At 40.5% G+C, this 57,671-nt stretch carries 60 protein-coding genes and 5 pseudogenes (1 of these 65 running past the window's edge); 39 read left to right on the plus strand and 26 right to left on the minus strand.

Going from position 1 to position 57,671, the window contains the following annotated elements:
• Positions 1 to 162 (plus strand): annotated as a pseudogene (locus tag Xbed_RS19445) (RNA-guided endonuclease InsQ/TnpB family protein); the annotation flags it as partial.
• Here the strand turns inward: Xbed_RS19445 and Xbed_RS12635 are convergent.
• The 5 genes and pseudogenes from Xbed_RS12635 to Xbed_RS12655 form a co-directional block, all read right to left on the minus strand.
• Positions 147 to 392: a type II toxin-antitoxin system mRNA interferase toxin, RelE/StbE family gene (locus Xbed_RS12635; RefSeq protein ID WP_086113356.1), complete on the minus strand. Its 246-nt coding sequence runs from the start codon at positions 390 to 392 to the stop codon at positions 147 to 149. The pseudogene Xbed_RS19445 and the gene Xbed_RS12635 overlap by 16 nt on opposite strands.
• Before the next feature lie 84 nt (positions 393 to 476).
• Positions 477 to 776: pseudogene (locus Xbed_RS12640) on the minus strand (helix-turn-helix domain-containing protein).
• A gap of 72 nt (positions 777 to 848) precedes the next feature.
• On the minus strand, positions 849 to 1,142 hold the full coding sequence (locus Xbed_RS12645) for a helix-turn-helix domain-containing protein (protein WP_086113278.1): 294 nt from the start codon (positions 1,140 to 1,142) through the stop codon (positions 849 to 851).
• A gap of 8 nt (positions 1,143 to 1,150) precedes the next feature.
• Positions 1,151 to 1,486, minus strand: a complete 336-nt coding sequence (locus tag Xbed_RS12650) for a type II toxin-antitoxin system RelE/ParE family toxin (RefSeq protein ID WP_086113279.1) — start codon at positions 1,484 to 1,486, stop codon at positions 1,151 to 1,153.
• A 271-nt stretch (positions 1,487 to 1,757) separates the two neighbouring features.
• Entirely contained in the window at positions 1,758 to 2,261 is a 504-nt protein-coding gene (locus tag Xbed_RS12655; protein ID WP_086113280.1) for a Spy/CpxP family protein refolding chaperone, read from the minus strand.
• 152 nt (positions 2,262 to 2,413) lie between these two features.
• Here Xbed_RS12655 and cpxR point away from each other — a divergent pair, with 152 nt between their 5' ends.
• From cpxR to trmL, 18 genes and pseudogenes are all read left to right on the plus strand, one after another.
• A complete protein-coding gene (gene cpxR, locus Xbed_RS12660; protein ID WP_086113281.1) occupies positions 2,414 to 3,106 on the plus strand; it encodes an envelope stress response regulator transcription factor CpxR in 693 nt (230 codons plus the stop codon).
• A complete protein-coding gene (cpxA, locus tag Xbed_RS12665; protein ID WP_086113282.1) occupies positions 3,103 to 4,479 on the plus strand; it encodes an envelope stress sensor histidine kinase CpxA in 1,377 nt (458 codons plus the stop codon). Before cpxR ends, cpxA begins: the two co-directional genes overlap by 4 nt.
• Before the next feature lie 308 nt (positions 4,480 to 4,787).
• A complete protein-coding gene (rfbB, locus tag Xbed_RS12670) occupies positions 4,788 to 5,876 on the plus strand; it encodes a dTDP-glucose 4,6-dehydratase (RefSeq protein WP_086113283.1) in 1,089 nt (362 codons plus the stop codon).
• Positions 5,873 to 6,763 carry a dTDP-4-dehydrorhamnose reductase gene (gene rfbD / locus Xbed_RS12675; RefSeq protein WP_086113284.1) on the plus strand — a complete coding sequence of 297 codons (891 nt, stop codon included), beginning with the start codon at positions 5,873 to 5,875 and terminating at the stop codon, positions 6,761 to 6,763. Before rfbB ends, rfbD begins: the two co-directional genes overlap by 4 nt.
• 40 nt (positions 6,764 to 6,803) lie before the next feature.
• The gene (gene rfbA / locus Xbed_RS12680) at positions 6,804 to 7,676 is read left to right on the plus strand and encodes a glucose-1-phosphate thymidylyltransferase RfbA (protein ID WP_086113285.1); all 873 of its coding nucleotides are present in this window, start codon (positions 6,804 to 6,806) and stop codon (positions 7,674 to 7,676) included.
• Between the two features lies 1 nt (position 7,677).
• Complete coding sequence (rfbC, locus tag Xbed_RS12685; protein ID WP_086113286.1) at positions 7,678 to 8,223, plus strand: dTDP-4-dehydrorhamnose 3,5-epimerase; 546 nt, start codon at positions 7,678 to 7,680, stop codon at positions 8,221 to 8,223.
• Between the two features lie 20 nt (positions 8,224 to 8,243).
• Positions 8,244 to 9,152, plus strand: a complete 909-nt coding sequence (locus Xbed_RS12690; RefSeq protein ID WP_086113287.1) for a glycosyltransferase family 2 protein — start codon at positions 8,244 to 8,246, stop codon at positions 9,150 to 9,152.
• Positions 9,149 to 10,231 carry a glycosyltransferase gene (locus tag Xbed_RS12695; RefSeq protein ID WP_086113288.1) on the plus strand — a complete coding sequence of 361 codons (1,083 nt, stop codon included), beginning with the start codon at positions 9,149 to 9,151 and terminating at the stop codon, positions 10,229 to 10,231. The genes Xbed_RS12690 and Xbed_RS12695 overlap by 4 nt, the downstream gene beginning before the upstream one ends.
• A gap of 10 nt (positions 10,232 to 10,241) precedes the next feature.
• Positions 10,242 to 11,012 (plus strand): galactosyltransferase-related protein, encoded by a 771-nt coding sequence (locus Xbed_RS12700; RefSeq protein ID WP_086113289.1) that lies wholly within the window; start codon positions 10,242 to 10,244, stop codon positions 11,010 to 11,012.
• Positions 10,990 to 12,210 (plus strand): lipopolysaccharide biosynthesis protein, encoded by a 1,221-nt coding sequence (locus tag Xbed_RS12705; protein ID WP_086113290.1) that lies wholly within the window; start codon positions 10,990 to 10,992, stop codon positions 12,208 to 12,210. Before Xbed_RS12700 ends, Xbed_RS12705 begins: the two co-directional genes overlap by 23 nt.
• Positions 12,211 to 12,353: 143 nt before the next feature.
• Positions 12,354 to 13,400 (plus strand): glycosyltransferase family 4 protein, encoded by a 1,047-nt coding sequence (locus tag Xbed_RS12710; RefSeq protein WP_208612239.1) that lies wholly within the window; start codon positions 12,354 to 12,356, stop codon positions 13,398 to 13,400.
• 394 nt (positions 13,401 to 13,794) lie between these two features.
• Positions 13,795 to 14,277, plus strand: a pseudogene (locus Xbed_RS12715) (ISAs1 family transposase); the annotation flags it as partial.
• 283 nt (positions 14,278 to 14,560) lie between these two features.
• Positions 14,561 to 15,673, plus strand: coding sequence for a hypothetical protein (locus tag Xbed_RS12720; RefSeq protein WP_086113292.1), 1,113 nt, complete (start codon positions 14,561 to 14,563; stop codon positions 15,671 to 15,673).
• Positions 15,674 to 16,286: 613 nt separating this feature from the next.
• Positions 16,287 to 16,503: pseudogene (locus tag Xbed_RS20820) on the plus strand (transposase); the annotation flags it as partial.
• A gap of 222 nt (positions 16,504 to 16,725) precedes the next feature.
• Positions 16,726 to 17,634, plus strand: a complete 909-nt coding sequence (locus Xbed_RS12730; RefSeq protein WP_086113294.1) for an ATP-grasp fold amidoligase family protein — start codon at positions 16,726 to 16,728, stop codon at positions 17,632 to 17,634.
• Between the two features lie 504 nt (positions 17,635 to 18,138).
• On the plus strand, positions 18,139 to 19,305 hold the full coding sequence (locus Xbed_RS12735; RefSeq protein WP_086113295.1) for a nucleotide sugar dehydrogenase: 1,167 nt from the start codon (positions 18,139 to 18,141) through the stop codon (positions 19,303 to 19,305).
• Positions 19,306 to 19,334: 29 nt separating this feature from the next.
• The gene (locus Xbed_RS12740; RefSeq protein WP_086113296.1) at positions 19,335 to 20,339 is read left to right on the plus strand and encodes an NAD-dependent epimerase; all 1,005 of its coding nucleotides are present in this window, start codon (positions 19,335 to 19,337) and stop codon (positions 20,337 to 20,339) included.
• A 30-nt stretch (positions 20,340 to 20,369) separates the two neighbouring features.
• Positions 20,370 to 20,873: a tRNA (uridine(34)/cytosine(34)/5-carboxymethylaminomethyluridine(34)-2'-O)-methyltransferase TrmL gene (trmL, locus tag Xbed_RS12745; RefSeq protein WP_086113297.1), complete on the plus strand. Its 504-nt coding sequence runs from the start codon at positions 20,370 to 20,372 to the stop codon at positions 20,871 to 20,873.
• An 85-nt stretch (positions 20,874 to 20,958) separates the two neighbouring features.
• On the opposite strand, the gene cysE is transcribed toward trmL, so the two are convergent.
• From cysE to Xbed_RS12765, 4 genes are all read right to left on the minus strand, one after another.
• The gene (gene cysE / locus Xbed_RS12750; RefSeq protein WP_086113298.1) at positions 20,959 to 21,780 is read right to left on the minus strand and encodes a serine O-acetyltransferase; all 822 of its coding nucleotides are present in this window, start codon (positions 21,778 to 21,780) and stop codon (positions 20,959 to 20,961) included.
• A 19-nt stretch (positions 21,781 to 21,799) separates the two neighbouring features.
• Positions 21,800 to 22,819 carry an NAD(P)H-dependent glycerol-3-phosphate dehydrogenase gene (gene gpsA / locus Xbed_RS12755; RefSeq protein WP_086113299.1) on the minus strand — a complete coding sequence of 340 codons (1,020 nt, stop codon included), beginning with the start codon at positions 22,817 to 22,819 and terminating at the stop codon, positions 21,800 to 21,802.
• Positions 22,819 to 23,289 (minus strand): protein-export chaperone SecB, encoded by a 471-nt coding sequence (gene secB, locus Xbed_RS12760; RefSeq protein ID WP_086113300.1) that lies wholly within the window; start codon positions 23,287 to 23,289, stop codon positions 22,819 to 22,821. The genes gpsA and secB overlap by 1 nt, the downstream gene beginning before the upstream one ends.
• Before the next feature lie 72 nt (positions 23,290 to 23,361).
• Positions 23,362 to 23,799, minus strand: a complete 438-nt coding sequence (locus Xbed_RS12765; protein ID WP_086113301.1) for a rhodanese-like domain-containing protein — start codon at positions 23,797 to 23,799, stop codon at positions 23,362 to 23,364.
• A gap of 367 nt (positions 23,800 to 24,166) precedes the next feature.
• Here Xbed_RS12765 and envC point away from each other — a divergent pair, with 367 nt between their 5' ends.
• From envC to Xbed_RS12790, 5 genes are all read left to right on the plus strand, one after another.
• The gene (envC, locus tag Xbed_RS12770; protein ID WP_086113302.1) at positions 24,167 to 25,480 is read left to right on the plus strand and encodes a murein hydrolase activator EnvC; all 1,314 of its coding nucleotides are present in this window, start codon (positions 24,167 to 24,169) and stop codon (positions 25,478 to 25,480) included.
• A 57-nt stretch (positions 25,481 to 25,537) separates the two neighbouring features.
• Positions 25,538 to 26,521, plus strand: coding sequence for a divergent polysaccharide deacetylase family protein (locus tag Xbed_RS12775; protein ID WP_086113303.1), 984 nt, complete (start codon positions 25,538 to 25,540; stop codon positions 26,519 to 26,521).
• Between the two features lie 108 nt (positions 26,522 to 26,629).
• Positions 26,630 to 26,893 carry an antitoxin gene (locus tag Xbed_RS12780; RefSeq protein ID WP_086113304.1) on the plus strand — a complete coding sequence of 88 codons (264 nt, stop codon included), beginning with the start codon at positions 26,630 to 26,632 and terminating at the stop codon, positions 26,891 to 26,893.
• A complete protein-coding gene (locus Xbed_RS12785; RefSeq protein WP_086113305.1) occupies positions 26,893 to 27,300 on the plus strand; it encodes a type II toxin-antitoxin system VapC family toxin in 408 nt (135 codons plus the stop codon). The genes Xbed_RS12780 and Xbed_RS12785 overlap by 1 nt, the downstream gene beginning before the upstream one ends.
• A 178-nt stretch (positions 27,301 to 27,478) precedes the next feature.
• On the plus strand, positions 27,479 to 28,249 hold the full coding sequence (locus Xbed_RS12790) for a hypothetical protein (protein WP_086113306.1): 771 nt from the start codon (positions 27,479 to 27,481) through the stop codon (positions 28,247 to 28,249).
• A 339-nt stretch (positions 28,250 to 28,588) separates the two neighbouring features.
• On the opposite strand, the gene tdh is transcribed toward Xbed_RS12790, so the two are convergent.
• Both tdh and kbl read right to left on the minus strand, forming a co-directional pair.
• Positions 28,589 to 29,614, minus strand: coding sequence for an L-threonine 3-dehydrogenase (gene tdh, locus Xbed_RS12795; protein WP_086113307.1), 1,026 nt, complete (start codon positions 29,612 to 29,614; stop codon positions 28,589 to 28,591).
• A gap of 9 nt (positions 29,615 to 29,623) precedes the next feature.
• Complete coding sequence (gene kbl, locus Xbed_RS12800) at positions 29,624 to 30,820, minus strand: glycine C-acetyltransferase (protein WP_086113308.1); 1,197 nt, start codon at positions 30,818 to 30,820, stop codon at positions 29,624 to 29,626.
• Positions 30,821 to 31,069: 249 nt separating this feature from the next.
• On the opposite strand from kbl, the gene rfaD reads away from it, so the two are divergent.
• The 3 genes from rfaD to rfaC are packed head-to-tail and all read left to right on the plus strand — an operon-like array spanning position 31,070 to position 34,047.
• Positions 31,070 to 32,008 carry an ADP-glyceromanno-heptose 6-epimerase gene (gene rfaD / locus Xbed_RS12805; RefSeq protein WP_086113309.1) on the plus strand — a complete coding sequence of 313 codons (939 nt, stop codon included), beginning with the start codon at positions 31,070 to 31,072 and terminating at the stop codon, positions 32,006 to 32,008.
• A 9-nt stretch (positions 32,009 to 32,017) separates the two neighbouring features.
• Positions 32,018 to 33,070: an ADP-heptose--LPS heptosyltransferase RfaF gene (rfaF, locus tag Xbed_RS12810; protein WP_086113310.1), complete on the plus strand. Its 1,053-nt coding sequence runs from the start codon at positions 32,018 to 32,020 to the stop codon at positions 33,068 to 33,070.
• Positions 33,070 to 34,047, plus strand: a complete 978-nt coding sequence (rfaC, locus tag Xbed_RS12815) for a lipopolysaccharide heptosyltransferase RfaC (RefSeq protein ID WP_086113311.1) — start codon at positions 33,070 to 33,072, stop codon at positions 34,045 to 34,047. The genes rfaF and rfaC overlap by 1 nt, the downstream gene beginning before the upstream one ends.
• On the opposite strand, the gene Xbed_RS20220 is transcribed toward rfaC, so the two are convergent.
• The 4 genes from Xbed_RS20220 to Xbed_RS12830 form a co-directional block, all read right to left on the minus strand.
• Complete coding sequence (locus Xbed_RS20220; protein WP_244182489.1) at positions 34,027 to 34,413, minus strand: GNAT family N-acetyltransferase; 387 nt, start codon at positions 34,411 to 34,413, stop codon at positions 34,027 to 34,029. The two genes, rfaC and Xbed_RS20220, sit on opposite strands and share 21 nt — an antisense overlap.
• Positions 34,414 to 34,432: 19 nt before the next feature.
• Positions 34,433 to 34,927: a GNAT family protein gene (locus tag Xbed_RS20225; protein ID WP_244182490.1), complete on the minus strand. Its 495-nt coding sequence runs from the start codon at positions 34,925 to 34,927 to the stop codon at positions 34,433 to 34,435.
• A 315-nt stretch (positions 34,928 to 35,242) separates the two neighbouring features.
• Positions 35,243 to 36,154, minus strand: coding sequence for a hypothetical protein (locus Xbed_RS12825; RefSeq protein ID WP_086113312.1), 912 nt, complete (start codon positions 36,152 to 36,154; stop codon positions 35,243 to 35,245).
• A gap of 93 nt (positions 36,155 to 36,247) precedes the next feature.
• Positions 36,248 to 37,201, minus strand: a complete 954-nt coding sequence (locus tag Xbed_RS12830) for a polysaccharide deacetylase family protein (RefSeq protein WP_086113313.1) — start codon at positions 37,199 to 37,201, stop codon at positions 36,248 to 36,250.
• A gap of 200 nt (positions 37,202 to 37,401) precedes the next feature.
• On the opposite strand from Xbed_RS12830, the gene rfaQ reads away from it, so the two are divergent.
• From rfaQ to coaD, 6 genes are all read left to right on the plus strand, one after another.
• Entirely contained in the window at positions 37,402 to 38,472 is a 1,071-nt protein-coding gene (rfaQ, locus tag Xbed_RS12835) for a putative lipopolysaccharide heptosyltransferase III (protein ID WP_086113314.1), read from the plus strand.
• Positions 38,469 to 39,599, plus strand: a complete 1,131-nt coding sequence (locus Xbed_RS12840) for a glycosyltransferase family 4 protein (RefSeq protein WP_086113315.1) — start codon at positions 38,469 to 38,471, stop codon at positions 39,597 to 39,599. The genes rfaQ and Xbed_RS12840 overlap by 4 nt, the downstream gene beginning before the upstream one ends.
• Positions 39,596 to 40,699, plus strand: a complete 1,104-nt coding sequence (locus tag Xbed_RS12845; protein WP_086113316.1) for a glycosyltransferase — start codon at positions 39,596 to 39,598, stop codon at positions 40,697 to 40,699. Before Xbed_RS12840 ends, Xbed_RS12845 begins: the two co-directional genes overlap by 4 nt.
• Positions 40,700 to 40,802: 103 nt before the next feature.
• Positions 40,803 to 42,080 (plus strand): lipid IV(A) 3-deoxy-D-manno-octulosonic acid transferase, encoded by a 1,278-nt coding sequence (gene waaA / locus Xbed_RS12850; RefSeq protein ID WP_086113317.1) that lies wholly within the window; start codon positions 40,803 to 40,805, stop codon positions 42,078 to 42,080.
• Positions 42,080 to 42,856 (plus strand): glycosyltransferase family 2 protein, encoded by a 777-nt coding sequence (locus Xbed_RS12855; RefSeq protein ID WP_086113318.1) that lies wholly within the window; start codon positions 42,080 to 42,082, stop codon positions 42,854 to 42,856. Before waaA ends, Xbed_RS12855 begins: the two co-directional genes overlap by 1 nt.
• A complete protein-coding gene (coaD, locus tag Xbed_RS12860) occupies positions 42,853 to 43,335 on the plus strand; it encodes a pantetheine-phosphate adenylyltransferase (RefSeq protein WP_086113319.1) in 483 nt (160 codons plus the stop codon). The genes Xbed_RS12855 and coaD overlap by 4 nt, the downstream gene beginning before the upstream one ends.
• A 43-nt stretch (positions 43,336 to 43,378) precedes the next feature.
• Here the strand turns inward: coaD and mutM are convergent, their stop codons facing one another.
• On the minus strand, positions 43,379 to 44,200 hold the full coding sequence (gene mutM, locus Xbed_RS12865) for a bifunctional DNA-formamidopyrimidine glycosylase/DNA-(apurinic or apyrimidinic site) lyase (protein WP_086113357.1): 822 nt from the start codon (positions 44,198 to 44,200) through the stop codon (positions 43,379 to 43,381).
• Positions 44,201 to 44,325: 125 nt separating this feature from the next.
• Here mutM and rfaL point away from each other — a divergent pair, with 125 nt between their 5' ends.
• Positions 44,326 to 45,576: an O-antigen ligase RfaL gene (gene rfaL / locus Xbed_RS12870; protein WP_086113320.1), complete on the plus strand. Its 1,251-nt coding sequence runs from the start codon at positions 44,326 to 44,328 to the stop codon at positions 45,574 to 45,576.
• 107 nt (positions 45,577 to 45,683) lie between these two features.
• On the opposite strand, the gene Xbed_RS12875 is transcribed toward rfaL, so the two are convergent.
• The 7 genes from Xbed_RS12875 to radC all read right to left on the minus strand — a co-directional run bounded on the left by Xbed_RS12875 (position 45,684) and on the right by radC (position 51,930).
• Positions 45,684 to 46,862, minus strand: coding sequence for a glycosyltransferase family 4 protein (locus Xbed_RS12875; RefSeq protein WP_086113321.1), 1,179 nt, complete (start codon positions 46,860 to 46,862; stop codon positions 45,684 to 45,686).
• Positions 46,843 to 47,964 (minus strand): glycosyltransferase family 4 protein, encoded by a 1,122-nt coding sequence (locus tag Xbed_RS12880; protein ID WP_086113322.1) that lies wholly within the window; start codon positions 47,962 to 47,964, stop codon positions 46,843 to 46,845. The genes Xbed_RS12875 and Xbed_RS12880 overlap by 20 nt, the downstream gene beginning before the upstream one ends.
• A gap of 18 nt (positions 47,965 to 47,982) precedes the next feature.
• Complete coding sequence (locus Xbed_RS12885; RefSeq protein WP_086113323.1) at positions 47,983 to 49,047, minus strand: glycosyltransferase family 9 protein; 1,065 nt, start codon at positions 49,045 to 49,047, stop codon at positions 47,983 to 47,985.
• Positions 49,048 to 49,234: 187 nt separating this feature from the next.
• On the minus strand, positions 49,235 to 50,353 hold the full coding sequence (locus tag Xbed_RS12890; RefSeq protein WP_086113324.1) for a glycosyltransferase family 4 protein: 1,119 nt from the start codon (positions 50,351 to 50,353) through the stop codon (positions 49,235 to 49,237).
• 190 nt (positions 50,354 to 50,543) lie between these two features.
• Entirely contained in the window at positions 50,544 to 50,711 is a 168-nt protein-coding gene (gene rpmG / locus Xbed_RS12895; RefSeq protein ID WP_010847629.1) for a 50S ribosomal protein L33, read from the minus strand.
• Positions 50,712 to 50,722: 11 nt separating this feature from the next.
• Positions 50,723 to 50,959 carry a 50S ribosomal protein L28 gene (gene rpmB / locus Xbed_RS12900; protein ID WP_045967846.1) on the minus strand — a complete coding sequence of 79 codons (237 nt, stop codon included), beginning with the start codon at positions 50,957 to 50,959 and terminating at the stop codon, positions 50,723 to 50,725.
• A gap of 278 nt (positions 50,960 to 51,237) precedes the next feature.
• A complete protein-coding gene (gene radC / locus Xbed_RS12910) occupies positions 51,238 to 51,930 on the minus strand; it encodes a RadC family protein (protein ID WP_086113325.1) in 693 nt (230 codons plus the stop codon).
• Positions 51,931 to 52,230: 300 nt separating this feature from the next.
• On the opposite strand from radC, the gene coaBC reads away from it, so the two are divergent.
• The 3 genes from coaBC to slmA all read left to right on the plus strand — a co-directional run bounded on the left by coaBC (position 52,231) and on the right by slmA (position 54,690).
• Positions 52,231 to 53,475 (plus strand): bifunctional phosphopantothenoylcysteine decarboxylase/phosphopantothenate--cysteine ligase CoaBC, encoded by a 1,245-nt coding sequence (gene coaBC / locus Xbed_RS12915; RefSeq protein ID WP_086113326.1) that lies wholly within the window; start codon positions 52,231 to 52,233, stop codon positions 53,473 to 53,475.
• Positions 53,453 to 53,911 (plus strand): dUTP diphosphatase, encoded by a 459-nt coding sequence (gene dut / locus Xbed_RS12920; RefSeq protein ID WP_086113327.1) that lies wholly within the window; start codon positions 53,453 to 53,455, stop codon positions 53,909 to 53,911. Before coaBC ends, dut begins: the two co-directional genes overlap by 23 nt.
• Before the next feature lie 179 nt (positions 53,912 to 54,090).
• Positions 54,091 to 54,690, plus strand: coding sequence for a nucleoid occlusion factor SlmA (gene slmA / locus Xbed_RS12925; protein WP_086113328.1), 600 nt, complete (start codon positions 54,091 to 54,093; stop codon positions 54,688 to 54,690).
• Positions 54,691 to 54,719: 29 nt separating this feature from the next.
• Here the strand turns inward: slmA and Xbed_RS19740 are convergent, their stop codons facing one another.
• From Xbed_RS19740 to rph, 3 genes are all read right to left on the minus strand, one after another.
• Positions 54,720 to 54,893, minus strand: coding sequence for a hypothetical protein (locus Xbed_RS19740; RefSeq protein WP_167371907.1), 174 nt, complete (start codon positions 54,891 to 54,893; stop codon positions 54,720 to 54,722).
• A 97-nt stretch (positions 54,894 to 54,990) separates the two neighbouring features.
• Positions 54,991 to 55,632, minus strand: coding sequence for an orotate phosphoribosyltransferase (pyrE, locus tag Xbed_RS12930; RefSeq protein ID WP_086113329.1), 642 nt, complete (start codon positions 55,630 to 55,632; stop codon positions 54,991 to 54,993).
• Between the two features lie 100 nt (positions 55,633 to 55,732).
• Positions 55,733 to 56,470, minus strand: coding sequence for a ribonuclease PH (rph, locus tag Xbed_RS12935; protein ID WP_086113330.1), 738 nt, complete (start codon positions 56,468 to 56,470; stop codon positions 55,733 to 55,735).
• 125 nt (positions 56,471 to 56,595) lie between these two features.
• On the opposite strand from rph, the gene Xbed_RS12940 reads away from it, so the two are divergent.
• On the plus strand, positions 56,596 to 57,459 hold the full coding sequence (locus tag Xbed_RS12940; RefSeq protein ID WP_086113331.1) for a YicC/YloC family endoribonuclease: 864 nt from the start codon (positions 56,596 to 56,598) through the stop codon (positions 57,457 to 57,459).
• A 205-nt stretch (positions 57,460 to 57,664) separates the two neighbouring features.
• Positions 57,665 to 57,671, plus strand: a pseudogene (gene cml / locus Xbed_RS12945) (CmlA/FloR family chloramphenicol efflux MFS transporter) (its annotated part continues 1,124 nt past the right edge of the window); the annotation flags it as partial.

The following is a 57,671-nucleotide window of genomic DNA, read 5'->3' on the forward strand; positions in this document are numbered from 1 at the left end:
TCGTGTGTCAGGTATGCGGATATAGCGCCAATGCCGATATCAACGGTGCACGTAACATTTTAGCGGCAGGACATGTCGTGCTTGCCTGTGGAGGGAGGGAGGGTGCAGTCAGGCCGCCCGTTGAAGCAGGAACCCACCGAGGCGAGTCAGGTTCCGGTCTGAACGCTGTAGGGATCTCCGTCCTTTAGGGCGGGGAGGATGTCAAAGAATGTATTACTATCAGGCTTGCGGTAAATCAGCAACAAATCCGGTTTAATATGGCATTCCCTATACTCTGACCAATTATCACTCAAATCATGATCGCGTTGGCGAGGGTTCAATATTGGTAGTGCGGCTCCTACACTTTCCAACCAATCCCGCAAGCCAGTAACTTCAAATGATGTCCACACCATGACCACATTGACATCTGAGAAGCCCTTCGAAAACTTCGAGGGGCTTTCTGCAATTAACGTCACGTTTCTTTTTGACCCCCTTAATCATAGATGAAATGCCACACGCTTACCGGTTGGAAGTGTCACATCAATACTTAACTCTCCTCCCAAGGCTGCCACATATCGTTTGAGTGTTGAAAGGCGCGGATCGTGGTCGGTATTTTCCATTCGAGCAATAGAAGGCTGTTGAACACCCATAGCCGCTGCAAGCTCCGCCTGTGACATATCTAATTCATCACGTAACTAACTAAGGGCCAGTTTGATGCTGGCCTGTTCAACTCGCTTTTCAACGCGTGTCTGCATTTCCGGGCTTTCTTGCGCTAACAATTTTCGATAATTAGACATAATTATTTCTCCCGATTGCACACCACTAAGGATCAAAAAAACTCTAACCCGCCTTTTAGAAAAAAAAGGCAGCTATAAGGATATATTGATATCGTTAACACCACAGGCGCGCGCATAACGACTGAGTGTATCGATGGATGCCTTAACGATATTTCTTTCTATTTTTGATACAGTTGGTGGTTTAATTCCCATTTTTTCAGCAACTTGAGCGCTGGTCAGCCCGGCATTTTTCCGCCATTCAGCCAGCATATTCTGCATCTCAATCGCTAATTCAAGATCTTTCTCTTCTTCCGCTAACGCGGCTTTAAACCGGGGGTTTTCTTCTGTTCTTTCTTCAATGTAGAGATCTAAATCATCACGCATCATATTTCCTCTTAATCTCTGGATGACTCTGTCAGTTCATTTCTTCGCGCAATCGCTATCCTGAGTTCATTCAGGGGAGTGGCATTAGTTTTTTTTACAAAGCATCGTAACAGATAGATTTTCTTCCCTGCAGCATAACAAAAAAAACTTCTGGCTATTCCGTCTTTGGCTTTTGCCCTCAGCTCAAACAGCCCTTTATATCCCTCTATCGGTTTTGAATGCGGCTCTCTCAGGCTAGTTGGGTTTTCCCTTAATCGCTTAATTAACGCGACCATACGCAGTTCCAGCGAGTCGGGCAGTGATTTTAATTCTTCCTTAAAAGCATCATGAAACTTAATTTCAAACATTCGGCAATCCCCTCTTAACACTCAAAAGATAGCCTTAAAGCTAAATTAGCACAAGAGCTAAATTAGCTTTAAGGCTAATAATCTCTACCATTAGCACATAGCAATAAATCCGCCTTGAAAGCGGGTTTAGAATTTTTCTAATGGCTTTTTTTTTTAAAAAAAAAAGCCCCTCAAGGGGGCTGAAAGACAGGGATGGTGTCTATGGCAAGGAAAACCGTTGTTGATGCTACTGTTCATCAAAGTATTAGTAAAAAAAGTACTGACAAAAAATCTAGTTCATTCCTCGGGCCTTACGCTGTTCATCACGTTTCTCTAATAGCGCTTTCTGCTCCGGGGTTAGCAATTGGTACATTTGGTGCCGAATCTGTGCGATTTCCACACCCATCTCAACATTCTTTTTTGCTATTTTTTCAAGCTGCGACCGAACCGCAGCTTCATCAAAATCCTTGGCGGTCAAAAGCCTGTACATCTTTTGACGCTCAACTTGCATATCAATCAGCGATTGTTCATGCAGATGCTGCCTTTTCACTAAATCCCACATCTGCTGGCGTTGCTGTTCAGTTAGTGTTATTCCACCAAAGACATAACTATAGTTGTAGTTATGTTCATCACTGCGATAATGACTAAAATCCCTATGATGACCATTATGTGGCATACAATAAGGCGGGGAACTTGCAGCCTCAGAAGCATTATCCGTATCAGCCGTTTCAGCTAAGGTCACTGTTGTTCCAAGAACAGCCATTGACGCTAAAGCCAATATTGCTATGTTACGCATTAAAATTCCCCGCTTTCTCGAACAGAACCATTCGATTCAGTGCGGATAACTATAACCCTGCGGCTGCAAACTAGCGTCAGAGCATGTAAAAGAACGTAAAGTCATGGAATAGCAAAGTTTGTTATCGTATTTTGCTCTTGGAGGAAGAATTAATGCATAAAATCTTATTAGTTGATGATGACCGCGAGCTGACATCGCTATTAAAAGAACTGCTCGAAATGGAAGGATTCAATGTTGTTATCGCCCACGATGGCGAGCAAGCCTTACAATATATTGATTCTTCAATTGACCTGTTATTGCTGGACATCATGATGCCCCGCAAAAACGGCATTGAAACGCTGAAAGAGCTACGGCAATACCATCAGACCCCCGTTATCATGTTAACAGCGCGTGGCAGCGATTTAGACCGCGTTTTGGGACTAGAACTGGGTGCTGATGACTATCTCCCTAAACCTTTTAATGATCGCGAGCTGGTTGCCCGCATACGTGCAATTTTACGTCGTTCCAACTGGAGCGAACAACAAGCCGATATCGGGACACCCATCCTTGAGATCGATAAACTACAACTCAACCCGGGGCGTCAGGAAGCCAGTTTTGACGGTACAATTTTAGATCTCACCGGTACAGAATTCACTCTGCTGTATTTACTGGCGCAACACTTGGGGCAAGTTGTCTCCCGTGAACATTTAAGCCAGGAAGTCTTAGGGAAACGCTTAACACCTTTTGATCGGGCCATTGATATGCACATTTCCAATCTACGCCGTAAATTACCGGACCGAACTGACGATCTCCCGTGGTTCAAGACATTACGTGGCCGTGGATACTTAATGGTTTCAGTAAAATGATCAATAGCCTGACAGCCCGTATATTCGCAATTTTCTGGCTCACACTTGCTCTTGTCCTGATGGTGGCCTTAATGGCCCCCAAACTGGATTCACGGCAATTAACTCCACTTCTGGACAGTGAGTATCAACAGGGAAAAAATCTGGCAAAGCAATTAGAAGAAGAATTAATTCGCTATCCAGCCAACGACCTATTCTGGTGGCTGAGGCTGGATCGCGCTATCGTCCGGTTAACGCCACCGGGACAACGTTTGCTCCTTGTCACCAGCGAAGGGCGTATCATTGACATTGATACACCCGCTCGTCAGGTACAAGTTGTCCGCAACTTTATCGGGCAATCCGATAATTCAGATCATCCTAAAAAGAAAAAGTATGGCCGTTCCGAAATACTCGGCCCTTTTTCTATCCGCGATGGCGGGGACCACTACCAACTCTACCTTGTCAGGCCCGCAGGTAGCCCACAATCTGACTTTATTAACTTAATGTTTGACCGGCCATTTTTACTGCCGGCAGCCACCATGTTAATCAGCGCCCCATTGCTATTATGGCTGGCATGGAGTTTGGCAAAACCCGCCCGTAAATTAAAAAATGCGGCAGATGAAGTCGCGAAAGGAAACTTACGGCAACACCCTGAACTGGAATCCGGTCCACAAGAATTTTTAGCCGCAGGCAGTAGCTTCAACCAGATGATTAATGCACTGGAAACCATGGTCACCGCCCAACAACGGCTGATTTCCGATATCTCCCATGAACTGCGCACGCCACTGACCCGCTTACAATTGGCGACCGCCCTACTGCGCCGGCGTCACGGTGAAAGTAAGGAACTGGAACGCATAGAGACAGAGACCCAGCGTTTGGATGGCATGATTAACGACCTGCTGGTCCTTTCCCGTAATCAACATAAAAACGAATTACTGCGCGAGAATATCAAAGCCTACGATATATGGCATGACATCCTCGACAATGCCAAATTCGAAGTCGAGCAGATGCACAAGACGCTGGATATCGTTTCTCCTCCCGGAAACTGGATGATTTACTGTAATCCGGCATCCCTCGGCAGCGCACTGGAAAACATCGTCCGCAACGCCCTGCGTTACTCCAGCAACCATATCGCAGTAGCGTTCAAGGCAGATAACCAAGGCGTGACCATTACGGTTGATGACGATGGCCCGGGCGTCAGCCCTGAAGACAGGGAGAATATATTCCGCCCGTTTTATCGGACAGATGAAGCGCGGGATAGAGAATCCGGAGGAACAGGATTGGGATTAGCGATTGTTGAGACGGCAGTGAGCCAGCACCGTGGTTGGGTAAAAGCAGAAGATAGCCCTTTGGGTGGTTTACGGTTGGTCATTTGGTTGCCGATACATGGGAGATAGCTGGCTTTCAGTTTAAGATTAGTCAGTTACGACAGGCAATAATCAAAGAAAAAACGCTATTATACTTGACCTAAAAGCGTCGAGGGTCTAACCTCGTCGCTGCTTAACACAAATCATGGATATGATAGTTTTTGTTAGCCGAAAAAATCCTTTTATATTAATTGGATAAGTGAAATTTGTTACGTATGACAGGCACTCTGGGAGCCGTAACCTAGTGCGGTAGCTTTGATTAAGCATAAGAATATATATGTCATATAATTTCCTTTCCAATCCTGCATCAATCTTCAAAATCAACTGAAAACTCAAAAATGAAAATTCTGGTTACTGGTGGGGCAGGTTTCATTGGCTCTGCATTAATTCGACATGTTATCAATCATACTAATGATAGCGTTATTAATATTGATAAACTCACTTATGCAGGCAATTTAGAATCACTCAAAGAAATTGACAACAGCCCGCGTTATTTTTTTGAAAAAGCAGATATCTGTGATCGCAACAAGCTAGATAGCATATTAGAGCAATACCAGCCTGATGCTATTATGCATTTAGCGGCAGAAAGCCACGTAGACCGCTCAATCAGTGGCCCCAGTGATTTTATTGAAACCAATATTATTGGTACTTACACCCTTCTAGAAGCCACAAGAAATTATTGGCAACAATTACCAGAAGGCAAAAAAAACAAATTCATTTTTCACCATATTTCAACGGATGAAGTCTATGGTGATTTACCTCACCCAGATCAATTCTCAGATAGTTCTCCTCTCCCTTTATTTACTGAAAAAACAGCCTACGCACCAAGCAGCCCGTACTCAGCATCAAAAGCATCCAGCGACCATTTAGTCAGAGCCTGGCACAGAACTTATGGGCTACCAACAATAGTGACCAACTGCTCTAACAATTATGGGCCTTACCATTTTCCTGAAAAACTGATCCCTCTTGTTATTCTGAATGCGTTAGAAGGAAAACCCTTACCCATCTATGGTAAAGGAGATCAAATCCGGGACTGGTTATATGTTGAAGATCATGCCAGAGCATTGCATTTAGTTGTTAGCACAGGTAAGAATGGCGAAACCTATAATATTGGCGGGCATAACGAAAAAACGAATCTCGACGTTGTCGAGAAAATCTGCCAAATTTTGGATGAATTAGTTCCTAAAGAAGTTTCTTACCAAGAACAAATTACCTTTGTTGCTGATCGACCTGGGCATGATCGTCGCTATGCTATTGATGCAACCAAAATTAAATCTGAATTAGATTGGATACCACTTGAAACATTTGAATCAGGCATTAAGAAAACTGTTGAGTGGTATCTAAACAATAAAGAATGGGTCAACAACATAAAAGATGGTTCTTATCAAGACTGGATAGAAAAAAATTATCAGGAACGTCTGCAATGAGAATTTTACTTTTTGGAAAAAATGGTCAGGTTGGCTGGGAACTCCAGAGAGCTCTAGCACCATTGGGAGAAGTTATTGCTCTTAGTTCTAATTCCACAGAATATCATGCAGACTTCCTTGAACCAGAAAAATTATCTAATACCATCCACCAAATTAACCCTAATATCATCGTTAATGCAGCAGCCTACACTGCTGTAGATAAAGCTGAAAGTGATAAAGACTCTGCCCAAAAAGTTAATGCCGATAGCGTGGCCATTTTAGCTAAAACAGCACAAAACATCGGAGCTTGGTTAATTCACTACTCTACAGATTATGTATTTAATGGTAGCGGTGAGAAAGCTTGGCAGGAAAATGATATTCCAGAACCACTAAGTACTTATGGTAGAACCAAACTAGTAGGTGAAAATGCAATTATCAAAAATTGCAATAAATACTTAATTTTTAGAACTAGTTGGGTATACGCAAATAAAGGTTCTAACTTTGCCAAGACTATGCTGACTTTGGGAAAAAAACATAGCCAACTTTCAGTCATTAACGACCAATTTGGGGCACCGACCAGTGCAGAACTTCTTGCTGATTGTACTGCACATGCAATACGTGTTGCGTTACAAGATTCTCATGTAGCAGGTCTATATCATCTTACAGCATCAGGTACAACAACATGGTACGAATATGCCAAACTTGTATTTGACGAAGCTCAAAAACTTCAAATAGACCTAACGATTGAAAATATTATTCCTATTGCCACAACAGAATATCCATTACCAGCTAAGCGTCCACATAATTCCCGTCTTAATACAAATAAATTTGAGAAAACGTTTGGATTAAAACTACCAGACTGGAAAATAGGAATAATTAGAATGATAGATGAAACAACCATCAAATAGCCCAAAATTCAATTTAACTAAATTTTAAAAGTGTAGAAATATGCGCAAAGGAATTATATTAGCAGGTGGTTCGGGTACTCGTCTCTATCCTGTAACAATGGCCGTCAGCAAACAATTGTTACCCATTTATGACAAGCCAATGATTTATTACCCTCTGAGTACATTAATGTTGGCAGGAATACGAGATATTCTAATTATCAGTACACCACAAGATACACCCCGCTTTCAACAACTTTTGGGTGATGGTAGTCAGTGGGGAATAAATTTACAATACAAAGTTCAGCCTAGTCCAGATGGTTTGGCTCAAGCTTTTATCTTGGGTGAAGAGTTTATAGGAAATAATAGCTGTGCGCTGGTATTAGGTGATAACATTTTTTATGGGCATGATTTACCAAATCAGCTAGAAAATGCAACCCAAAAAGAAAATGGGGCAACTGTATTTGCCTATCATGTCAATGACCCAGAACGCTATGGTGTCGTTGAATTCGACAAGAATAATCAAGCTATATCATTAGAAGAAAAACCTCTCAACCCTAAAAGTAACTATGCAGTAACTGGACTATACTTTTATGACAACGACGTCATTGATATCGCTAAAAATTTAAAACCCTCAGATCGAGGTGAATTAGAAATAACAGACGTAAATAGAATATATCTCGAACTTAATAAACTGTCAGTTGCTATGATGGGACGAGGTTATGCTTGGCTAGATACCGGAACACATGAAAGTTTAATTAGTGCCAGTAACTTTATTCAAACAATAGAAGAACGCCAAGGATTAAAAGTTTCTTGCCCTGAAGAAATTGCTTACAGACAAGGCTTTATTGACAAGAACCAAGTAATAAAACTAGCTGAACCTTTATCAAAAAATACTTATGGTAAATATTTATTAAAAATAATTCACGGAAAATAAAATGCATGCAATAAAAACCGAAATTCCAGATGTATTAATTTTTGAGCCAAAAGTATTTGGAGATAATCGTGGGTTTTTCTTCGAAAGTTTTAATCAAAAAGTCTTTGAAGAGATAGTTGGTTATCCAGTAAATTTTGTACAAGATAACCATTCAAAATCGACAAAGGGGGTTCTAAGGGGCTTACATTTTCAAAAAGCACCATATGCCCAAGGTAAACTAGTTCGTTGTATTGTTGGTGAGGTATTCGATGTAGCTGTTGATATTAGAAGAGACTCGCCTACCTTTGGTAAATGGATTGGAGTAAATCTATCGGCTGAAAATAAGCGCCAGCTATGGATACCTGAAGGGTTTGCTCATGGTTTTCTAGTAATAAGCGACTACGCAGAAATTCTTTATAAAACAACAAACTATTACACTCCAAAAAGTGAAATATCAATCTGCTGGAACGATAATGGATTATCAATAAACTGGCCATTAGAAGCTTCTCCTATTTTATCAGAGAAAGATAAAACTGTAACTACCTCTCTTAATGAAATAACCATCTAAATAAACACATAGACATCCTCATGATTAGTGTATTAATTCCAGCATATAATGTAGAAAAATATGTAGCCGAAGCACTAGATAGTATCATAAAACAAACATTCAACGACATTGAAATTATTATTGTTGATGATTGCTCTACTGATAACACATATAATATATGTAAAGAATATTCAGGAAAAGACAATCGAATAAAACTTTTCCAAAATAATAAAAATCAAGGAATTGCACATACATTAAACATCGCATTAAATAAATCAATCGGAAAGTACATAATTAGAATGGATGCAGATGATATTTCATTACCTCACCGAATAGAAATAATGTATGATTTTCTTATTAAAAATCCATCTATAGATATAGTTAGCAGTTCAACTATTACAATAGATGAAAATGGAAAAGAAATAGGTGAGTACATTCCATTAGAAAAACACAAAGACCTCATTAAAACTCTTCAGTGGGCTACTCCTTTATTACACATTTGGATGTGTAAAAAAAATATATATGAAAAAATTGGGAATTATAGGTTTCCACCAGTAGAAGATTATGATTTCATCCTTAGATGTGTCAGCAATGGGTTAGTCATTCACAATATAATTAATCCACTTTATAAAGTTAGAATCAGAAATGGAAATACAGCCGATTCATATGGTTTCAAACAAATAAAGGCTTTCGAATTAACATATAAAGCGTATAAAAATCATAGACTAGACAACTTAAACCTCTCCAGGATTTCCTCTAATAATATAAAAGAAAAACAATATCAATTCTCTAGAAAATTATATTTCAAAGGAACTTATCATTTAAAGTTAGGGAACAAAATACGTGGAGGTTTATTTTTATTATCTTCCGCAATATTATCAAGCTACCAGTTGAGATATATATATAGACGCTTTATGTTACAAATTTATAAGAAGAAACTATCTCAATGAAGAAAGATATTAAAGTTGCTTTTATTTTGCCATCACTAGCAAATAGAGGGCCAATTATATTCACTCGCTATTTGGTGTCACAACTAGTAAATATGGTTTCCTTTGTTAAAATATATTATTTTGACGATATTGTAGAAGTTGACTTTGCCTGTGATGTTCAAAGAATAAACTTTTGGGAAAAGATAAATTTTTCCTTCTATGATATTGTTCATTCAACTATGTTTAGACCCGATTTATATGTCATTAAAAATAAAAAAACAATATCAGAAAATAAATGCATTACTGTCTGTGGGTTACATAATTATATAAAAGAAGACATGATATTTAATTATGGCCTATTAAAAGGGAAAGTTATTTCTACAATATGGCTACATGCTTTAAGATATTTTGACTTTCATATATACTCATCAAAAAATATGGAGGATTATTATAATATAAACAACAAAAATCACAAAGGGATAATAATTCCTTATGGAATTAACAGAGTCAATTTCTCTCATGATATCGACTTACCATTTATTGATAAGATTATAGAACTTAAAAAAAAGCAATATAAAATTATTGGCTCTGTCGGTTTGTTAATTCGAAGAAAAGGATTTCATCAAATACTTTTAGCTCTTGTCGAGCTTAAACAGCATGCTTTCGTACTCATAGGTGATGGCCCTGAGAAAGAAAACTTGATAAATCTTGCAAAAAAATTAAATGTATCTGATCGAGTTATTTTTACTGGATTTCATGAACAATCATCACAATATTATAAATATATAGACTTATATTGTTTATGCTCATATTCCGAAGGGTTTGGATTAGCTATGCTTGAGTCTTTATCTGTTGACATTCCTCTAATTTGTTCAAAATTGCCAATATACGATAATTTTTTTTCTGACGAGCATGTAGGTCTTTTTACTCCAGATAATATCAACGAATTAGTAAAAAAAATAAATTTTGTTACTCAACATTCTCATCAGTTCCAACAATTCTCTAACTATCTTTTTAATAAATATTTTAGCTCTAATATCATGGCAATCAAGCATTCCAATTTCTATATGACTATATCAGGTAAAAACTCAACTATTTAAAAAACATAAAATGAAAAAAATATATATAAGTATCGTATCACATAATCATGAAAAAATAATAAAGAAAATAAATTGTTTACCTAATTTATCAAAAAAATTTACTGTAATATTAAAATCAAATACTGAAGAAGACATTGCTGATTACTGTAATATACATAATATCATTCATTTAGGCCCAACCAAACCTTTAGGGTTTGGAGAAAATAACAATCTTATATTTGATTACTGTAAGTCAAATCTAGAAATGGGAGAAAACGATTATTTTATAATTTTAAACCCCGATGTAGATATAACAATAGAGTCCATGAATAAACTAGTGTCGAGTATGAGCCATGACAATGTCATGTTTTCTACTATTAATTTATATAAAGATTATAATTACCAACTTCACGATTATTCAATAAGACGCTTTCCTACATTAACTGATTTTATATTTAGCTTTATTGGATTTAAAAATAAGACTAAGATAGAAAAAGAAAAAATAGCCTCGCCATGTAATGTAGATTGGGCAGCCGGATCTTTTTTAGCATTTAGAGTCGATGCATTTGAAAGAGCAAATGGATTTAATCCAAAATATTTTATGTATTGTGAGGATATTGATATTTGTCTAAGATTAAAAATAAATGGCTTGAACCTAACTTATTACCCTAATATTTTAGCAATTCATCTAGCACAACATAAAAACAGAAATATTTTTTCTAAACACTTTTTCTGGCATTTGAAGAGCTCAATGTTATATTTAATAGAGAAAGCCAAATATGACTTTAAGAAAAAAAATTAAGACTTTATTTGAATTAATTGGAGGAAATGCTCTCTCTCAAATATTAATTATTATTAGCATGCCATTCATAATTCGTGAATACTCACCACAAGATTTCGGTATACTAGCTATAATAAATTCAATTGTTATCATTATAGGAGTTATTGGTTTAGGTAGATATGACCAACTTATTTATAAATATACAGATAGAAAAAATTGGATTAGATGTTACTCAAATGGAATTTTCATTTTAATAACCTTAAGTTCATTAGTGCTTATAGCATCAATAATTTCATATAACATATTTAATATTAGTTCTGCATTCTTATTTATTGCCCCATTATTATTTTCTTTTTCTTCCTACCAAATATATTGCTCAATTCTTAGTTTAGAACAGCATTATAGAGTTATTACTATATCTAACATTACTCGTTCTGTTATTCTGGTAATTGGGCAATTTTGTCTTTCCAGTTATTCCAGTCTTGGATTAATAACAGGATTATTATTATCACAAGTTTTATCTCTTTTAATAGTAGCAGTTTTTTGTCATTTCAATCTAAAATATCATTTTTCAAAACGAGTTGATTTTTTCGATTTTAAAGATGCTGTTTTTAGCTCCAGCCAATCATTGGCTAATTCTTTTTCATCAGAATTACCAACTATATTTATACCCTATCAATTCGGATTAATATTATTAGGATATTATAACTTAGCCGTCCGATTAACCCAACTACCAATAACTTTTTTCTCTAATGCTATTAGACCATTTATCATGGGGGAATTAAATAAAAACAAAAACAATAAAGAAGTTATTCATAAGCGATTAATTTATGGCTCTCTTATTTTATTATTTCTTAGTGTTATTGGTATTTTTTTAATAAATATTTTGAGTGAAGACTTTTTTATTTTATATGCAGGAAAAGAGTGGTCAATCTCTGGCCACATAGCCTCGGCGCTTTCATTTTGGTTACTAGTGGCTTTCGCTAACATTATTGCAACATCATATATGACAATAGATGCCAGATTCAAAGAGCTTTTCTATTATGACTCACTTCTTCTATTAACAAGAGCAATCACTGTAATTTTATGTTATGTATTATCAATAGAATTCATCAGATTTATTTATTTGTATTCAATTGTAGGAATGTTATTCAATCTATTTATTATATTTTATGCAATGTATATAAGTAAAAAAAACAAATTCCATAAAATATTTTAACAAAATAACGACAAAACCATTAGCTGTTATTGAATAACTGTCCACATATAAGACTTATTACTAATAGATAATAACTTTAAAAACACTTCTACACTGATAGCATATTAATATTTTAAGTTATCATAATGAAGCATTGGATATACATGATGAAAATTTTACATTCCGTTCACAATTATTTTGGGTTCAGTGGTGCATCAAAACAAGCAAAAAATATTGCACTAAATCTTAAACATTATTATCCAGATATAGAACAGCGCTTTTTTAGTATAGGAAGAAACAACGAAACTAAAAAATCAAAAAACTTTATTATCCATAATACAAAACCATCTCTCATTAAGAGATGCATAACATTCATTTTCATTTTATTTAAATATAAACCAGATTTGGTTCATTTTCATGGTGCTGATTTTGCATTATTAATAATCTGCAAACTATTCCGAAAAAAAATATATTGGAAGACAACATTACTTGGTAGCGATGATTTTAGCACACTAGTACATGGTAAATATGGCTATATTAAGAAAAGTCTCTTAAAACTAATAGATATAAATAATACACTGACTAAACAAATATATAGAGTGAATTCACAGCATCTTCCATTAAAAAAACTGGTAACCATACCTAATGGAGTCAATATACCAGAATCTCCCTCTCCAAATTATAAAGAAAAAATGGCAATTATAGTTTCAGCAATAATACCAAGAAAATCAATACTTGAAGGAATTTCATTTTTTAAGAAAAATCTATCTATTCATGGTTATAAGTTATATATTATAGGTCCTAACAATGCGCAACTAGATGGATTTGATGATGAATACTATAGAAAATGTTTACTCCTATCCGAAAAAAACATTATTTTTACTGGAGAACTATCACACGAAAAAACCTTAGAATACTTCAGAAAATCTCATTTTTTAATACACTTAGCCAAATATGAAGGAATGCCTAATGTTGTTCTTGAAGCAATGGCTCATTCTGTTTTTCCAATAGTATCTTCCATGAGAGGATTAGCTGATGAATTGATAGAAAATAATATAACCGGTTTTAACATCGACTCTATGGAAATATTTTATATCTCGAATTTCCCATCCACAAATAACAAAGGAAGAGAATTTATTTTAAGAAAAAACTCTTTTCAAACGGTAGCTAAAAGAACACATTCAATTTATTCAAGAGTATTGCTAAAATAATTTTCTACTTTCTGTCATTCAATACTTTGTTCTTTATGTACAATGCTTGGTTTTTCGGATCATACTTCCAATAGTTAAGTCATTCATAATTGATAATATTCACTCTCCGTGAAAGTCCCGACCACTTTATCATACATTTCTTCCAAGTTGGAATAACCGATCATATTTCGATTTAGTTTTTAAGCGTGTACGAAGTATCAAATTTTTCCTTTCTATATGTCGTGTGTAATATCAGGGTAATATTCCATATTTTTAGAATGGTTATCCACAATAAATTAATGAGCTAAGTTTTAAAAAACATTCATGACAACTGACAAAAATAGTGCACAATTATCCTCTTGACTGAATTTATCATCGCTCAGATGTTTCCCCCTAACCAAAATGATTATCTCTCATGAGTATTTTTAATTATATCAGTACGGTAGAAGATCCTCGCTCCGACATCAATAAAAAAACATAATCTCATCGATGTGATTTTTTAGTCTTTTCTGCGATCTTAAGTGGAGCTTCGGGCTGGAAACCCATTCAGGTGTTCGGGGAAGAACAGATTGAATGGTTTAAACCCTATACGTCCTTCACTCACGGCATTCCCCGTCGCCATTGTATTGCGAATATTATCAAAGCCATCGACCGCGAATGTTTAGTGGAGGCGCTTTATTCCTGGATCAACGAACGTCGGCTCAAGGAAGGCAAGAGCCTGATTGCCATTGATGGCAAAACCATGAGAGGGGCGTGTAAAGGCACCCTGATTGAGGCATTACATGTTGTTACCGCCTATGACGAAGGAACCGGGATTGCCTTATATAAACAAGAAACAGAGAGCAAAGGTAAGGAAGGCCCGACAGCCAGACAACTGATTGAATTACTGGCACTTGATTAGGCCATTGTCACAATGGAGGCGATTATATTGTCGGTAGTATCAAAGGGAATCAGATGAACAATTATTTAAGGCAATAGAGTTAAAGAATAAAATTTATATTTTAAGGATAAATATTAATAAAAGTATACTAGCGCCTTGGTGTAAATTCAGTTGGATTTTATGTAAAATAATTGATCTAATTTAAATTATAAACTAATAGAATGGAATTATTATTAATCCCATTCTATTATCAAAAACACATATCTCATTTTTAATTGATTTAAATATATCAGGCTATTAAATGAAAGAATTTATACAATTTCATAAGGTAAACTCTTTAGGGTATATTTGGCTTATTTTTTGCGGATTTTATTTGACTAAAATTACAGCCTTAAGCCCTATTTATCTATCTTTTTTATTAATTACTATATCTGCCCCTCTATATTTATCAGCTAAAAAAACAATAAAAATAGATCGTTCATTTTTTAGCCTATCGTGTATGAGCTTATTATTTTCTTTTGTCATCTTAAATTCAAAAACACCTCTTCTTATTAATTTATTTATTTCATTAATATCTCCTTTTTTAGTGGCTGTTTTTTACAAAAACAAAAAAGCAAAATCAAATATTTTATTCTTCATATTTTTCTCATATGCACTTTTATTTAATATTGACGGAATATGGCGAGTAATGAATCCTGATCTTACTAACTTAGAAAAATTGGAATCTCTAGAAATTGGCTTTCAAATATATAAAGGAAATTCAATAATGTATTCAGATTCTAATTATGTTGGGTTACAGGCCGTACTTTTCATTTCTGTCTATGCTTACTTATTTAAAGAAAAAACATTTAATGTTAATAGAAAAATAATATACTATACTATTTTAATTCTCCTTCTTTCTTCTATTATATTGAGTTTTTCCAGATCAGCAACAATAGGAATGTGCACTTTTTTATTCTTTCATCTACTAGAAAAAACGAATAAATTGTTTTTCCTAGTAGCATCAATATTAGCATCTACAATTACTATTGTATTTTTTTCAAACCATTTTTCCAACGATATCAGTTACAATAGCAAATTCCATATCTTATCTATAACATATGATTATTTGCATCATGCTGACATTTACAGAATGTTATTTGGTGTTGGGTTTGGGAATGCGGCTAATGTTATTGGAATTGGCACTCACAATCTATTTATCACATTCCTTATAGAAAGTGGGTTAATAGGACTTATGCTTTTTTTCCTTATATTGATTTATTTTTTAAAAAAATTGAAATATGATTTTTTCATTGTTGTATTTCCTTTCATTCTTTCTTCAATGTCATTAGGAACTACAGCTTTACCATATTTTTTTACATTCATATGTCTATGCATTTTGAAGAAACATAAAAAATTCTCTATCCTTCCATAAGGAAAAAAATAAAATTAATATCGTAATTGCAGTTTATATGAAGTGTTTTTTATTAAATACGTCTAAAAAACATTTAAAAGAAAACATGTAACTACTAATACATATTTTTCAGGGCTGGATCCCACATTTTTAATGTGATTATTTTGATTAAAAATAATGTATACTTAGTTCAAAAGTAACGGTAATCAACTATCAATACAGGGTGGGCTCTCACTCTTTATGGAACTCTTCATCATTAAAGCTATCTGAACTCTATGTTTCCATAAGAAAGTGATTTTCATAATAAATATTTTTTAACTATATCAGTTACATAACTGATCCACGTTCTGACATCAATAAAAAATGAATTAATGCATGTCATTTTTCTGGTCTTTTCTGCTATGTTCGGTAGAGCTTCTGGCTGGAAATCTATTCAAGAGCTTGGTGAATTACAATTTGAGAGGCTTAAACAGCATGCTGCTTTTACTCATAATATTCCCCGCCGGAATTTTTACGAATATTATCAAAGCGATAAACCGTAATGTTTTGGTTAAAGCGCTTTATGCCTGAATTAATCACCGTCGAAATAGAAGTGGTCAGCGAATGTAGAGTCAAAGGGAGAACCTACCGTGATTCACGTTGGTATGTCAGTTCATTACTCCTTGAGCCTGAAACGATGGCAAGAGATCAAACGGCACTTGGCAGTAGAAAATGTGTTGCACTAGATGTTAAATGTAACTTTTCGGAAAAATGCATTATTGCTAAAAAATCCAGATAGTTCGACACAGATGGCACTCTTTAACCGGATTGCATTAAACTTGATTAAACAACATGCCAAGCTGAAAGACAGCTAGGCATTAAAACTCCGGTGGGCTGTGTGGTCGAATTTCGAAGTGAACTCATCTTTTATTGAGTCATGAACAAAATAGAATCCCGCCCTGACATATTGGGTGAGTCATAAATACAGAACATAAACACAACCTAGAGTGCATTAGATAACCAAATTTTATACCATCCAGATTTTAAAGAAAGAAATTTTAATTACTAATTTTTATGAAAAGTCAAGGTGATTTATGAGACATTTTGTCAGAAGAGTAGAAAATAAAACACTCTATTATTTAAGTGAGTATTTTCCAGAGGTAGTCACTAAAAGATTATACTATAGAACTTTTAAAAAAAACCTAGCCCTAGATAACCCAAAAACATTCAATGAGAAACTTCAATGGCTAAAATTAAGAGAATATAACAATAACCCTTTAGTTACATTATGTGCTGATAAGCATTCTGTAAGAGAATATGTAATTAAATCAGGATGCAGCGAGATACTAAATGAAATTTATTTTTCATGGAGTAGCCCAAATGAAATAATTTGGCATACGCTCCCAGACAAATTCGTCCTGAAATGTAATCATGGGGCGGGATATAATATAGTATGCAAAGATAAAAATTTATTAAATCCTAATCAAGTAAAGAAAAAGCTATCCAAATGGATGGCTCATGATTACTGGAAACTAGCCGTAGAGTTGTGTTATAAACATATACCTAAAAAAATTATATGCGAAAAATTTATAGAAACTAAAAGTGGTCATTTACCATATGATTACAAAGTGTTTTGTTTTAATGGAAAACCTCTTTTTGTAATGTTATGTACAGAAAGGGAGACAAGCAAGCCTAAATATTATTTTGTAGATAAAGATTGGAATGTTCTCCCTTACGGATTAGATTACTTAAAATTAAATGACTCCAAATTATTAGAGAAACCTGAGGGATATCTTTCTCTTTTTTATTTCGCTGAAAAATTAGCCAAACCATTTCCATTTGTTAGGGCTGATTTTTATTTAAATGATGGTAAAATAATATTCGGTGAATTAACATTTGTGCCCGCAGCAGGACTAGACATTGAATTAAATAATGAAAACATGAATGATGTTGACGAAACACTTGGCAACTTGTTAGATTTGAATAATTACATCAATAAATAATCTCAGATGAATAGCACACTATTTTTATATAAAATATAATTAAGATAAACTAAAGTTATCAACAATTAAAATCATTGGTAGAGGTAAAATTTAATCATATCCTCCATTAATAGATTTATAAAAAACGCCATATGACAAACCATCTATAATTATCCATAATTGTTATTATTCCAGTGAGTGTTTTTGTTTATTTATTGCACACTCAAAAATAACTCACTGATTATTTTAAATATTTCCATTGAAATAATTTATAAAAAAATACACCATCATACTATATTTATCTTCAAATAGAAAAATAAGATATTTAAACATATAAAAAAACACCAAATAGCTATCGAAAACAGTGCTACACCTTTTACAAATATTTGTATAGTAAATGTTGAAAGCTAATAGCTATTTGTATCAGGAGCATAAGTTGATGCGAATTTTATAAAATCATCGAATATACCAACTATATTAATATTATGAAACGTTATTTAAAAAGTCAATGAACAGAGGTGAAATTTGAAAATCACTGTTGTTGGTACAGGCTACGTAGGCCTATCCAATGCAATATTATTATCTCAAAACAATAATGTAGTTGCCTTGGATATTATTGAAGAAAAAATAAAATTACTTAAAAATAAGATATCCCCAATTTCCGATAATGAAATAGAGACATACCTAACCAACAGTTTTTTAAATTTTACTGCAACAACTGATAAAAAACTAGCCTATAATAGGGCTAATTTTGTCATAATTGCCACACCAACAGATTATGATCCAAAAACCAATTATTTCAACACTAAATCAGTAGAATCCGTTATTGAAGATGTACTCGAATACAACCCTTCAGCAACCATGATAATCAAATCAACTATTCCAGTTGGTTTTACAAAACAGATGAGAGAAAAATATCAAACTAACAATATTATTTTCTCTCCCGAATTCTTACGTGAAGGTCGCGCTCTTCACGATAACCTATATCCATCAAGAATTGTTGTTGGCGAGCGTTCAGAAAGAGCAAAGGTATTTGCCAATCTTCTTATTGAAGGTGCAATCAAGAAAGATATTCCCGTTCTTTTTACAGACTCTACTGAAGCCGAAGCGATAAAACTCTTCGCCAATACTTACCTTGCTATGCGTGTAGCTTATTTTAATGAACTAGATAGCTATGCTGAAGCTAAAGGGCTAGATTCGCGCCAAATTATTGAAGGTGTATGTTTAGACCCACGTATTGGTAGCCACTACAATAATCCATCCTTTGGTTATGGTGGTTACTGTCTACCAAAAGATACGAAACAGTTATTAGCTAATTACCAAGAAGTACCAAATAATATTATTGGTGCAATTGTAGAAGCTAATAGAACTCGTAAAGATTTTATTGCTGATTCGATTATCAGTAAAAATCCCAAAGTAGTTGGTGTTTATCGCCTTATTATGAAATCAGGTTCAGATAACTTTAGGGCTTCTTCAATTCAAGGAATTATGAAGCGAATAAAATCCAAAGGTATTGAAGTGGTAATTTTTGAACCAGAAATGAAAGAAGACAATTTCTTTAATTCCAAACTAATCCGTGATTTAAATGAATTTAAATCCATGTCCGATGTTATCATTTCAAATCGTATGTCTATCGATTTAAAAGACGTCGAGTCAAAAGTATACTCACGTGATCTTTTTGGAAATGATTAATTTATATAACCTATAATAGCTGATTTATTATGAAATATTTAGTCACAGGTGCAGCAGGATTCATTGGTTTTCATTTGATAAAAAAGTTAATAGAAAATGGAAACCATGTTATTGGAATTGATAATATCAATGATTACTATGACGTCTCTTTGAAAAAATCAAGATTAGAAATTTTGTCCTGCCTTAATAATTTCAAATTTAAATTAATAGATATTTCTGATAAAATTTTAATTGAAGAGTTATTTGAAAACAATAAATTTGATCGTGTTATTCACCTAGCTGCTCAAGCTGGTGTACGATATTCTTTAATTAATCCATATTCTTATTCTGATAGCAACCTATCTGGATTTTTAACCATTCTTGAAGGTTGTCGTCATAATAACATTAGTCACTTAGTATATGCGTCATCAAGTTCAGTTTACGGCTTAAATGATCAACTTCCATTCTCAACATCCGATTCCGTAGATCATCCAGTTTCACTGTATGCTGCAACAAAAAAAGCCAACGAGTTAATGGCTCATAGCTATTCTCATCTATATGGAATTCCGACTACAGGCCTTAGATTCTTTACAGTCTATGGTCCATGGGGAAGACCAGATATGGCTTTATTCAAATTTACAAAAGCAATACTAAATCATGAACCTATAGATGTTTATAACAATGGTAAACTAAGTCGTGATTTTACATATGTTGATGATATTGTTGAAGGTATTATCAGGGTTTCTGATGTTGTACCTGTGTCTGACAATACTTGGACACCTAAAGTCGGTAATCCGGCAAATAGCTCAGCACCATATAAAATATATAATATTGGCAACGGCTCCCCTATAAATTTAATGGATTACATTAACGCTTTAGAAAGTAGTTTAGGTATTAATGCAATTAAAAATATGCTTCCAATGCAACCAGGTGATGTATACTCAACATGGGCTGATACTGAAGATCTATTTAAGGCTACTGGTTATAAACCTTCTACAAATATATCAGATGGTGTAGAACAGTTTATTCAATGGTATAAACAATATTATCTATAAGCTAATATTCCAAATAATCGCCAGAACACCATGCTAAACATCGTCCTATTCGAACCAGAAATCCCGCCTAATACAGGCAATATCATCCGCCTGTGTGCCAACACAGGCTGCCAGCTTCATCTCATTCAACCCCTGGGTTTCACATGGGATGACAAACGCTTGCGTCGCGCAGGGTTGGATTACCATGAGTTTGCCAATATCAAGCAGCATCACGATTACAACGCATTCTTGGAAAGTGAGGGGCTTAGTTCAGTCAATTCACAATCCCCTTCTGGGGTTCGCCTGTTTGCTTTAACCACAAAAGGCACGCCGGCGCACAGTAATGTGAGTTATCGTGATGGTGATTATCTGATGTTTGGCCCGGAAACCCGTGGCTTGCCGTCTTATGTGCTAGATAACATGCCATCTGAACAGAAGATCAGAATCCCCATGCTGCCGGATAGCCGTAGCATGAATCTGTCCAATTCTGTTTCAGTGGTTGTGTTTGAAGCATGGCGGCAACTGGGTTATCCCGGTGCGCTATTGCGGGATTAATCTATAACATTCAGCGCCTAATCCGCGCTGAATGTTCTGTCTATTGATGGATCTTAGAAGCCATTCATCAGAAAGAAACGGAATTTCAAATCCCATCCCCATTCTCAAAGCCATTATTCACACCATTAAAGTGCTGATCCATATCCAGTGAGGGTTTATCGCTATCCGGTTTACCCACAATCCTCGCCGGTACTCCTGCCACTGTGGTATGAGGTGGAACCGGCCTTAATACCACCGAGCCTGCCCCAATTTTTGCGCCACGGCCAATCTCGATATTGCCGAGGATTTTGGAACCCGCGCCAATCATCACTCCTTCACGGACTTTCGGATGACGATCGCCGCCCGCTTTGCCCGTACCGCCCAACGTGACGGATTGCAGAATGGAGACATCATTTTCAACAATTGCGGTTTCTCCAATCACAATACCGGTTGCGTGGTCAAGCATGATGCCACAACCAATTCTCGCGGCTGGGTGGATATCGACACCAAAAGAAACCGAGACCTGATTTTGCATATAAATCGCCAGAGCCTTGCGATCTTGTTTCCATAGCCAGTGCGCAATGCGGTAGGCTTGTAGTGCATGGAAGCCTTTAAGGTAGAGCAATGGTGTCGAGTATTTGTCTACTGCCGGATCGCGCAGTCGAACCGCTTTGATGTCACGAGCTGCTGATTCGATCATCTTGGGATCACTGCGATATGCACTTTCGACAACTTCTCTGACCTCAATCGGCGGCATAATCGGTGTTGCCAGCTTATTGGCCAACATATAGCTCAGGGCACTACCCAGATTTTCATGCTTGAGTAGTGTCGCGTGAAAAAAACTGGCTAACATGGGTTCACAATCTGCCAGCGCTTTCGCCTCGTTTTTTATATTTTTCCAAACTTCGTTCAGTTCTTCTCGCGACATATCCGTGTTCCCATCTGACTTAAGATTGAGAGCTTTCTCCCTCATCTCTTGTAGCTCTCCCCAATAATGCTTGAGCGGCTTCAATCACATTTTTATTGCAGTAAAGTATCTGGTAAATCTGCTCTGCAATCGGCATTTCAACGCCTACTCTTTCCGCCAGTGCACGAACCTCTTTGGTGTTACGGTAGCCTTCAACCACTTGCCCAATCTCATTCTGAGCATCATCAACATTGATACCCTGCCCCAGCATCATGCCAAAACGACGGTTACGGGATTGGTTGTCAGTACAGGTCAGAACCAGGTCACCTAGTCCGGCCATGCCCATAAATGTGGAAGGATCAGCACCCAATGCCACGCCGAGGCGGCTCATCTCCGCCAATCCACGGGTAATCAACGCCGTGCGGGCATTCGCCCCGAATCCCATGCCATCAGAAATACCCGCGCCGATGGCAATCACATTCTTTATTGCCCCGCCGAGTTGTACCCCAATGAAATCTGGGTTTTTGTATACCCGGAAACTTTTGCCACAATGGAAAAGCTGCTGGAGTTCCTCGCCAAATTCAGGTGTTGTGGCAGAGACCGCAATCGCGGTGGGTAAACCCGCCGCCAGTTCTTTGGCAAATGTCGGGCCAGAGACGACGGCCAAGGGGATTGCATCGCCTAATATCTCACGGGCGACATCTTGTAATAAACGCCCGGTTTCAGCTTCAAGACCCTTGGTTGCCCATACAATCCGGCTCTCAGGTTGCAAATGGGGTTTGATCTGCTGTAAGACATCGCCGAAAACGTGGCTGGGAACCACTATCAGAATATTATGGCTGGCGGATACCGCGCTCTTCAGACTGGCTTCAAGCTGTAAGCTATCAGGGAAAGCAACATCCGGCAAAAATGCCTGATTACAACGCGCCTGTTGCAAGGCATGAATATGCTCAGGGTTATGTCCCCAAAGCACCACTTCATGCCCATTGCGAGCCAACGTAATGGCTAAAGCGGTGCCGTATGAACCGGCACCGATCACTGTCATAGAAGCTGTACTCATTAGGCTTCCTGTTCAGCCTCGTTAGGCTGAGTTTCAGCCTGCTGTTGCAGGTAGTTCATGAACAAGGCATCAAAGTTAACTGGAGCCAGGTTCAGTTGTGGGAAAGTACCACGTCCTACCAGGCTGGTGATGCATTCACGGGCATAGGGGAACAGAATGTTCGGGCAATATGCGCCTAAGCAGTGAGCCAGTTGGGTTCCTTCAATACCATCAATGGAGAAAATGCCCGCTTGCTGAACTTCACACAGAAATGCGGTTTCTTCTCCTAATGTCGCCGTAACGGTGACACGCAGAACAACTTCATAGACTCCCTGAACCAATTCACTGGAAGCCGTATCCAGATCCAATTTAACTTCCGGCTGCCATTCCTGCTGGAAGATTTGAGGCGCTTTTGGGGCTTCGAAAGACACATCTTTCGTGTAAATGCGCTGGATCTGGAAAGCCATTTCTGCATTGTTTTGTTCTGACATAATAATATTTACCTTTTTCAGACGTCCTTATTAAACCTTCACTCAAGCAAACATACTGCTTGCCTAAGCTCGTTATTTCTTGCCTCGGGCCAATGGCAGATTTTCACCCGACCACCCGGCAATTCCCTCTTTCAGGGAGTGAACCTGTTCAAAACCGTGGCGAATTAAATTCTCCGCCGGCGTTCTGGATTCCAACCCATTGGCTGAAACAACAATAACAGGCTGTTTTTTATGTTTCTCCAACTCACCCAGATTATTCTCTTTAATCTCAGATGGCGTCAGGTTAACGGAACCAATAATATGCCCTCTGCGGAAATCGTCACGGGAGCGTAAATCCACGACGATAGCATCTTCCTTATTGATCAAATGGATGGCTTGCGCACGGGTGATCTCTTTACTCTTGGAGAACACGCTTTTTGCCGTCATAACGATGACAGCCACCAGCAATGCGATCCAAGCAAGACTCAGGATCGTGTTCCGGCTAATAAATTGCATGATTTCTTGCAGCATGGAGGGCAACAACTCCCGTTGGTTAATAACAAATATCTAAGGTAGCAGAGTATACCTGTGTGCTGCGTCAATTACAGCCAATTAGCACTCACCCGATGCAGATTTTGCGGAGAGTTTCGAGAAAAAATAAAAAATATACCGAGAACCACTTGATTGTAATGCATCATTAAAATATTTCATGCCACACTTATTGTCGGAGATCCTGTATTGTCGAATATCCGGATACCTTGGCAGGATCTTCGACAATAGATGAGCTAAATTAACTAAAACTGGTAATAATGATAAAAAACAGGCTGTTCTCTGGTCAGGGGCAATTCCTCATGGAATAATCGGGCGCTATGACGCTATATAGCAGGTACTCAATAAGATGGCTGAAAATAAGGACCTAAAGCGCCGGATAAATCGGCAGAAACAAGACCAATGGCAAAAGAAAACCAGAGTGTCAGCGCTCTGTGCCTTGTTGTTGGCCTTTTTCAGCCTCAGTACAAGTACTTTCGCCAATCAAATTTCAGATAATAAAAATCAGCTTAAAGATATTCAGCAGAATATTGCCGAGAAAGAGAAAAGTGTAAAACAACAGCAAAAACAACGCATTGATCTCGCTAATCAATTAAAAGAACAAGAAAACACTATCTCAGAAGTCGGCCGCTCTCTACACGGTACACAGGTTCGTCTGAATAAACTGGAAGGCGAAGTTTCATCACTGAATGCCAATATCAATCGACTGCAAACGCAACAAAAAGAACAACGCAAGTTACTTGCCAGCCAATTGAATGCGGCATTTCGGCAAGGCAATCACCAAGGATTAGAATTGCTGCTCAATGGTCAGGAAACTCAACGCAAAGAGCGTATTCTCGCTTATTACAGTTATTTGAATCAGGCACGTCAGGAAACCATCGCGAAACTGGAAAAAACAACGGCAGAGCTTAATCAGCAAAAAGAGCTGCGGCTAGAAAAACAAAGTGAGCAGAAAACCATACTTTCCAGTCAAAAACAGCAGAAACAAAAAATGGAAATTGCCCGTAATGCGCGACAAAAAACGTTAACCGTGCTCGATTCTTCACTGAAAAAAGATCAACAGAGCCTGACTGAGCTTCGGCAGAATGAAACCAGCCTGAGGAATAAAATTGTCAAAGCTGAACGTGAGGCCAAAGCCCGTGCTGAACGTGAGGCACGTGAAGCTGCCCGTGTTCGGGCTCAGGTTGCCGCCAAGCAGAAACAGGCTAAACAAAAAGGCTCCAGCTACAAACCGACCGAGGATGAACGTGCTCTTATGGCACGGACCGGGGGTCTTGGGCGTCCGGCGGGGCAAGCAATCTGGCCGGTACGCGGCAATGTTATCCACAGTTTTGGTGAAGCCATACAGGGTGAACTGCGCTGGAAAGGCATTGTGATCACCGCTGCAGAAGGTACAGAGGTGAAAGCCATCTCAGATGGGCGCGTATTACTGGCAGACTGGCTACAAGGTTATGGCCTGGTTGTCGTCGTTGAACACGGTAAAGGTGATATGAGCATTTACGGCTACAACCAAAGCACACTTGTCCGTGTCGGGCAACTCGTTCGGGCTGGTCAGCCAATCGCACTGGTCGGCAGTAGCGGCGGGCAAAAACAGCCTTCACTGTACTTTGAGATCCGTCGTCAGGGGCAGGCTGTCAATCCATTACCGTGGTTGGGAAAATAGAAGTTAGAAAAATAGAAGTTGGGAAAATAGAAAGCACAACATAGGATGAATATTCTAATGATGAAAAAACAGTATCTACTCATACAGCGAGTCAGTTCGATCATCTTGTTATTTTGGCTACTGTTATTCATCTCATCATTGTTGTTGAGCTTCAACGCCCGCGCTGCACGTTTAGCCATTGTCATTGATGATGTGGGTTACCGTGTTAATGAAGAAAACAAGATATTACAAATGCCCGTTGCGGTTTCTATCGCCATCCTGCCCGATTCTCCGCACGGCAGGAAAATAGCGGAAAAGGCTCATCAGCAGGGACGGGAAATTTTGATCCACCTGCCGATGGCTCCGTTAGGCAAGCAGCCTTTAGAAAAAAACACCCTGCATCCCGCCATGAGCCGGGAAGAAATTGACCGTATTATTCAAGAAGCGATACAAAAAGTTCCCCATGCTGTGGGTCTGAATAACCATATGGGCAGCGCAATGACATCCAATCTCAGCGGCATGGAAAAAGTGATGCAGGTACTATCCCATCATCCATCTCATCACCCCCTTTACTTTCTGGATAGTGTCACGATTGGCAATACACAAGTGACTAAAGCCGCGATGGGAACATCGGTTCCCGTGATCCGCCGAAATGTTTTTTTGGATAATGTCCAAACCGAAGCCGAAACGAGACACCAACTCAACCGGGCAATTGCCCTTGCCCGCAAACAAGGTTTTGCCATCGCCATTGGGCACCCGCATCCAACAACCGTGCGAGCCTTACAACAAGCGCTCGCGGCATTACCCAGTGATATTGAACTGGTAACCCCCGGTATGTTACTCAGCCCTGTCTCGACAAATAAAAACCATCTACAGACAGTACGCAAAGGTAGCAAGCCTCGCGAGCCAGAGTCTGTGCCAACAACTCAGTGGGCTTATGTCAAAAGGGTAGGAAAAGAATTTGCCAACAATGCCGTCTTCCATACCTTAAGTCAGCACATTCAACGGCTCTTGGGTAAAACAAAATCACAGCAAAAAGAGGCAAAGAAGAATGCTCAGTGACGGCTTAAACTTAGTATAGAAACTGAGAGTTTGTTGGTCGTTATGGTTAAGCGATGATTCAGGCGTGGCAGGCGTATATGCCTGAATTGTTTTATGTAGAGGTTCATTATGGAACGAATTGTAAAAATATTCAAAAATGGACGGAATCAGGCCATTAGATTGCCTGTTGCGTTTGAATTTGATACTGACCAAGTTTACATCCGAAAAAACGAGAATGGTGATGTTATTCTCTCCAAAAACACGCTATCTACTGACAACTGGGATAAATTTTTCAATATGCTCAGCGCCGTGTCTGTTCCTGATGATTTTTTAGATACAAATGATCGTAATCAGAACGTCACAAAACGCGACCCACTAGAGGGCGTTTTTTAATGTATATGCTGGATACAAACACGGTCAGTTACATATTTCACCAACATCCGGCTGTAACCGCTAAATTGAGAACCATACCACCATCAGAAATATGTATCTCCAGCATTACTGAAGCGGAGCTGCGTTATGGTGTTGCAAAACGCCAAAACAGAGCACTGGGGAATATCGTAAACACACTCATTGATTCAATTACTGTTTACGATTGGGACCAAAATGCGGCAAAAACCTATGGAATGTTACGTGCCAGTATGGAAAAATCTGGCAGAATTATGGGAACAATGAACCAACTGATTGCAGCTCATGCCCTGAGTAGAGAGGTAACAATTGTTACCAATGATTTAGCATTCAGAATGGTTATTCTATCAAAAATTGAGCTACAAAAAGCGCAAGGATGGAATGCGTATTAATCCAGAAAATTAATGTCACTTATTGTCCTTTTTAAAGGATTTGCTTGGTATGTCACTTTTTATATGGGTGTGTTATATTGATTTTCTAATTAAAAATATGATTAAAATGTGTATCTCAAATAGTAGAGAGTTAATATTAAAATTTGAATAAAAAGTTAACCATTGATTGAGGTTATATATGAAATTCGATAGTAATAACCATGAAAATGCCATACAGGAAGCGCAAAGAATTTTAAAAGAAGCTCAAATTGATTTTGCTTTAAGATTGGAAAAAGCAGTTAATGGAGTAAGTGAGGTTGCAGAGGGGACAGTACACACGATAGGAAAAGGTGTGCAAAGGCTTTTTTGGCGAACTTCATATTTTTTTGATGGTTATGAAGATGTAAATCAGCGAATAAATAGAGAAGATATACGGATTATTCGTGCAGTAGGCGCGGTATTTTCAGGAGGAGTGTTTGATAATAATGCTATAAAAAAAATTTCTAAAATTTACATAGAAAAATTATTGGAACCTTATGCGAGCAATGAACCATTTTTAAATAGACTTCATGAAAAATTAGTTAGTTCATCTAGCAAAATGACGTATTTTGCATCCAAACTTATAACATCAAAATTGACGAAGAATGCTATCATTTCGGCTATAACTGAATCTATTTATGTAGCAGTAATTAACAAGGCATTTATTAGAGAAGGTTTTAGAAAGTTGGGAATGTCAATGACTCTTGCGTTTCAATTCTATGGTTATGTTGATAAAGCTTCTGTTTCTGCCAGTAAATTAAAGAGAGAATGTCCTGCTTTATATTGGTCTTTGTATGCTGATAATTTGGAAATGTTGTATTTTATTTTCGAACCTCTATTTAAAAAAGGTGTCTCTGTCATTCAGAAAGGAAAGACGAGTAGTGTAGATGACGTTTATGAATCTATAATAGAAATCATTGGTTATAATTGATTTATTATATATAGCATGGGGTTAAAATATGTTTAGTAAAGGATGGTTAAAAAGAACAATTATGTCCTTACTTAGGGATTTTTATTCTTACATAATATGGTCTTTTATTCCACTGTTATGTATTTTGGGTTGGACTCTTTTTGTTTTCTTTGTTTTCCCAAACTATTTGGGATTGTTAACGGTGCTAGGTATCATTGTTGTTTTTTTCTTTACTGCTTACTTTGCTTTTAAATCCCACTAAGCATATTTTATATGCTCAGATTATTGACAAAGTGCTGTTTTTTTATCCGGCGCTTTGTCAGTAATCTGAGGCCGCTGAACGCGGCCTTTTTCACGTTTTTAATCCCAATTCAGGATAACTTTGCCGGATTGCCCTGAACGCATGATATCAAAGCCTTTCTGGTAATCGTCAATCGCGAACTGATGGGTGATAATCGGGGTCAGATCTAAACCAGATTGGATCAACGCGGCCATTTTGTACCATGTTTCGAACATTTCACGTCCGTAGATCCCTTTGATGAACAAGCCCTTAAAAATGACCTGATTCCAGTCTATCGCCATATCTGAAGGCGGTATCCCCAGCAAGGCAATGCGGCCACCGTGATTCATGGTATTGAGCAAAGTGCGGAACGCGGGGGGTGCCCCGGACATTTCTAAACCGACATCAAAACCTTCTGTCATTCCCAATTCAGCCATAACATCGGTCAGGCTTTCTTTGCTGACATTGACGGCACGGGTCACGCCCATTTTACGGGCCAGCTCAAGGCGGTATTCGTTCACATCGGTAATCACGACATGGCGGGCACCGACATGCTTACACACTGCGGCGGCCATAATCCCGATCGGCCCCGCACCCGATACCAGTACATCTTCCCCCACCAAATCAAAGGACAGCGCGGTATGCACCGCATTGCCGAATGGGTCAAAAACAGCAGCCAGTTCATCCGGAATATTGTCCGGAATTTTAAAGGCATTAAATGCCGGGATCACCAGATATTCAGCGAATGCTCCCGCACGATTCACACCGACGCCAGTGGTATTACGGCATAAGTGGGTACGTCCGCCACGGCAGTTACGGCAGTGACCACAGGTGATATGCCCTTCACCAGACACGCGATCGCCAATTTGGAACCCTTTGACTTCCTGACCGATGGCAACAACTTCACCGACATATTCATGCCCTACCACCATCGGAACCGGGATCGTTTTTTGCGACCAATCATCCCAGTTATAGATGTGAACGTCCGTACCACAAATGGCCGTTTTACGGATTTTAATCATCACATCATTGTGCCCAAGTTCCGGAGCAGGCACATCCGTCATCCAAATCCCGGGTTCTGGCTTTAATTTTGATAATGCTTTCATAGTGATACCTTAGGCAATGACGTTCAATTGCTTGCCAATACGTGTAAATGCCGCCACCACATGTTCAATCTGTTCTTCTGTGTGGGCTGCTGAGATCTGGGTTCGAATACGTGCCTGACCTTTAGGAACAACCGGATAGAAGAATCCAATCACATAGATGCCTTCTTTCAATAATTCAGCCGCGAATTCTTGTGCCAGTTTCGCATCGCCCAACATGACGGGGATAATCGCATGATCTGCCCCCGCTAACGTAAAACCTGCGGCAGTCATTTTTTCACGGAACAGGTTCGCATTTTTCCAGAGACGCTCACGCAGGGAGTCGCCATTTTTCAACATATCCAGCACTTTGATAGATGCCGCGACAATGGCGGGAGCCAGTGAGTTGGAGAACAGATAGGGGCGTGAACGCTGGCGCAACCACTCAACAACTTCTTTACGCGCGGCGGTATAACCCCCAGACGCGCCGCCCAAAGCCTTACCCAGCGTACCGGTGATAATATCGACACGCCCCATGACATCACAATATTCATGGGTGCCACGACCTTGCTGACCAACAAAGCCGACCGCATGTGAATCATCCACCATGACCAGCGCGCCAAATTCATCAGCCAAATCACAGATGGATTTCAGGTCAGCAATCACACCGTCCATTGAAAATACCCCATCGGTTGCGATCAGGATATTTTGCGCACCTTCTGCTTGTGCCTTCTCCAACTGCGCTCTTAATTCCTGCATGTCATTATTGGCATAACGGTAACGTTTCGCTTTGCATAAACGGATGCCATCAATGATAGAAGCGTGGTTCAAGGCATCAGAAATAATGGCATCTTCCGGCCCGAACAGCGTTTCAAACAAGCCGCCGTTGGCATCAAAACACGAAGAGTACAGAATGGCATCTTCCAAGCCTAAAAATTCAGCTATCTTATTTTCTAATTCCTTATGGGAGTCTTGCGTACCACAAATAAAACGGACAGAAGCCATACCAAAACCGTGGCTATCCATTCCTGCTTTTGCAGCCGTGATAAGATCTGGGTGATTAGCCAAACCTAAGTAGTTATTGGCACAAAAATTAATGACTTGGTCACCCTCAGCAACGGCAATATTGGCGTTCTGGGCAGACGTGATGATACGCTCACTTTTGAATAAACCTTCGGCACGGGCTTGTTCCAGTTGTTCATTCATTTTCTGGTAAAACGACGCTGACATTTTTCTCTCCTGAGTACCTAAGTAAGTGGAAGGCAGGGTGCATTTTACTGATAGATTTTGTCACTGACGACAGAACAAGAAAGATAATATCAACTTTGGAAAGCCGATCACGGCCCGGAGCCTGCTATGTGGCAATATTTCAGGATATTCCCCTGTTTAACCTACTGTCGTCAGTAGGGTTAAGTGCTATTATACGCTCCAAAGATATACCCGGATGGGTGTAAAGCTGACTATTTAGAGGTGAACCAAATGATTATTGTCACTGGTGGCGCAGGGTTTATTGGCAGCAATATTGTCAAGGCACTGAATGACGAAGGCTATAAGGATATTCTCGTTGTTGATAACCTGAAAGACGGCACAAAATTCGTCAATTTAGTTGATTTGGATATCACCGATTATATCGATAAGGAAGACTTCATCGCCAGTATCGTTGCCGGTGATGATTTAGGTGACATTGATGCCATTTTCCATGAAGGTGCGTGCTCATCCACAACGGAATGGGATGGCAAGTATATGATGGACAATAATTATCAGTATTCCAAAGATATACTGCATTATTGCCTTGAGCGCCAAATCCCGTTCCTGTATGCCTCTTCTGCCGCAACTTACGGTGGCCGCAGTGATCATTTCATTGAAGAACGCCAATACGAAAAGCCGCTCAATGTCTATGGTTACTCCAAATTCCTTTTTGACCAATATGTTCGCGATATTTTGCCCCATGCCGATTCCCAAATTTGTGGATTCCGTTATTTCAACGTGTACGGACCGCGCGAAGGGCATAAAGGCAGCATGGCCAGTGTCGCTTATCATTTAAACGATCAGGTTAACCAAGGACAAAATCCGAAGTTATTTGCTGGCAGTGAGCATCTCCAGCGCGATTTTATCTATGTCGGCGATGTGGCCGCAGTCAATTTATGGTTCTGGAAAAACAACGTATCCGGTATTTTTAACTGTGGAACCGGCCGTGCTGAATCTTTCCAAGCGGTTGCAGATGCCGTGATTGAATTCCATAAAGAAAAATCTCCGGTTGTGGAATATATTGATTTCCCGGAAAAATTAAAAGGTCGCTATCAGAGTTTTACTCAAGCTGACCTGGCAAAGCTGCGCGCGGCAGGTTATGACTCATCTTTCAAAACCGTTGCTGAAGGTGTCACTGAATATATGCAATGGCTCAATCAGGATAATTAATCGACTGTTATGAAGATACTGGTGATCGGCCCATCATGGGTGGGTGACATGATGATGTCACAAAGCCTCTATCGTACTTTAAAGGCTTTGTACCCCAATGCAGAAATTGATGTGATGGCACCGGCATGGTGCCGCCCGTTATTGGCAAAAATGCCGGAAGTGAACCAGGCATTGGCGATGCCGCTGGGTCATGGTGTCCTTGCCTTAGGTGATCGCCGTCGTCTTGGGCGAGTATTGCGCGAGAATAAATACGATCGTGCCTACGTGTTGCCCAACTCATTCAAATCTGCACTCGTGCCTTTCTTCGCCAATATCCCTCTGCGTACAGGCTGGCGCGGTGAAATGCGCTATGGTCTTCTGAATGATATCCGCCCCCTGAATAAAAGCGCTTTTCCACTGATGGTTCAACGCTATGTCGCTCTCGCGTATGAAAGAAAAAATGTGCGCAGTGCCGATGACCTGCCACAACCGCTCTTGTGGCCGCAATTAACCGTCAATGATGAAGATATTGCAGAATCAACCTCAGCTTTTAATATCGCCGATCACCGTCCTATTATTGGCTTCTGCCCCGGAGCTGAATTCGGCCCGGCCAAGCGCTGGCCGCATTATCACTACGCCGCCCTTGCCGAACAATTAATTACCCAAAAAGGCTATCAAATCTTGCTCTTTGGTTCCGCCAAAGATCATGACGCCGGTGAAGAGATCCGTGCACTTTTAAGTGATGATGCCCGCGAAAATTGCCTCAATCTGGCGGGGAAAACGTCACTTGAGCAGGCAGTCAACATCATCGCGGCCTGTGATGCCATCGTCACGAACGATTCGGGTCTGATGCATGTTGCCGCCGCCTTAAATCGTCCGTTGGTCGCACTATATGGCCCAAGCAGCCCGGACTTCACTCCTCCGCTATCAAACAAGGCCGAAGTCATTCGCCTGATAACGGGTTACCATAAAATCAGAAAAGGTGACAGCCATGAAGGTTATCACCAAAGTTTGATTGATATTCAACCTGAGAGGGTTTTAGCGTCATTAGAGAAACGGCTACAGGCGGAGAGTCAGCATTAATGCGTGTTTTACTGGTAAAAACGTCTTCAATGGGTGATGTGTTACATACCCTGCCAGCATTAACCGATGCTAAAAAGCATTTTCCTGACATTCAGTTTGATTGGGTGGTGGAAGAAGGATTTGCTCAAATCCCAACCTGGCACAGTGCGGTCGAAAATGTTATTCCCGTCGCGATTCGTCGCTGGCGGAAAAATTGGTTCAGAAAAGATATTCGTGCAGAACGGGCGCTATTCCGGCAACAACTGCAACAGCACCACTATGACGCCATTATTGATGCCCAAGGGTTGTTAAAAAGCGCTTTTTTAGTGACGCGACTGGCGCACGGCCCAAAACATGGCTATGACAAAAAAAGCATCCGTGAACCTATAGCCCGTTTTTTCTACGATCATTGCCATACCATCAGCAAGCAGCAACATGCGGTGGAGCGCATCCGAGCTTTGTTTGCTGATAGTTTGGGCTATCAAAAACCCTCAGAGCAAGGTGATTACGCCATTGCGCGTCATTTTCTAAGCCAGCCCGCCGGAAATCAGAGTCACTATCTGGTGTTCCTCCATGCGACGACCCGTGATGAAAAACATTGGCCTGAAAATCATTGGCGACAACTGATCGCAGATATTCAGGCAACGGGCATGCGCATTAAACTGCCTTGGGGTGCAGAGCATGAATATCAGCGGGCATTAAGGTTGGCAGAAGGATTTTCTCATGTTGATGTATTGCCGAAACTGACGCTCGCTGAAGTCGCACAAGTCCTTGCGGACGCAAAAGCGGTGGTTTCGGTTGATACCGGATTGAGTCACCTTACAGCGGCACTTGATCGGCCCAATATCACACTGTTTGGCCCGACCGATCCGGGTTTGATTGGTGGATATGGCAAAGAGCAACATTCCCTGAAATCGGTGGATAATACGATGCTGAGGATTATGCCTTCAGAGGTCATGTTGCTCTTGCAGAAAATACTAAAACAGCACTTTTCCTAATGATAATGTTTCACACCAACGATTTTTATATTCAAACGTAGGGTTCCCCAAGGAGTAGCGCATAGTTTTGTCACCTTGCTGACACAGTGCTTTTGCTTCTTGGATATTCACCCACATCAAGATACTGCCAACACTGAGGTGAACATATTCTGGATCATAGCCACCATTAATGGCATCAAAAGAGATCCATTTAGGGCTGTCCGCCCATAAGACAAAATCATAAGCACAAGGTTTGCCGTTAATCAGTAACACATTGCCAAATATATGCTCACGAAGTTCTGTATATATTTCAATCAGATGTTTTTTCTGCTCTTCAGAATGGCGGTAATTCCAACGTTTTAGGTACAGATCGATATAGATATTCACCAACTCTTCTGCGCTAAAATCACTTGAAGGACGGATTTCCCCCCCCTGCTCGCTTGAACTTGTTAATTTCGTTGCTGCGATTACGGCGGGTTTTGTAAGAGAAACTGTCTTTGATTAAGCAAATTTTTCGTTTGTTTAATCGGGTGTTATAACTGGCATTAATAAAATTATCTTTATGTATTGGGGATAATCTCTTCGATTTTACTGGTAAAAATAGCTTTGCGTCCGTTGCAATAGGAAATACAATTTCATCATATGAAAATGAATATCTATTTTGCATGTTTTCAATTAATTTTTTGTTATTGAAAGCAAAACACGCACCTTTGATTCCAGTTTTTGTTTTTTTGATATAAAAACAAAACCTTCCACCAAGATGTCTATCCAAAAAAGATAGAATATTGGGGTGTGTTGATACGCAGCCACCAAAAAGAGCATAAGCCTCTTTATACTGTTCAAAATCGCAGGTTTTCCATCCTGAAAGAAGTGTTTTTATCTTCATCAGACTCAATCCCATAAAATTAACTCTACTTAACATTAAGGTAATTACTACATTTAGAATATTATTCTACACAAAAAAAATAATGAGTAAATTATTTTAATAGTATTGTACCTAACAGGTTAGTTCTTCTCTGTAAAACAGAGAAATAAAAAATGAAACAATATTTAAAACCTATATTTTATATAATAATGAGTTAATTTAAAAAATCCCATTAAATACATTTAACAGGAAATATTAAATGTAATCAATAAGGTCGCAGCTTTTATAAAAATAATATATGTAGTGATATTTAATACCTCTTTTATTATAAAAAACAAACATATAAACACACTATAAAATTGAGTTAAAATCTATTTTCTTAAATGAATTTATTGCACTGAACATTGATAAGTTATAAATCATAATGCCATTTTTCTTAGCCAATTCTTCTGATAAATCAAAACATGGAATTATTGTATTTTTTAAGTTTTCATCTAATTCAGTGCTGAGAATATCACTTGAATCCTCATAGAATCTTGGCTTATCAAAATTATTCATATCTAATCCAGCAAAATATATTTCTTTATAATTTAAGAAAAATGCTATTTGCAAAGCAGCATAAGTCACTGTATTTCCATCATAAAACCCTTTATTTAAGTTAAGTGAAAAAGCAATATTTTGATTTGCAATCAACTCATCGCTTATTATATCAAATAATTCTTTCTTCTTTTTATAAACTGGCTGATCAATATGTTCAATAATTACAACCTTACATTTTATTGCAATTAAATGATCTTCCATTAATATTTCATTTAAGCAATCTATTGTTGTTAGCAAAGTTAATGAATTATTATTTAAAATATCCGATACAATATCAAATCTATTTATAATAAATGTTCTATCTATAATTACATGGTATTTGAAACTTACACTTTTTGATAATTTATACGCTCCATTGACTCCTAATATATCAAACTTCTCACTATTGAAAAAATCAATATCGATATCTATAACAGATGGGCCTGACGCAATAATTATTAATGGTTTTCCTGAGGAAAACTCAAAACTTGCAATATCAATGTTTCTTTTATTAAAAAAAACAGTATCTATCTTACCATTTACATTTCTTAATATATTTATATGTGGCCAGAAGTTCATGTTATGCTTCATTTTTTTACCACATATATTTCTATATATCGATTTAGTTATTTTGTATTTCCAATTATTTATAAATTCAGTTGAAATTTTATTTATCAAAGTCATTTTTCAATCCACCATAGCAAGAGCTAGTTACCTTATTTTTATAATATGTATAATTAATTATAAGCTATCTCAAAAGCCATCAACAATTAGTGACTATAACTTAACTAAATAATACTCCGCCAACGTCATCCCCTGCACCAATGGCTTCAAAAACGCAAACAACCCTTCTAGATCTTGATAAAGCTGTTCAATCTGCTCTTCATTTTTAAATGTCGGGCTACCAGCAGGCATAAACTCAGACGAATGCAGCATAAACTCAACATAATCACTACCCGATGCCAATGTCTTCTGAACAACCTCTTTCATTTGCTCAAGATTACCACCTTTCGGGCGTAACCAATTGACTGATGAAGATCGTTGTTTTCCTCTCAATTGATCATATTTCTGCTTAATAAAATTCATCACAGCAGAGTGCTTATACTGAATACTCATAGGGACTTGTAGTAGAGGAGAATTACCTTCTTTAGAGATATCCTGTAAGTCCATAAAATAAGCATGAGCTGGAAAATGGCTATAATCTGTTCCACCATTTCCATTAGGGTCACCCTGAGTAAAGCTCCAATTAACTTTTGGAGTCACAGAACAATCGACCTGATAACCATATTCAACCAATAATTGAGCATAATATTCGTTAAATGCCCAACGGCCGGCACGATGACTAAGCATCTTTGTCTGGAGTCTTTCTTCAAGAAGATTTGTCATCAAATCAACTTTTGCTTTGATCTGATCTTTCGGATATTCAATCAGATAAGGCTTATAACGCATATCATCATCAGTCAGAGGAACAATCGGCGGATTGTTCCAGGCATGCAAGTGCATACCAATCTCACCCGTGTTTCTGGCAATCACATCTTTGGCAAATTCGATATAGCTATCATCCATCGCCATTTCATAGTTAGTTAACCAGACAGGTTTAAATCCAAAGCGTTCACAAAGATCCTGAAATCTTGGTAGGTAATGCGTGTTTTTTGTGGAGATTTGCTCCCTATTCTGCCATAGATCATCGCCTTCAGTGTCGATCGTGATAATAAAAGCAGGTAATGACATTGATGTGCACCAAAATGTGATAATAATAGTGATTCTAATGGTACGCACAGCAATCACATAACGCAATTAGATAATCCAGACGACCGGATTTGGATGTAAATTCCATTTAGCAGTGCTTCTTTGTTGGTGTTTAAAGATTGCACACTATAATTTTTACATTAAGATCACGTATGATATTGATATACTAAAGAACTCAACAAATGACCCCAAAAAATAATAAAACCAAACGCATTCTGGTGATTAAATTACAACATCACGGTGATATGTTGCTTATCACACCGGTAATCAGCACACTCGCCCACCACTATCCAGATGCAGAAATTGATGTGCTCCTTTATCAAGAAACTTCACCTATGTTGGAAAATTCAACAGAAATTTCCCGTATTTTTTCCATAGACCGTAAGTGGAAACAACTGGGCACAAGAAAGAAATTATTACATGAGTGGAATTTGCTCAAGGCATTAAGACAACAACACTATGATTTGGTCATCAACCTTGCTGACCAATGGAGAAGTGCATTTATTTCCCGTTTTACGGGTGCGCCTACTCGTCTGGCTCTCGATTTCCCCAAACGACAAAATTGGAAATGGCGTTTCTGTCATACTAAGATTGTACCAACGGATGATCATGATTCATTGCATATAGTGGAACAAAACCTGTCTATCCTGAAACCGTTACAATTTAATTCAATTATTACAAAAGTAACAATGAGTTACAGTGATAATGACTTACAATGGATAAGGAGAGTTCTTTCTGAACATCAATTTTCAGAAAGATATGTCGTTATTCAACCTACATCTCGGTGGTTTTTTAAATGTTGGGATGAAAAAAAAATAGCGGAAGTGATTACAGCGCTACAGAAAGATGGACACCGTATTATCATTACTTCGGGACCAGACCAAAAAGAATTGGAGATGATAGCCACCATTTTGTCACACTGCCCTGATGATAAAAAAAACATCCTTTCTCTCGCGGGGAAATTAACATTACCCAAACTTGCCGCTTTGATTGATCATGCTAAATTATTTATTGGGGTAGATTCCGTCCCAATGCACATGGCTGCTGCTCTGGAAACACCCTGCATTGCATTATTCGGCCCCTCCAAACTGACATTTTGGAAACCCTGGCAGTCTGTTGGTGAGGTGATTTGGGCCGGCAATTATGGCAATATTCCACACCCTGATGACATAAAAACCCATACAGACAAACGTTATTTAAATTTAATACCCGCAGATGCAGTCATTTCAGCAGCAAGGAAACATATTTCATGAAACCATTACGTTTAGCTATTGTCCGTCAAAAGTATCGTCCAGATGGAGGAGCTGAACGTTTTATTTCAAGGGCCTTAGAAGCACTGGAACACCAACAACTTGAACTTAATGTCATTACACGTTCTTGGCAAGGGATAAGTAATCCCAATTGGCGTATCCATTTATGCGATCCCATTAAATATGGAAGAATAAGCCGCGAAAAGGGTTTTGCCAAATCCGCACGAAAATTATGGCAAGAAGAACAATTTGATTTGGTTCAAAGCCATGAGCGCATCGCTGGCTGTGACATTTATCGGGCTGGAGATGGGGTTCATAAGCGCTGGTTACAGCAACGCGCCCGTATGTTGCCAAAATGGAAAGCGAAATGGCTGTTAAACGCGCCGTATCACCGTTATGTCATGAATGCTGAGGCAGAAATGTACGCTGACCCGGCATTAAAAAAGGTGATCTGTAACGCTGAGATGGTAAAAAGGGAAATTATAGAAGAATTCGGGTTGGACGAAGATAAAATCGTCGTGATATACAATTCAATTGATAATACAAAGTTTTTTCCCGCCGATGAGCAATCTCGCCTACAATTTAGGCAACAATATCAGATCCCTCCAACCGCAAAGTGCTTGATTTATGTGGGTTCAGGATTTGAACGAAAAGGATTATCTGCCGCCATTAAAGCCGTCGCTAATACAGATAGCTATCTACTCGTTATCGGCAAAGACAAAGAGCAGAAAAAGTATCAGGAACTGGCAAACACGTTAGGGTGTACGCATCGCATCCGTTTTATGGGGTTGCAAAAAGAGACATTACCCTTTTATCAACTCTCTGATGCTCTGCTACTTCCGACACTCTATGACCCATTTCCCAATGTTGTGCTTGAAGCCATGGCATGTGGTTTGCCTGTTATTACAAGCACGACATGTGGAGGTGCAGAATTCATTACCGAAGGGAAAAATGGTTTTATCTGCGATGCATTAGATATTGAAAAATTGCGTAATTCTATTTATGCCATTCCTGATAATATAGTCGGAACAGATATGTCTATTGCGGCCAGAAACCAGATAATCTCTGCAACGCCTGAGCATTTATCTAAACAATTAATTGATCTTTACCAACGAGTTTTAACACAGTGAAAGAACATATTCTTTTTATTATTGATGGATTGCCCGGGGGAGGAGCTGAAAATGTGACTCTTCGCCTTGCGGCTGCTTTAAATCAATCAAACTACCAAATTTCATTACTTTCACTCAATACTCAGTTGGATTACACCATCCCGGAAGAGATCCAGTACATTGTTAGTTCAGATAACTATCAAGGGCCATTCAGAAAACTCAATGAAATAAACCGTAGAGCTAAAGCAATGGATAAAGTTTTATCTGAACTTTTCCAACAAAAGGGCAAACCGATTCTCGTCATTTCTAATCTGCATAAGACCGACCGTATCGTTGTTAAATCCAAAGTTCTGGAAAATTGTAATGTATGGCATTGTATTCACGGGATCTATTCCCAATCCTATTTAAGTCATAAAAGTGGGCTTTCTTATTGGATAAAAAAAGCAAAGATAAAAAAAGTTTATAAAAATAGAAAGCTGATCTGCGTCTCCAACGCAGTTAGCAATGACCTGACCAATAATATTGCCATCCATCCCAAGCAGATAAAAACTATCTACAATCCCTTTAATTTTGAGCAGATAAAAGAAAAAGCATCAGAACCCAACCCTTATCACGGGCTAAACTACATTCTGCATGTCGGGCGCTTTCATCACGTCAAACGTCAAGATAGGTTAATAGATGCCTTTGCCAAAGCCAAGCTACCCTGCACACTGCTCATAGTGGGACAGGGTTCCAAAGAGCAGGAAAAACAACTTAAATTACAAATCAATAAACTCGGCTTGGATGATAAAGTCATTTTGGCAGGCTTTTACGCTAATCCACACCCCATAATCAATGAAGCAAAGGCCGTTGTTATCAGTTCAGACAGTGAAGGCTTACCGACAGTATTAATTGAAGCATTAATTTGTCACACACCGATCGTCAGTACTGATTGCCCTGGTGGTGTCAGGGAGATAATGACCGATGAATTGAAAAGCTACCTGTCCGCACTTGATGCGGATTCGTTGGCGCAAAAAATGCAACTTGTTTATGGTTCTCCTCCAACCATCACAAATAAGATGTATGACAAATTTGAAGCACACTCTATACAGAAACAATATCTTGAATTAATAGAAAAATAAGTAAGCAACTCTCGTTTATGATTAAACGGGGGCTGCATTTTACACACTTTCTTCAAGCCAATGTGGTACTATAGCCGCAGTCTATGTCAGTGAATTTGATAGAATGTTGCTTCGCTTATATCAGGTACTTCTCTACCTTATCCAACCAATTATCTGGTTACGTCTGCTGTTGCGTAGTCGTAAATCACCTGCGTATCGCAAACGCTGGGGGGAACGTTATGGTTTTTGTGCCAAAAAAGTTAGCCCTGGTGGGATCTTATTGCATTCTGTTTCTGTCGGAGAAACACTGGCTGCCATTCCGTTAGTGCGGATTTTGCGGCATCATTACCCTTTTTTGCCCATTACCATAACAACCATGACACCGACAGGCTCTGAAAGAGTGCTGTCTGCATTGGGCGCTGATGTTAATCATGTCTATCTTCCCTACGATTTACCCGGTTCAATGAGCCGTTTTCTTGATCACGTTAACCCCAAATTAGTGATCATCATGGAAACTGAACTGTGGCCAAATCTGATTACTCAGTTGCATCAACGTGAAATCCCGTTGGTTATCGCCAACGCAAGGTTATCCGCCCGTTCTGCGGCCGGATATCAGAAAATTAGCAGCTTCATTAAGACTATCTTAAATAAGATCACACTGATTGCGGCGCAAAATCAGGAAGATGGTGAACGTTTTATCGAACTGGGGTTAAGGCGTTCCCAACTCTCAGTGACGGGCAGTCTTAAGTTTGATATTTCCGTGACACCGGAATTGGCAGCAAAAGCCATCACACTGCGCCGCCAATGGGCCCCTCATCGCCCGGTCTGGATTGCAACCAGCACCCATGAGGGTGAAGAGAGCATTCTTCTGGATGCACATTGCAAACTGCTTAAACAATTTCCTGATCTCTTGTTAATTTTGGTGCCGCGCCATCCTGAACGTTTCGGCAAGGCCGCTGAACTGACACAAAAAGCCGGACTGAACGCAATATTGCGGAGCGCTGACACTATTCCAGACGCCAATGTACAGGTAGTCATTGGCGATACCATGGGCGAATTAATGCTCCTGTACGGTATTGCTGACCTGGCTTTTGTCGGGGGAAGCCTGATAGAACGTGGTGGGCATAACCCTCTGGAAGCCGCAGCACATGCGATTCCCGTTATGATGGGTCCGCATACATTCAATTTTAAAGATATCTGTGCCAAGCTGGATAAAGCAGATGGGCTGATTACAGTCACAGACAGCCAGTCATTGAGTACAGCCATCAACAGCCTATTGACAGATGAAGATTACCGACGCTATTACGGTCATCATGCCGCAGAAGTCCTGCATGAAAACCAAGGTGCACTGCAGCGCCTGCTAAAATTACTGGAACCTTATCTCCCGCCAAGGAGACATTGATGAGTGCACAAAAACGTCTTTCTGTGGTCATGATTGTCAAAAACTCTGCCGACGTGATCGTAGATTGCCTGCTTTCCGTAAGCTGGGCAGATGAAATCATTGTGTTAGATTCCGGCAGCACGGATAAAACCTGCCAGATAGCCAGCGAGATGGGTGCAAAAGTCTATACGAATACGCAATGGCCCGGTTTTGGTCGCCAACGACAGCTCGCTCAGTCCTATGCCACCGGCGATTATATTTTTATGATTGATGCCGACGAGCGCGTGACGCCTGAACTCAAAGCATCCATTGAGCAAGTCCTGACTCATCCTGATGATAAGACAGTCTATCGTTGTGCGCGTCTTAACCTGTTTATGGGGCGGTTCATGAAACACAGTGGCTGGTATCCCGATAAAGTCATTCGTCTCTATTGTCGTGAACGCTATCAATACAACAACCATCAGGTGCATGAATCCCTTGATACTCAAGGCGCTGCCATCGTGACATTAAAAGGTGATTTGCGTCATTTGACCTGCCGCAATTTGATGGAGTTCCAGCACAAACAATTGAATTATGCGCGGGATTGGGCAAAACATCGCTACGAGCAAGGTCAAAAAACGCATTATTTTTCTATTTTCAGTCATACGTTAGGCGCGTTTTTCAAAACCTGGCTGTTAAGAGTGGGTTTTCTTGATGGTAAGCAAGGGTTGATGTTAGCGATTGTGAATGCTCAGTACACATTCAACAAATATGCGGCACTTTGGGAATTAACCCAGACAAAGAGTAAAAGACGATGAAAAAAAAAGCGATTTATCCCGGCACCTTTGACCCCATTACTTACGGTCACCTTGATATCGTTACTCGCGCCGCAAACATGTTTGATCATGTTCTACTGGCGGTCGCCAATAGTGACAGAAAAAATCCCATGTTCAGTTTGGAAGAGCGGGTTGCCTTAGCCAAAGAGGTCACCGCCCATCTGGAAAATGTCGATGTGGTCGGGTTTAGTGAATTAATGGTCAATTTTGCTAAAAAACAGCAGGCGACTATCCTAATCCGTGGGGTACGTTCTGTTTCTGATTTTGAATATGAGTGGCAACTTGCCAACATGAACCGACATTTTATGCCGGAACTGGAAAGTGTCTTTTTACTGCCTTCTCAAAGTCTGTCCTTCGTCTCCTCATCCTTAATCAAGGATGTTGCACGCCATGGCGGTGATATTTCGTCATTTCTGTCTGAGCCGGTGACTCGGGCAATGCTAAAGAAATTAGACAAATAATATCGTCATGCAGGGGGCACACGCCTTAGCCCCCCAACCGGCTTTAATGCTGACACTGACGGCAGAAAAACGTACTGCGTTGCCCCAGTTTTACGCTCTCTATTCTTTCACCACTTGTCTCACCACATCGCGGGCAAAGTTCACCTTTCTTACCGTAGACAAACAGTTCCTGAGCAAAGTATCCCGGTTTGCCATCAGATTGCAGAAAATCTTTTAGTGTCGTTCCACCTTGTTCAATCGAGCGTTGCAAGATCTGTTTAATGATATCCGCCAATAAATAAGCCTCTTGCTGTGTCAGTGAATTTACCGGACGTTCAGGCAAGATGTGCGCAACGAACAACGCTTCATTGGCATAAATATTTCCGACACCAACGACCACTTTATTATCCATTAGCCAGGGTTTGATGGCCGTTTTTTTGCGGCGGGAAAGGGAGTAAAGATATTCGCCATCAAACAACTCAGACAGAGGTTCAGGACCTAAATGGGCCAGTACAGAGCACTCACTAAGATTATCACTCCATAACCATGCACCAAAACGCCGGGGATCGGTATAACGGAGAATTTTACCATCAGCCATGATCAAATCGACATGATCATGCTTTTCAGGAGGGGTCTCATCCAACAAGATACGTAGACTGCCCGACATCCCCAAATGAATAATAATCCAGCCTTCAGGCAGCTCAAGCAGTAAATACTTTGCCCGCCGCTGAACACTGAGTACTGGCCTATCTGAAAGCCTCATGATTTGTTCGGAAACCGGCCAGCGCAAACGCGAATTTCTGACTTCGGCATATTGGATTACATTTCCAACCAAGTGAGGTTCAATTCCCCTACGGCTGGTTTCCACCTCTGGTAGCTCCGGCATACCAACTCCTTGCATACTTGCATAAATGGTCAACAACATGGCATCTCAGCAGATTACGATACCGTTTTCATGTATCATTTGCAGCCAAATTTGGTTGGGATAGTTGAGAAAATAGATTAATCACTATGCTTAATATTAAAAATAGCTTTAACATAATTGACAACAAAAAGTCCTTCTGGAATTTATCCATTGTTGGACTGTACCTTATTCTCGTGTATCTGCCAGATATCACAAGATACAAAAATCTTGTCATGATTTTAGTCTGTATAACAGCCCTGTACTATTTGGTAAAAGATTTTCGCCAAGTCGTCGGGGCGCTACGTAATCACCTATTCTTATCCGTTGTACTGTTTGTTCTGACGATGTTCTATTCTGTTGGAATTTCTATTGATCCTGCTTTAAGTTTCAAGGAAATGAACAAACCGATCTTAAATGGATTGCTGTTATTCAGTTTTACTTTCCCCATTGTGCTTTATCAGGAAAGCAAAGAACGTATTGCGAAGATGATTCTGGTTACATTTATCATCGGTATGGTCGCTATTTCGCTGACAGACATTATAAAATACCTCATTAACTACCATGCAACGGGTGAAATGCCGTTTAGGAATTACAATCACCGCGAGTTTTCTTACGGGTTTATTTTCTATTTTCCTGTATTGTTATGCAGTTGGGCGTTATGGAAAAAGCACTCTTTACTCAGTTGGATACTGCTCATTACCGCCTCAGCGATTAGTCTATTCCTGCTGCTTGGCACGCTCTCCCGTGGGGCCTGGGTTGCCATTGTGGTAGCCACTGTATTTATCATCGTGATTAACCGAGAGTGGAAACTCACCCTTACAGCCACAGTATGTTTAGGATTACTGGCAGGCGCTGCACACTGGGCGACCACATCCAATCCTGATACCCAATTACTGTTACATAAACTCACTCAAACAGACAGCAGTTATCGTTATAGTAACGGAACCCAAGGTTCGGCATGGACCCTAATCATGGAAAATCCCATCAAAGGCTATGGTTTTGGTAATAAAGTTTATCATCAAGTCTACAACAGCCGTGTGGCCGATTATCCTGGCTGGACATTTAGAACGTCGATTGGTCCACATAATGTCTTCTTATCACTCTGGTTTTCGGCGGGTATCTTTGGTCTGATCACCACACTGCTGATGACATTTTCAGCTCTCTTTACGGGAGGACAAATCATTCACCAACACAGAGGGATTATCCGGCAAGCGGGGCTTATCCTTCTGTCTGCTTTTATTGGTTTGTTTATCGTCAGGGGAGCTTTTGAAAATGCCTATATCAATGAGATAGGTATCTTATTTGGTTTAATGATTGCGCTGTATAACAAGAAAACAGCCGACAAGAAAATCAACTAATCAATAAAATACCCGCCCATACACAACAGATGGTATGGGCTGGCTTTATGTGTTTTTTAAGACTGTATGTTTTTTAAGACTGTATGTTTTTTAAGACAATGAGAGGGTCATTCAAGCAATTTTTCCACAATCACCCGGGTAATCAGCTTCGCCCGCTGATCCCAGTTAAAACGTTCCGCAACCAGTTGCCGGGAGTAATCAACTTTCGCCATCATTTCAGCCGGATGATTAAGCAACCATCGGATTTGCTCCGCAAAACTTTCTGCATTTTCGCTATCGGCAAAATTGACTGCTTTTTCATCGACAGCATCGCGAATTGAAGGGAAATCAGAAATAACCACCGGTTTTCCCATGGACATATATTCAAAAAGTTTGAGGGGAGAGGTATAACGGCTGCCGATACTGGTTTTAGTTAGTGGCAAAACACAAATGTCATTATCAGCGATAACTTGAAAGCGGTTTTTAGGCCGGATAAAACCGAGGAAATTGACTTTATCCTTTACGCCAATCTGTTCAGCAATCTGCTGCAACCGTTCAACCTGTTCAGGCGTACCACCCGCAATGTTCAACACAACATGATCAAGATAAGACATGGCTTTCATGACGGTAGGCACCCCCTTCCAGCGATGCAAACTGCCTAAATAAAGCACCTGGGTTGGAGACTCGCTTTGGTGTTCGCGACCGGAAAGCGTCTGTTTAGTCGATTCAACCGCCAGCATATCAACGCCATCAGGTGCCACAACAATCGGCGTTTTGACGTTATATTGTTTATAAATATCTTCACGTAATAATGAGGTCAGGACAAAAACAACCTTGGAACAATCATAAACCCGCTGTTCAATTTCCTTCAGTTTCTGGTACTTACGCTGGTTTCTGCGGCCGACCAAGTCATGGGATTCTTTGAACGATTGAGCAAATACTTCATGGCTTTCAAAAAAATGAGGAATATCAGGATGATGACACAACAGGTAATTTGCCATTTTAATATTACGGGTAAAAACGGCATCAACCTGATTCTCTTTGAGCCAACGAGAGACCTGAATATAAAACAATTTCTGTGTGTTGAGAGGGAAATACCATTTTCTACGTATATTGTGCAAAGCGATTAGCTCTACCCCTGACGGTAATGATCTCCCCAGGATCTCCTCAACATGGTTTTGGCCTTTTGGCGTAATCAGGCAAACATTATGGCCCTGACGGGCAAAAGCATCTACATTCTGCAAAATTTGCAGGGATGCAACCCGATAATCAGGAACAGGGTAAGGATCAATATACGCGATTTTCATTATTTTTGATGGCGTTTAATAAGCGACTTGCTGAATGTTCCCAAGTATACATCGTTTCAATCCTCTGACGGGCATATTTCCCCATCTCTTGTCCTCTGTCCGGTAAAGACAAAAGATGCTCAACGGCATCGGCAATCGCCGAAGCATCGCCAGGAGTTACCAGAATACCAGCACGGTTTTCATTGCCAACCACCTCTGGTATTCCACCAATATAACTGGCAATCACAGGACGCCCACATGCCATCGCTTCGGCAATCGTAATACCAAATGCTTCATCGCCAATACTGGGAAAGAGGCCGGCATTTCCCGCCGCGTAAAATTCAGGCAATTGATCATGACCAACAGGCGGATGAAAAATAACAGACTCTTCCAATTGCAAGGCAGAAACCCGTTTTTTGAGCAATGTTAAATCTTCACCTGCACCGATAATCAATAACGTGACATCCTTATTCCGCAGCAAAGCCATGGCATCAATGGCCACTTTCATCCCTTTCCAGCCCACCAACCGGCCAGCAAACGTTAACAAGAACGTCTCTTCACGGAGACCTAATCGCGTTCGGACACCAGAAGCAGCAGGTTTGAATTTATCGATATCCACGCCATTATAGATAACGCGCGGAAATTGCTTAAAATGATGCTGAATTTGCCAGGCATTAAAATGGCTGCATGCAACCCATGCAGATATTTTCTTACCTAATACCCGATCCCCTCTAAAAAAACTGGTTCCACCGCTCATATAACAAAATTGAGTGCGGGATGTTTCAGCCAGCATTCTCGGCCAGAAAAAATCAAACGGTTTTGTCAGAATCACCCAATCAAAATTTTCGGCAATAACCGTTTCGCGGGCATGGCGGGCAAAAGAGTAACGTTCAACAATACGTTGAAAACGACGCCCGATGTTAAGCACTCGTTCTCTGGGAATAAACGGGAAAGTGTGAATATGGATATTTCGTCCACCTAATGCGGGCCGAACATCGCCCATTCCACCGAAAATATGGATTTCATGCCCCGCATCAGTCAAAGCCTTAGCCAGCTCCCAAACTGCGGTTTGAATGCCGCCATAAGACATGGTAACGGTAACATCGATAAATCCTATTTTCATTTTTATTCATTATCCTTTTTACTTATTTTCCAATGAATGATTTTCCAACGAATTGCTTTCCAACGATTTATTTTCTAACGGTTTATTTTCTAACGAATAGTTTTCCAGTAGGTTATGAACAGCATGCCAGACTTGATCCACCGATATTGCCGACATCGTATCTTCCCGGGTTGCCTGACTATAATCTATCGGGTGTTCAATGACCGCCAGTTTTGGGTGTTGCTGTGGGGCGAGAAAACGGCCCGGATGAAAACTGTGATACAGAGCCACCATCGGTATCCCCAATGCCCCAGCCAGATGCGTTGTTCCTGTATCAACACCAACATATAAATTAAGTTGATTCATGATTGCCGCGTTTTGCCGCATTGTGGTTGTGCCTGCCAACGATGAACATCGGTTTGTTCCCAATTGCTCGGCAAGCATTAACGCACTCTTTTCACTCTCTTGACTACCCAATAGCAAAATATGCGCATGCGGATAATCACGATAAATACGTTGGGCCAATGCGTAAAAGTGTTCTACAGGCCAGTCGCGATAGGCTTTTGCTGGAAAACTCTGTAACTGGAAACCAATTTTCAGCCGCTGCTCTAATCCCTGCCGACGAAGAAAGTCACTGGCATACTCTTCTTCACTTGGACTCACACAATAGTGCAATCGCCAATCACTGACACTAACCCCAAGTGCATTAATCAATAAAGCTCTTTCCTGTTGCGCCGGCATCAGTTCCCGGGGCTTCGCGACAGTATACTCATTTGATTTTGCGTCAGAAACATCCGAAAAATAAACCGTTAAATTCGCTTTCCGTTTAGCATATCGTAACAGCGGTTCATCATTACCATATACCAAGGCCAGATCGTACTTCTGACGAGAAAGCCATCCACTCCACCTGGCCTTTCCTTTCGAAAAAGCCTTTAATTCATTAACTTCCGCAATATTTTCAAGAATTTCTTTTGTTTTTTTATGCGCAAAGATATCAATATTTGCTTCCGGCCACTTTGTTTTCAAGGCACGAATAACGGGTGTCACCAGTAAGGTATCACCAAAACGAGCAATATTTATGACTAAAATATTTTGGGGTTGCATAATAATGAATATTAAATTGTCAATTCAAAAATTGGCCTTGGAGTACTATACAGTAAAGTGATTAAATGTTCTATTTAACGATAAATAAACGTGATGATTATATGAAATCAATTTAAATATATTTCATATGGTTACAAAAAAATATTAATTACTCAGACAATGCTCAGTCATAAATATAAACCCAGCCTCATCGCTTGCTATTCATACTATGATAAAAAATAGACTCCATTTTATCTAACATATTATCCATGCCAAATAAATGAGTAGCCCGTTTTAATGACGCGTTTCCCATTTGTAAACTCAGCGCTTTATCGCTCATTAACAAATGCAGTTTTTCTGTCAACTGTTCAACATTTCTGGGTTCGATAATATATCCTGTCTCACTATCAAGCACGGCCTCTGCAATTGCTCCCACCGACGTAGATACGACAGGCAATCCACAGGCCATCGCCTGCATGATGCCTTGGGGTACGCCTTCATTGCCGAACGAAGGCAAAGCAAATATGTCCATTGCATTCAGGCAGTCAGGGACATCCTGACGATTACCAAGAAAAATAACACTTTCTGTCAGCCCTTCCTGCTGAACCCGTGGCTCTAAATTTTTTCTCTGTGGGCCATCTCCCACAAACAGCAACTGCCAGTCAGGATGGCGTTGGTGAAGAATTTTCCAACTATCCAGTAAATAACGATGGCCTTTCCAGGTTCTCATCGTGGCCACAATACCCAGCGTGGGCTTATCCTTGATGCCTAGACGCTGACGGCTTTGCTGCTTGTTTGCCGGATAAAAGCGCGACAAGTCTATTCCGGTCGGCACAGAAGTCATATGAGAAAGCGGGTAAGCATTATGAGTATGCAGATATTGACGCAATTTTTCTCCGGTGGTCACAATATGCTGACAGGCATTCAAATACAGCCAACGAGTCGCTACAGACGTTGAAACCTGGGTTGAGACATGACGGGTTCGGACGATTGCAGGCGTCTCTTTTAATGTCGCACAGGCCGCCGCAACCAACCAAGAATCCGTGGAACTATGCGTGTTGATGACATCAAATTGGCGGCCTTCTGTTTTTAGCCAGTGACGCATTGCCCGTAAGCAGGGAAGACGTTTTTTTTCAATCGGGAGAGCAACGACAGGCACGCCATAATGGTGAGCTTCACGGTAAAGGGTTGACATTGGGCAACAAACAATAACGACATGGTGACCACGTTGTATCATGCCCTGAGATTCCGTCAGGATACGAATCTCCTGCCCTCCCCAACCACACGATGATTCTGTGTGTAAGATATTTAAGGTCTTTTTAGCCATTTTAGAGTCACGCCTGACGGTTAAGAATTAAAAACGCGTTAGTATACACCCAAAATAATTCGAGTTGCATCGCGGCGGCAAGAGAGCGCATCCACGCACAACCTGATTCCCCTCAGATTATTAGGGGCATTGTTAACCGACAGACATAAAAAAACCCAGCATAATGCTGGGTTTTTTTAATCCGCTAAAATTATTTAATTTTAGCTTCTTTGTACATTACATGCTGACGAACAACTGGATCGAATTTTTTCATTTCCAGTTTTTCAGGCATAGTACGCTTGTTCTTCGTAGTGGTATAGAAGTGACCAGTACCAGCAGAAGAAACCAGCTTGATTTTATCGCGAATACCTTTAGCCATTTTTCAGCTCCTTAGTACTTCTCGCCACGGGCACGCAGTTCGGCAAGAACTGTATCGATACCCTTTTTGTCAATCACACGCATACCTTTAGCAGTTACACGCAGAGTTACAAAACGTTTCTCAGACTCAACCCAGAAACGATGAGAGTGCAGGTTAGGCAGAAAACGACGTTTAGTCGCATTTAATGCGTGGGAGCGGTTGTTACCACTCACCGGGCGCTTGCCAGTAACTTGGCAGACTCGGGACATGTCTATTCTCCAAAAATCAAATCAGCTCGAGCTTTATATCGGGTATGACCGCCTCGTCAGGCTTAGGAGCCCATCTCAGCACATTTTCGTTACTGAAAAAACCTCTTCACTGAAAAGGACGTACTGAAAAGATTCACATTCCCCCAGTAAAAAAACTTACTGAGATAGGCTCTTCTCGTCAAACCCAAGATCCTCAAAGGTGGCGTAGTATACGCCCTCCTTCGCTGATGCTCAAGTCCCGAACAACTAAGATCTGATCGTAGAAGGAAAAAACGGTATTAAATCCAACCTTTTTCCATAAATGAGACACAAGATTGTCTGCCAATGACGATATGATCCAAAACGTTAACGCCAACCAAGTTACAAGCCTCAATAATTTTTTCTGTCACCAATTTATCCGCCAGACTAGGCTCCGGGTTACCGGAAGGGTGATTGTGGGCAAGAATGATTGATGCAGCATTAACTTTAACCGCCTGTTTTACAATTTCACGCGGATGAACTTCAACTTTGTTTATCGTTCCCTTAAACATTTCATCATGGCAGATCACTTTATTTTGGTTGGTTAAAAACAGCACCACAAAGACTTCCCGATCCTGCCAAGACAATAAATCCTGTAAATAACTCTGAGTCATGGTAGGGCTGCTCATAATGTCTTCATGGATAAACTGACTGGAGAAGAAACGTTTTGCCAGTTCAGATATCGCCTGCAATTGGACATATTTGCACATCCCCATGCCCTTATGTGAACAAAAGTCGGCATAATCCGCAGATAACAGGTGGTAAAGCGAACCAAACGATTTCAGAAGATAATCCGCCATCTGAACAACAGGAACACCTCGGGTTCCCGTACGCAAAAAGATAGCCAACAGCTCAACATCCGTTAGAGAAACCGCACCATAAGCCAGCAATTTTTCCCGGGGAGCAAGATTTGCATGCAAATCATCACTGCTCTCCATCACCGTGATATCCATATACTCCCCCTCAATATCCTTGCCCTCTATAACCCTATCCATGAACTATCATCCAGAGCGATAGAATCCATCAATTCAGTATTCGTGCATTTACCTTTACGCATTTACCTTTACAGACTTACCATCCCCTCGCGTACTCACTATCCCATGATAAAAAAAGATCGCCAGTCCCATTTTTCCGGCTTGCGCAACGCTTCGCAAATTTGCCATTTTTGAGTATCTAAATAAGTTCGGTTCTCAACGCCCTATTTTCTTATGGTAGAATCTTAGGGAATTGCAACTTACATCTGGGCAATCAAAATGACAGGATTTTCCGGCGAACAACTTTCTGGTAATCAGCTTTCTGGTAAGCAAATCGTTCTCGGCATCAGCGGAGGGATCGCCGCTTATAAAACTGCCGAACTGGTGCGTCGTTTACGTGATCGCGGGGCTCAGGTGCGCGTCGCCATGACCCCCGCAGCAAAAGCCTTTATTACTCCGCTCACATTACAAGCGGTTTCAGGTTATCCCGTCTCCGATGATCTTCTAGACCCGGCAGCCGAAGCCGCGATGGGGCATATTGAGCTGGCAAAGTGGGCTGATTTAATCATTCTCGCTCCAGCCACAGCGGATTTGCTGGCTCGCCTGGCCGCAGGTATGGCCAATGATTTAGTGACTACTCTCTGTTTGGCCTCTTCTGCCCCCATTGCTGTCGTTCCCGCAATGAATCAGCAAATGTACCGTGCACAGGCAACCCAGCATAATCTGAAAGTGCTTGAAGAGCGTAACGCATTGATTTGGGGACCGGATGAAGGCAGTCAGGCCTGCGGAGATATTGGTCCGGGAAGAATGTTGGAACCCATGGCGATAGTCGGGCTGGCAACGCAACATTTGAACACCAGGCAGGACTTTTCCGGCTTGCGTATAACAATTACCGCTGGGCCAACCCGTGAAGCCTTAGATCCTGTCCGTTTCATCAGCAACCACAGCTCAGGGAAAATGGGATTTTCCATTGCACAAGCAGCGGCTGAACGTGGCGCAGAGGTCACATTGGTTACCGGTCCCGTTAATTTACCAACACCCTCTGGGGTTAAACGCATTGATGTCACCAGTGCGCTGGAGATGCATGGACAAGTCCAGGTCACGGCAGCCTCACAGCATATTTTCATTGGCTGTGCAGCCGTGTCTGACTACCGTTTCAAACAAATCGCGACAGAAAAAATTAAAAAACAGGGTGATGAAGTCACGTTTACACTCGTCAAAAATCCTGACATTGTAGCGAGCGTTGCCGCAATGGAAAAAGATCGTCCATTCGTCGTTGGGTTTGCAGCCGAAACCCAGAATGTGGAAGAATACGCCCGCGGAAAACTCAAGCAAAAATGTCTGGACTTGATTTGCGCGAACGATGTATCCCTGGCCGGACACGGCTTCAACAGTGATACGAATGCATTACATCTATTCTGGCACGATGGTAGCGTTCATTTACCCCACAGTGGTAAATTACAACTCAGCCACCGCTTATTAGACGAGATATTCAAACGCTATGATGAAAAAAATCGACGTTAAAATCCTTGATCCCCGCATCGGGCAAGATTTTCCTTTACCGACTTATGCTACGCCTGGCTCTGCGGGTTTAGATTTACGTGCTTGTCTGGATAATGCAGTGGAGCTGGCTCCCGGCCAGACTGAACTTCTGCCAACCGGAATCGCCATCCATATCGCGGATGAGCAATTAGCTGCGGTCATTCTTCCTCGTTCTGGCTTAGGCCATAAACACGGCGTTGTTCTGGGTAATTTGGTCGGTCTTATTGACTCCGATTATCAGGGGCAATTGATGATTTCAGTTTGGAACCGAGGCGATCAAACATTCACCATCAAACCGGGTGAAAGGATTGCCCAAATGGTTTTTGTGCCCGTTGTACAGGCTGAATTTAATTTGGTTGAAGACTTTGAAACCAGTGAACGCGGTATGGGTGGCTTTGGTCATTCCGGTCGTCAATAACGTTCCATAAAACCTGATACCGTCAACCGATTTTCATATTTTTTGCCCGCAATATTTTTGTTTGAAACAGTTTTATTTTTGTCTGAAACAGTTTTCAACAATAACCGCTTTCAACAAAAATATTGTGGCGAGAAAGGGCTGGATTTGTTTTTGCTGTTTTAGCAGGGGTCTTATCAGACATGGCAGAAAAAGAACGTACAAAAAAGAAAAACAGACGTGAGGAAATCTTGCAGGCACTGGCGCATATGCTGGAATCCAGTGATGGCAGCCAGCGCATTACGACGGCAAAACTTGCCGCAAACGTTGGCGTTTCTGAAGCAGCACTTTACCGTCATTTTCCAAGCAAAACCCGGATGTTTGACAGCCTGATTGAGTTTATTGAAGACTCCTTAATTTCACGCATCAACCTGATCCTGCAAGATGAAAAAGACACCATCACTCGCATTAGGTTAATCCTCATCCTGCTTCTGGGCTTTGCGGAAAAAAACCCAGGGCTAACCCGCATTATGACCGGTCATGCCCTGATGTTCGAGCAAGACAGGCTGCAAAGTCGCATCAACCAGCTATTTGAACGAATCGAAGCACAGCTTCGTCAGATCCTGAAAGAGAAAAAAATCCGCGATGGCCAGGGATTCAAGTACGATGAAACCATATTGGCATCGCAATTGCTGGCGTTTTGTGAAGGGACGCTCTCCCGTTTTGTTCGCTCTGAATTTCGCTATCGTCCCACAACGGAGTTTGAAATACGCTGGCCATTGATATTGACCCAACTTCAATAAATTGTCACCGCACTTAATATTGTCCCTATTCATACAGGAAATGATGATAACGCGCGGTTTTTGTATTGAGTTGTGTTAACATGCTTCAACTCATTGAGTTCACTGTGAAGTGACTCAATAATGGCATTGCAATCAGTACCACATTCAGCAGCATCACCGAGTATGCAGGACGATGTATGCAGAACGGATATGCAAGATGCCATTTCTACTACTCACCCCGCCCACCCTTGGGCGAGGGATTTTTTTCACTCAGTCTGACCCTCAATCTTACAATGACTTACCGCCGATGTTTGCCGGCCGTCAAATACCGTATTCTCCGCGATAGGCTTCCACCGCTTCCAGATGGAGTTGCATCTCTGGATTTTCACGCAAATAGTTCACCAAATCATTCAAGGTAATGATGGAGAAAACGTGGCAACGATAGTCACGCTCCACTTCCTGAATGGCTGAAAGCGTCTCACGCCCGCGTTCCTGACGATCCAGACACAAAATCACACCAGACAGCGTGGCTCCGTGCTGTTTAATGATTTCCATTGACTCACGGATCGCCGTACCTGCCGTAATCACATCATCCACAACCACAACATCGCCTTGCAGCGGGCTGCCAACCAGCGATCCGCCTTCGCCATGATCTTTGGCTTCCTTACGGTTAAAGCAGTAAGGCATATCGATATCATGATGTTCTGCCAATGCCACTGCGGTGGTCGTCGCAATCGGGATACCTTTATAAGCCGGCCCGAACAACAAATCACACTTAATGCCACTGTCCAGCAGCGCTGCCGCATAAAAACGACCAATCAGTGCCAAATCACGTCCGGTATTAAACAAACCCGCATTAAAAAAATAAGGGCTTTTGCGACCTGATTTCAGCGTAAATTCGCCAAATTTCAGCACTTGTTTTTTCAGTGCCAGCTCAATAAATTCGCGCTGATAGGCTTTCATTGGGGTTTCTCCTCTTCGATTTCTTACTATATTGCAAGCATAAATAAAGATTGCACGCATAAAAAAGGCGACTCTTCAGCCGCCTGATTAATTTATTCTTTTAGTGAACCGGTTCTAACGCATCTCGTTGCGCTTCAAAAATCGTTGCCAATCCCTCTTTTGCCAGAGAGAGCAGCGAGAGCAGTTCATCATGGCTGAATGGTTCACCTTCAGCCGTACCCTGCACTTCAATCATTCTACCGTCATCCATCATGACGATATTCATGTCAGTATCAGCCGCAGAGTCTTCGACATACTCCAGATCGCAGCGGCCTTCGCCGTCAACGATACCCACAGACACTGCCGCAACCATTGCTTTCAGTGGGCTTTCTTTCAACTTACCATCCGCGACCAGCTTATTCAGGGCATCAACCAATGCCACACAAGCGCCAGAGATGGCTGCGGTGCGCGTGCCACCATCCGCTTGAATCACATCACAATCCAACGTAATGGTGAATTCACCCAATTTTTTCAGATCCACAGCCGCACGCAGCGAGCGTGCAATCAAACGTTGGATTTCCATCGTACGGCCAGTTTGCTTACCTTTGGCCGCTTCACGCGCATTACGGCTATTGGTCGCCCGTGGCAACATACCGTATTCAGCCGTAATCCAGCCCTGTCCCTGACCTTTCAGGAAACGCGGAATTCCTTCTTCAACGGAGGCATTACACAACACTTTGGTATCCCCAAATTCCACCAGAACCGAGCCTTCTGCGTGTTTGGTGTAATGACGGGTCATTTTAATAGGACGCACCTGTCCCGCTGTTCTTCCTGCCGGACGCTTTCCTACTAAGCTCATAGTGTGATCTCCGCTGTTAAGACATTATTGGAGGCGCATTATACGGCCTAAAGCGGCGAATGCCTATCCTGCATCTACGCGGGGCGTTATAATCCGCGCATCACTTTATAAATTGAGAACGAATTATGATCCGTAGTATGACCGCTTTTGCACGGAGAGATATCAAGGCAGATTGGGGAAACGCGGCTTGGGAACTGCGCTCTGTCAATCAACGTTACTTGGAAACTTATATTCGACTGCCTGAGCAATTCAGAAGCCTTGAGCCTGTCATCCGTGAGCGCATTCGTTCCCGCCTGACTCGCGGAAAAGTGGAATGTAACCTGCGTTTTGAACTGGACACCCGTGCTCAAGGTGCCTTACTTCTGAATGAAAATCTGGCAAAACAATTGGTTGAAGCAGCAAGCTGGGTTAAACAACAAAGCGGTGAAGGTGAAATTAATCCTGCGGATATCCTGCGCTGGCCGGGCGTGATGTCTGCCGAAGAGCAGGATTTAGATGCCATCAGCACACAATTGCTGGCAGAGTTGGATCGGGCACTGGACGCCTTTATCCAAAGCCGTGAGACCGAAGGACAGGCACTCAAGACACTTATCGAGCAGCGTTTGGATGCGGTCACCGTGGAAGTGGCAAAAGTCCGTGAACAAATGCCGGCAATCCTGCAATGGCAGCGCGAGCGCTTACAGACCAAGCTGGAGGAAGCACAAATCCAGTTAGAGAATAACCGCCTTGAGCAAGAACTGATTTTAATGGCACAACGCATTGATGTGGCGGAAGAGTTGGATCGTCTGGAAGCTCATGTCAAAGAAACCCGGAATATCCTGAAGAAAAAAGAAGCCGTCGGCCGCCGACTGGATTTTATGATGCAGGAATTTAACCGCGAATCGAATACATTGGCATCGAAATCCATTAATGCGGATGTGACGAATTCTGCCATTGAACTGAAAGTGTTGATTGAGCAGATGCGCGAGCAGATTCAGAATATTGAGTAATGCTTCTTAGCATTTCAGAGAAAATCACAAAGCCAGATATATATTGTTATATCTGGCTTTTTCGTTATCAGAGCATTGCAGAATCATCACAGTAGCGCATGATTAGCTTGTACCACTAGTAATCACGAAACCCATTTTGTGGTACACATTCATTTTTTACATTGGAAATTGCACAAATGCCGAAACTCACAGACAAAGAGATCAGGGCATGG

The organism is Xenorhabdus beddingii, from assembly GCF_002127545.1.
GTDB lineage: Bacteria > Pseudomonadota > Gammaproteobacteria > Enterobacterales > Enterobacteriaceae > Xenorhabdus > Xenorhabdus beddingii.

Coding starts and splice junctions, on each gene's coding strand:
- Xbed_RS12635 (WP_086113356.1), bottom strand. CDS start 392: ATGGTGTGGACATCATTTGAAGTTACTGGCTTGCGGGATTGGTTGGAA.
- Xbed_RS12645 (WP_086113278.1), bottom strand. CDS start 1,142: ATGATGCGTGATGATTTAGATCTCTACATTGAAGAAAGAACAGAAGAA.
- Xbed_RS12650 (WP_086113279.1), bottom strand. CDS start 1,486: ATGTTTGAAATTAAGTTTCATGATGCTTTTAAGGAAGAATTAAAATCA.
- Xbed_RS12655 (WP_086113280.1), bottom strand. CDS start 2,261: ATGCGTAACATAGCAATATTGGCTTTAGCGTCAATGGCTGTTCTTGGA.
- cpxR (WP_086113281.1), top strand. CDS start 2,414: ATGCATAAAATCTTATTAGTTGATGATGACCGCGAGCTGACATCGCTA.
- cpxA (WP_086113282.1), top strand. CDS start 3,103: ATGATCAATAGCCTGACAGCCCGTATATTCGCAATTTTCTGGCTCACA.
- rfbB (WP_086113283.1), top strand. CDS start 4,788: ATGAAAATTCTGGTTACTGGTGGGGCAGGTTTCATTGGCTCTGCATTA.
- rfbD (WP_086113284.1), top strand. CDS start 5,873: ATGAGAATTTTACTTTTTGGAAAAAATGGTCAGGTTGGCTGGGAACTC.
- rfbA (WP_086113285.1), top strand. CDS start 6,804: ATGCGCAAAGGAATTATATTAGCAGGTGGTTCGGGTACTCGTCTCTAT.
- rfbC (WP_086113286.1), top strand. CDS start 7,678: ATGCATGCAATAAAAACCGAAATTCCAGATGTATTAATTTTTGAGCCA.
- Xbed_RS12690 (WP_086113287.1), top strand. CDS start 8,244: ATGATTAGTGTATTAATTCCAGCATATAATGTAGAAAAATATGTAGCC.
- Xbed_RS12695 (WP_086113288.1), top strand. CDS start 9,149: ATGAAGAAAGATATTAAAGTTGCTTTTATTTTGCCATCACTAGCAAAT.
- Xbed_RS12700 (WP_086113289.1), top strand. CDS start 10,242: ATGAAAAAAATATATATAAGTATCGTATCACATAATCATGAAAAAATA.
- Xbed_RS12705 (WP_086113290.1), top strand. CDS start 10,990: ATGACTTTAAGAAAAAAAATTAAGACTTTATTTGAATTAATTGGAGGA.
- Xbed_RS12710 (WP_208612239.1), top strand. CDS start 12,354: ATGATGAAAATTTTACATTCCGTTCACAATTATTTTGGGTTCAGTGGT.
- Xbed_RS12720 (WP_086113292.1), top strand. CDS start 14,561: ATGAAAGAATTTATACAATTTCATAAGGTAAACTCTTTAGGGTATATT.
- Xbed_RS12730 (WP_086113294.1), top strand. CDS start 16,726: ATGAGACATTTTGTCAGAAGAGTAGAAAATAAAACACTCTATTATTTA.
- Xbed_RS12740 (WP_086113296.1), top strand. CDS start 19,335: ATGAAATATTTAGTCACAGGTGCAGCAGGATTCATTGGTTTTCATTTG.
- trmL (WP_086113297.1), top strand. CDS start 20,370: ATGCTAAACATCGTCCTATTCGAACCAGAAATCCCGCCTAATACAGGC.
- cysE (WP_086113298.1), bottom strand. CDS start 21,780: ATGTCGCGAGAAGAACTGAACGAAGTTTGGAAAAATATAAAAAACGAG.
- gpsA (WP_086113299.1), bottom strand. CDS start 22,819: ATGAGTACAGCTTCTATGACAGTGATCGGTGCCGGTTCATACGGCACC.
- secB (WP_086113300.1), bottom strand. CDS start 23,289: ATGTCAGAACAAAACAATGCAGAAATGGCTTTCCAGATCCAGCGCATT.
- Xbed_RS12765 (WP_086113301.1), bottom strand. CDS start 23,799: ATGCTGCAAGAAATCATGCAATTTATTAGCCGGAACACGATCCTGAGT.
- envC (WP_086113302.1), top strand. CDS start 24,167: ATGGCTGAAAATAAGGACCTAAAGCGCCGGATAAATCGGCAGAAACAA.
- Xbed_RS12775 (WP_086113303.1), top strand. CDS start 25,538: ATGATGAAAAAACAGTATCTACTCATACAGCGAGTCAGTTCGATCATC.
- Xbed_RS12780 (WP_086113304.1), top strand. CDS start 26,630: ATGGAACGAATTGTAAAAATATTCAAAAATGGACGGAATCAGGCCATT.
- Xbed_RS12785 (WP_086113305.1), top strand. CDS start 26,893: ATGTATATGCTGGATACAAACACGGTCAGTTACATATTTCACCAACAT.
- Xbed_RS12790 (WP_086113306.1), top strand. CDS start 27,479: ATGAAATTCGATAGTAATAACCATGAAAATGCCATACAGGAAGCGCAA.
- tdh (WP_086113307.1), bottom strand. CDS start 29,614: ATGAAAGCATTATCAAAATTAAAGCCAGAACCCGGGATTTGGATGACG.
- kbl (WP_086113308.1), bottom strand. CDS start 30,820: ATGTCAGCGTCGTTTTACCAGAAAATGAATGAACAACTGGAACAAGCC.
- rfaD (WP_086113309.1), top strand. CDS start 31,070: ATGATTATTGTCACTGGTGGCGCAGGGTTTATTGGCAGCAATATTGTC.
- rfaF (WP_086113310.1), top strand. CDS start 32,018: ATGAAGATACTGGTGATCGGCCCATCATGGGTGGGTGACATGATGATG.
- rfaC (WP_086113311.1), top strand. CDS start 33,070: ATGCGTGTTTTACTGGTAAAAACGTCTTCAATGGGTGATGTGTTACAT.
- Xbed_RS20225 (WP_244182490.1), bottom strand. CDS start 34,927: ATGGGATTGAGTCTGATGAAGATAAAAACACTTCTTTCAGGATGGAAA.
- Xbed_RS12825 (WP_086113312.1), bottom strand. CDS start 36,154: ATGACTTTGATAAATAAAATTTCAACTGAATTTATAAATAATTGGAAA.
- Xbed_RS12830 (WP_086113313.1), bottom strand. CDS start 37,201: ATGTCATTACCTGCTTTTATTATCACGATCGACACTGAAGGCGATGAT.
- rfaQ (WP_086113314.1), top strand. CDS start 37,402: ATGACCCCAAAAAATAATAAAACCAAACGCATTCTGGTGATTAAATTA.
- Xbed_RS12840 (WP_086113315.1), top strand. CDS start 38,469: ATGAAACCATTACGTTTAGCTATTGTCCGTCAAAAGTATCGTCCAGAT.
- waaA (WP_086113317.1), top strand. CDS start 40,803: ATGTTGCTTCGCTTATATCAGGTACTTCTCTACCTTATCCAACCAATT.
- Xbed_RS12855 (WP_086113318.1), top strand. CDS start 42,080: ATGAGTGCACAAAAACGTCTTTCTGTGGTCATGATTGTCAAAAACTCT.
- coaD (WP_086113319.1), top strand. CDS start 42,853: ATGAAAAAAAAAGCGATTTATCCCGGCACCTTTGACCCCATTACTTAC.
- mutM (WP_086113357.1), bottom strand. CDS start 44,200: ATGCCGGAGCTACCAGAGGTGGAAACCAGCCGTAGGGGAATTGAACCT.
- rfaL (WP_086113320.1), top strand. CDS start 44,326: ATGCTTAATATTAAAAATAGCTTTAACATAATTGACAACAAAAAGTCC.
- Xbed_RS12875 (WP_086113321.1), bottom strand. CDS start 46,862: ATGAAAATCGCGTATATTGATCCTTACCCTGTTCCTGATTATCGGGTT.
- Xbed_RS12880 (WP_086113322.1), bottom strand. CDS start 47,964: ATGAAAATAGGATTTATCGATGTTACCGTTACCATGTCTTATGGCGGC.
- Xbed_RS12885 (WP_086113323.1), bottom strand. CDS start 49,047: ATGCAACCCCAAAATATTTTAGTCATAAATATTGCTCGTTTTGGTGAT.
- Xbed_RS12890 (WP_086113324.1), bottom strand. CDS start 50,353: ATGGCTAAAAAGACCTTAAATATCTTACACACAGAATCATCGTGTGGT.
- rpmG (WP_010847629.1), bottom strand. CDS start 50,711: ATGGCTAAAGGTATTCGCGATAAAATCAAGCTGGTTTCTTCTGCTGGT.
- rpmB (WP_045967846.1), bottom strand. CDS start 50,959: ATGTCCCGAGTCTGCCAAGTTACTGGCAAGCGCCCGGTGAGTGGTAAC.
- radC (WP_086113325.1), bottom strand. CDS start 51,930: ATGGATATCACGGTGATGGAGAGCAGTGATGATTTGCATGCAAATCTT.
- coaBC (WP_086113326.1), top strand. CDS start 52,231: ATGACAGGATTTTCCGGCGAACAACTTTCTGGTAATCAGCTTTCTGGT.
- dut (WP_086113327.1), top strand. CDS start 53,453: ATGATGAAAAAAATCGACGTTAAAATCCTTGATCCCCGCATCGGGCAA.
- slmA (WP_086113328.1), top strand. CDS start 54,091: ATGGCAGAAAAAGAACGTACAAAAAAGAAAAACAGACGTGAGGAAATC.
- Xbed_RS19740 (WP_167371907.1), bottom strand. CDS start 54,893: ATGGCATCTTGCATATCCGTTCTGCATACATCGTCCTGCATACTCGGT.
- pyrE (WP_086113329.1), bottom strand. CDS start 55,632: ATGAAAGCCTATCAGCGCGAATTTATTGAGCTGGCACTGAAAAAACAA.
- rph (WP_086113330.1), bottom strand. CDS start 56,470: ATGAGCTTAGTAGGAAAGCGTCCGGCAGGAAGAACAGCGGGACAGGTG.
- Xbed_RS12940 (WP_086113331.1), top strand. CDS start 56,596: ATGATCCGTAGTATGACCGCTTTTGCACGGAGAGATATCAAGGCAGAT.